The 57,671-nt window shown below is 58.6% G+C and carries 47 protein-coding genes and 1 pseudogene; 31 read left to right on the top strand and 17 right to left on the bottom strand.

The features are described 5' to 3' along the window. The first annotated feature begins 133 nt into the window (after positions 1–133). Together CKV89_RS00235 and CKV89_RS00230 are read left to right on the top strand one after the other, a co-directional pair. The gene (locus CKV89_RS00235) at positions 134–877 is read left to right on the top strand and encodes a hypothetical protein (protein WP_034400467.1); all 744 of its coding nucleotides are present in this window, start codon (positions 134–136) and stop codon (positions 875–877) included. 29 nt (positions 878–906) lie between these two features. After that, the gene (locus tag CKV89_RS00230) at positions 907–1,473 is read left to right on the top strand and encodes a hypothetical protein (protein ID WP_197697055.1); all 567 of its coding nucleotides are present in this window, start codon (positions 907–909) and stop codon (positions 1,471–1,473) included. 108 nt (positions 1,474–1,581) lie between these two features. Here the strand turns inward: CKV89_RS00230 and CKV89_RS00225 are convergent, their stop codons facing one another. The 3 genes from CKV89_RS00225 to CKV89_RS00220 all read right to left on the bottom strand — a co-directional run bounded on the left by CKV89_RS00225 (position 1,582) and on the right by CKV89_RS00220 (position 4,141). Continuing rightward, a complete protein-coding gene (locus CKV89_RS00225) occupies positions 1,582–3,021 on the bottom strand; it encodes an alanine/glycine:cation symporter family protein (RefSeq protein ID WP_051277267.1) in 1,440 nt (479 codons plus the stop codon). Between the two features lie 153 nt (positions 3,022–3,174). Next, positions 3,175–3,561 carry a hypothetical protein gene (locus tag CKV89_RS11515; RefSeq protein WP_154657600.1) on the bottom strand — a complete coding sequence of 129 codons (387 nt, stop codon included), beginning with the start codon at positions 3,559–3,561 and terminating at the stop codon, positions 3,175–3,177. Positions 3,562–3,628: 67 nt separating this feature from the next. After that, positions 3,629–4,141 carry a GtrA family protein gene (locus CKV89_RS00220; protein WP_034400465.1) on the bottom strand — a complete coding sequence of 171 codons (513 nt, stop codon included), beginning with the start codon at positions 4,139–4,141 and terminating at the stop codon, positions 3,629–3,631. 226 nt (positions 4,142–4,367) lie between these two features. Between CKV89_RS00220 and yaaA the strand changes: the two genes are divergently transcribed. From yaaA to CKV89_RS12405, 3 genes and pseudogenes are all read left to right on the top strand, one after another. Further along, positions 4,368–5,180: a peroxide stress protein YaaA gene (gene yaaA, locus CKV89_RS00215; RefSeq protein WP_051277265.1), complete on the top strand. Its 813-nt coding sequence runs from the start codon at positions 4,368–4,370 to the stop codon at positions 5,178–5,180. Beyond that, positions 5,077–5,436: pseudogene (locus CKV89_RS12630) on the top strand (hypothetical protein); the annotation flags it as partial. The gene yaaA and the pseudogene CKV89_RS12630, both read left to right, overlap by 104 nt. Positions 5,437–5,542: 106 nt before the next feature. Next, a complete protein-coding gene (locus CKV89_RS12405) occupies positions 5,543–6,226 on the top strand; it encodes a YihY/virulence factor BrkB family protein (RefSeq protein ID WP_157728055.1) in 684 nt (227 codons plus the stop codon). Between the two features lie 19 nt (positions 6,227–6,245). On the opposite strand, the gene brnQ is transcribed toward CKV89_RS12405, so the two are convergent. After that, positions 6,246–7,613 (bottom strand): branched-chain amino acid transport system II carrier protein, encoded by a 1,368-nt coding sequence (gene brnQ / locus CKV89_RS00200; RefSeq protein WP_051277261.1) that lies wholly within the window; start codon positions 7,611–7,613, stop codon positions 6,246–6,248. 74 nt (positions 7,614–7,687) lie between these two features. Next, positions 7,688–9,973, bottom strand: a complete 2,286-nt coding sequence (locus tag CKV89_RS00195) for a putative bifunctional diguanylate cyclase/phosphodiesterase (RefSeq protein WP_154657599.1) — start codon at positions 9,971–9,973, stop codon at positions 7,688–7,690. Between the two features lie 145 nt (positions 9,974–10,118). Here CKV89_RS00195 and CKV89_RS00190 point away from each other — a divergent pair, with 145 nt between their 5' ends. The 6 genes from CKV89_RS00190 to CKV89_RS00165 all read left to right on the top strand — a co-directional run bounded on the left by CKV89_RS00190 (position 10,119) and on the right by CKV89_RS00165 (position 17,970). Further along, positions 10,119–10,982, top strand: coding sequence for an NAD(P)-dependent oxidoreductase (locus tag CKV89_RS00190; RefSeq protein WP_034400463.1), 864 nt, complete (start codon positions 10,119–10,121; stop codon positions 10,980–10,982). Between the two features lie 188 nt (positions 10,983–11,170). Continuing rightward, complete coding sequence (locus tag CKV89_RS00185) at positions 11,171–12,163, top strand: PIG-L deacetylase family protein (protein WP_028326819.1); 993 nt, start codon at positions 11,171–11,173, stop codon at positions 12,161–12,163. 310 nt (positions 12,164–12,473) lie between these two features. Next, complete coding sequence (locus tag CKV89_RS00180) at positions 12,474–13,217, top strand: hypothetical protein (protein WP_154657598.1); 744 nt, start codon at positions 12,474–12,476, stop codon at positions 13,215–13,217. A gap of 68 nt (positions 13,218–13,285) precedes the next feature. Then, positions 13,286–14,773, top strand: a complete 1,488-nt coding sequence (locus CKV89_RS00175; RefSeq protein ID WP_154657597.1) for a putative bifunctional diguanylate cyclase/phosphodiesterase — start codon at positions 13,286–13,288, stop codon at positions 14,771–14,773. A 93-nt stretch (positions 14,774–14,866) separates the two neighbouring features. Next, positions 14,867–16,429, top strand: coding sequence for an ABC1 kinase family protein (locus CKV89_RS00170; RefSeq protein ID WP_157728053.1), 1,563 nt, complete (start codon positions 14,867–14,869; stop codon positions 16,427–16,429). Positions 16,430–16,701: 272 nt separating this feature from the next. Next, positions 16,702–17,970 (top strand): YkvI family membrane protein, encoded by a 1,269-nt coding sequence (locus tag CKV89_RS00165; RefSeq protein WP_028326817.1) that lies wholly within the window; start codon positions 16,702–16,704, stop codon positions 17,968–17,970. 69 nt (positions 17,971–18,039) lie between these two features. Here CKV89_RS00165 and CKV89_RS00160 read toward each other — a convergent pair whose 3' ends face one another. Beyond that, entirely contained in the window at positions 18,040–19,605 is a 1,566-nt protein-coding gene (locus CKV89_RS00160; protein WP_051277252.1) for a polysaccharide deacetylase family protein, read from the bottom strand. Positions 19,606–20,301: 696 nt separating this feature from the next. Here CKV89_RS00160 and CKV89_RS00155 point away from each other — a divergent pair. Further along, on the top strand, positions 20,302–21,288 hold the full coding sequence (locus CKV89_RS00155) for a hypothetical protein (RefSeq protein WP_028326816.1): 987 nt from the start codon (positions 20,302–20,304) through the stop codon (positions 21,286–21,288). A gap of 159 nt (positions 21,289–21,447) precedes the next feature. Here CKV89_RS00155 and CKV89_RS00150 read toward each other — a convergent pair whose 3' ends face one another. Together CKV89_RS00150 and CKV89_RS00145 are read right to left on the bottom strand one after the other, a co-directional pair. Continuing rightward, positions 21,448–22,671: an MFS transporter gene (locus tag CKV89_RS00150; protein WP_034400462.1), complete on the bottom strand. Its 1,224-nt coding sequence runs from the start codon at positions 22,669–22,671 to the stop codon at positions 21,448–21,450. Between the two features lie 34 nt (positions 22,672–22,705). Next, a complete protein-coding gene (locus CKV89_RS00145) occupies positions 22,706–23,071 on the bottom strand; it encodes an ArsR/SmtB family transcription factor (protein ID WP_028326815.1) in 366 nt (121 codons plus the stop codon). 370 nt (positions 23,072–23,441) lie between these two features. Between CKV89_RS00145 and dnaK the strand changes: the two genes are divergently transcribed. The 4 genes from dnaK to CKV89_RS00125 all read left to right on the top strand — a co-directional run bounded on the left by dnaK (position 23,442) and on the right by CKV89_RS00125 (position 27,898). Continuing rightward, positions 23,442–25,349, top strand: a complete 1,908-nt coding sequence (gene dnaK / locus CKV89_RS00140; RefSeq protein ID WP_028326814.1) for a molecular chaperone DnaK — start codon at positions 23,442–23,444, stop codon at positions 25,347–25,349. Positions 25,350–25,503: 154 nt separating this feature from the next. Next, a complete protein-coding gene (gene grpE / locus CKV89_RS12095) occupies positions 25,504–26,295 on the top strand; it encodes a nucleotide exchange factor GrpE (protein ID WP_051277250.1) in 792 nt (263 codons plus the stop codon). A gap of 119 nt (positions 26,296–26,414) precedes the next feature. Beyond that, on the top strand, positions 26,415–27,428 hold the full coding sequence (locus CKV89_RS00130) for a DnaJ C-terminal domain-containing protein (RefSeq protein ID WP_028326813.1): 1,014 nt from the start codon (positions 26,415–26,417) through the stop codon (positions 27,426–27,428). A gap of 11 nt (positions 27,429–27,439) precedes the next feature. Continuing rightward, positions 27,440–27,898 (top strand): heat shock protein transcriptional repressor HspR, encoded by a 459-nt coding sequence (locus tag CKV89_RS00125; protein WP_084440943.1) that lies wholly within the window; start codon positions 27,440–27,442, stop codon positions 27,896–27,898. On the opposite strand, the gene CKV89_RS00120 is transcribed toward CKV89_RS00125, so the two are convergent. Continuing rightward, on the bottom strand, positions 27,851–29,095 hold the full coding sequence (locus tag CKV89_RS00120; RefSeq protein WP_231935400.1) for a DUF418 domain-containing protein: 1,245 nt from the start codon (positions 29,093–29,095) through the stop codon (positions 27,851–27,853). The two genes, CKV89_RS00125 and CKV89_RS00120, sit on opposite strands and share 48 nt — an antisense overlap. Positions 29,096–29,100: 5 nt before the next feature. Between CKV89_RS00120 and CKV89_RS00115 the strand changes: the two genes are divergently transcribed. Continuing rightward, complete coding sequence (locus CKV89_RS00115) at positions 29,101–29,742, top strand: TetR/AcrR family transcriptional regulator (RefSeq protein ID WP_028326812.1); 642 nt, start codon at positions 29,101–29,103, stop codon at positions 29,740–29,742. Positions 29,743–29,761: 19 nt separating this feature from the next. Here CKV89_RS00115 and CKV89_RS00110 read toward each other — a convergent pair whose 3' ends face one another. From CKV89_RS00110 to gndA, 3 genes are all read right to left on the bottom strand, one after another. Further along, positions 29,762–30,676: an alpha/beta fold hydrolase gene (locus CKV89_RS00110; RefSeq protein WP_028326811.1), complete on the bottom strand. Its 915-nt coding sequence runs from the start codon at positions 30,674–30,676 to the stop codon at positions 29,762–29,764. Between the two features lie 105 nt (positions 30,677–30,781). After that, positions 30,782–32,506 carry a methyl-accepting chemotaxis protein gene (locus CKV89_RS00105; protein WP_051277248.1) on the bottom strand — a complete coding sequence of 575 codons (1,725 nt, stop codon included), beginning with the start codon at positions 32,504–32,506 and terminating at the stop codon, positions 30,782–30,784. A gap of 460 nt (positions 32,507–32,966) precedes the next feature. Next, positions 32,967–34,466, bottom strand: a complete 1,500-nt coding sequence (gene gndA, locus CKV89_RS00100) for an NADP-dependent phosphogluconate dehydrogenase (protein WP_084440892.1) — start codon at positions 34,464–34,466, stop codon at positions 32,967–32,969. Positions 34,467–34,840: 374 nt separating this feature from the next. On the opposite strand from gndA, the gene CKV89_RS00095 reads away from it, so the two are divergent. Genes CKV89_RS00095 through CKV89_RS00075 form a run of 5 tightly spaced genes read left to right on the top strand, consistent with a single transcriptional unit; the run spans position 34,841 to position 40,658 of the window. Further along, a complete protein-coding gene (locus CKV89_RS00095) occupies positions 34,841–37,255 on the top strand; it encodes a DMSO/selenate family reductase complex A subunit (protein ID WP_231935399.1) in 2,415 nt (804 codons plus the stop codon). A gap of 32 nt (positions 37,256–37,287) precedes the next feature. Further along, complete coding sequence (locus tag CKV89_RS00090; RefSeq protein ID WP_028326808.1) at positions 37,288–37,896, top strand: DMSO/selenate family reductase complex B subunit; 609 nt, start codon at positions 37,288–37,290, stop codon at positions 37,894–37,896. 4 nt (positions 37,897–37,900) lie between these two features. Then, positions 37,901–38,962 (top strand): dimethyl sulfoxide reductase anchor subunit family protein, encoded by a 1,062-nt coding sequence (locus CKV89_RS00085; RefSeq protein WP_051277246.1) that lies wholly within the window; start codon positions 37,901–37,903, stop codon positions 38,960–38,962. Further along, positions 38,959–39,666 carry a TorD/DmsD family molecular chaperone gene (locus CKV89_RS00080; protein WP_051277244.1) on the top strand — a complete coding sequence of 236 codons (708 nt, stop codon included), beginning with the start codon at positions 38,959–38,961 and terminating at the stop codon, positions 39,664–39,666. Before CKV89_RS00085 ends, CKV89_RS00080 begins: the two co-directional genes overlap by 4 nt. Then, positions 39,666–40,658 (top strand): 4Fe-4S dicluster domain-containing protein, encoded by a 993-nt coding sequence (locus CKV89_RS00075; RefSeq protein ID WP_028326807.1) that lies wholly within the window; start codon positions 39,666–39,668, stop codon positions 40,656–40,658. Before CKV89_RS00080 ends, CKV89_RS00075 begins: the two co-directional genes overlap by 1 nt. 8 nt (positions 40,659–40,666) lie before the next feature. Here the strand turns inward: CKV89_RS00075 and CKV89_RS00070 are convergent, their stop codons facing one another. Next, complete coding sequence (locus CKV89_RS00070) at positions 40,667–41,950, bottom strand: YbiU family protein (RefSeq protein WP_051277242.1); 1,284 nt, start codon at positions 41,948–41,950, stop codon at positions 40,667–40,669. A 119-nt stretch (positions 41,951–42,069) separates the two neighbouring features. Between CKV89_RS00070 and CKV89_RS00065 the strand changes: the two genes are divergently transcribed. From CKV89_RS00065 to CKV89_RS00025, 9 genes are all read left to right on the top strand, one after another. Further along, entirely contained in the window at positions 42,070–42,876 is an 807-nt protein-coding gene (locus CKV89_RS00065) for a DeoR/GlpR family DNA-binding transcription regulator (protein WP_051277240.1), read from the top strand. Between the two features lie 155 nt (positions 42,877–43,031). Beyond that, positions 43,032–43,637, top strand: a complete 606-nt coding sequence (locus tag CKV89_RS00060) for a malonic semialdehyde reductase (protein WP_028326804.1) — start codon at positions 43,032–43,034, stop codon at positions 43,635–43,637. Between the two features lie 138 nt (positions 43,638–43,775). Further along, complete coding sequence (locus tag CKV89_RS00055; protein WP_028326803.1) at positions 43,776–44,201, top strand: DUF1049 domain-containing protein; 426 nt, start codon at positions 43,776–43,778, stop codon at positions 44,199–44,201. A 209-nt stretch (positions 44,202–44,410) separates the two neighbouring features. After that, complete coding sequence (locus CKV89_RS00050; protein WP_051277238.1) at positions 44,411–45,349, top strand: homoserine O-succinyltransferase; 939 nt, start codon at positions 44,411–44,413, stop codon at positions 45,347–45,349. A gap of 527 nt (positions 45,350–45,876) precedes the next feature. Further along, positions 45,877–46,143, top strand: coding sequence for a hypothetical protein (locus CKV89_RS00045; protein ID WP_154657596.1), 267 nt, complete (start codon positions 45,877–45,879; stop codon positions 46,141–46,143). 230 nt (positions 46,144–46,373) lie between these two features. Next, positions 46,374–49,028 (top strand): ATP-dependent chaperone ClpB, encoded by a 2,655-nt coding sequence (gene clpB, locus CKV89_RS00040; protein WP_034400458.1) that lies wholly within the window; start codon positions 46,374–46,376, stop codon positions 49,026–49,028. A gap of 155 nt (positions 49,029–49,183) precedes the next feature. After that, positions 49,184–50,632: a S8 family peptidase gene (locus CKV89_RS00035; RefSeq protein WP_084440891.1), complete on the top strand. Its 1,449-nt coding sequence runs from the start codon at positions 49,184–49,186 to the stop codon at positions 50,630–50,632. A 223-nt stretch (positions 50,633–50,855) separates the two neighbouring features. After that, the gene (locus CKV89_RS00030) at positions 50,856–52,331 is read left to right on the top strand and encodes an amino acid permease (RefSeq protein ID WP_051277236.1); all 1,476 of its coding nucleotides are present in this window, start codon (positions 50,856–50,858) and stop codon (positions 52,329–52,331) included. Positions 52,332–52,806: 475 nt separating this feature from the next. Continuing rightward, positions 52,807–54,531, top strand: coding sequence for a Cys-Gln thioester bond-forming surface protein (locus CKV89_RS00025; protein WP_028326800.1), 1,725 nt, complete (start codon positions 52,807–52,809; stop codon positions 54,529–54,531). A gap of 104 nt (positions 54,532–54,635) precedes the next feature. On the opposite strand, the gene CKV89_RS00020 is transcribed toward CKV89_RS00025, so the two are convergent. The 4 genes from CKV89_RS00020 to thiM are packed head-to-tail and all read right to left on the bottom strand — an operon-like array spanning position 54,636 to position 57,671. Next, positions 54,636–55,319 (bottom strand): TenA family protein, encoded by a 684-nt coding sequence (locus CKV89_RS00020; RefSeq protein WP_028326799.1) that lies wholly within the window; start codon positions 55,317–55,319, stop codon positions 54,636–54,638. Then, positions 55,319–56,158: a bifunctional hydroxymethylpyrimidine kinase/phosphomethylpyrimidine kinase gene (gene thiD, locus CKV89_RS00015; RefSeq protein ID WP_028326798.1), complete on the bottom strand. Its 840-nt coding sequence runs from the start codon at positions 56,156–56,158 to the stop codon at positions 55,319–55,321. Before thiD ends, CKV89_RS00020 begins: the two co-directional genes overlap by 1 nt. Before the next feature lie 20 nt (positions 56,159–56,178). Continuing rightward, positions 56,179–56,832, bottom strand: a complete 654-nt coding sequence (thiE, locus tag CKV89_RS00010) for a thiamine phosphate synthase (RefSeq protein WP_028326797.1) — start codon at positions 56,830–56,832, stop codon at positions 56,179–56,181. After that, positions 56,829–57,671 (bottom strand): hydroxyethylthiazole kinase, encoded by an 843-nt coding sequence (gene thiM / locus CKV89_RS00005; protein WP_051277234.1) that lies wholly within the window; start codon positions 57,669–57,671, stop codon positions 56,829–56,831. The genes thiE and thiM overlap by 4 nt, the downstream gene beginning before the upstream one ends.

Here is a 57,671-nt window from a genome sequence, read left to right as displayed (position 1 = left end):
AGGTATTGAAGTCGGTTAACGCTCGCTTTAGCGTCAAAACCAGTTCGGCACAATGGTTTTCGATTTATGTCGAACTGTGCACCACTCTCGCCGTGAGGCACATCATGCCTCACTCAACTCCCCAGGAGCACAAATGCATAAGCGCAGTGTCGCGCGTGTCGCGGGGGCAGGGCTGACCGCTCTCGCTTTGATGGTCACAGCTCTACCCACAGTCCACGCCGCACCAGAGAGTAACGGGTCGGATCCTTCTACCGGCAACATCACCACACCCAACACCCCTGACAACAACCCTCTGCTCCCACTCGTCAACGTCAAACGCCCCAATACCCGCCTCAAACCCAACATTTTCAATCCGCACCCGGTCTGCAACGCCCACCAGGACTACCGCACCGTCATTTACCGCGTGCAGGACCACTTCACTCCTATGGGGGCGATTGAAACTCGCAACGATTCAAAGGGGGACATCCCCCTGAGCCAACAGCTGAGCAGAACCCAAACGATCAGCCTGTCCGTCAGCGGTGACTACGGCAAAACGTTCGGCAACATCTCCTCCGGGCTCAGTGCCGTGGTGGGAAAACTCACCGGCAACATTTCTGCCACCTCACCTACGGAGTCGCTGAACATCCGGCCCAGCGTCTCGTACTCACTTGCCTGGACAGTTGGACAAACGATCGGTCCATTCAACGTACCTGCTGGCCACACCGGTAAAGCAACGTATGGGTTCCGCCAGCTGTCATTTAAAGGAACGCAGCAGCGCTGCCGTGCCAACGGCACATGGTCTAACCCCTGGACCTACTCAGGATTGGCGCCGCTAAGCAACGCCGTTGTCGTCAAGGTCTACAAGAACAGCGCCTCCGAGGCGACCGGAACCAAGTGAAAAACAAGGACGTCACAGCGATGAAAAGAATGACACGCAGGTTCCTCGCAGCCGGAGCTGCTGCAGCGGTAGTGGCATCGGCGGCAGTGCCCGCCTCAGCTGTAGATACTGCTCCCAAACGAGACCTCGCGGTGAGCTATGCCGTGTCCGGAGCGAAAATTCCTGGGTATCCAGGATTGGTGGCTCTGCGTCTAACTAACGCAGGCACAGACCGGTATTACGGTGAATTTCCTCTCGTGACTTTTGAAGTCAAAATCATCACGGCTAAAGGGCCCAAAGGCGTGAACCGTAATATCGGTACCCGCAGTTTCCACGGCTCGCATGTGGAAGACCTCGGATTCGATGAAGCAACCTCAACCCATACCTACCGGGTAATCCTGTCTAACCCGGTGGAGCGTGGCACCAAAGGGATGAACATCGCGGGCTTCTACTTCGGTATCGGCGCTACCCGTGAGGGTCGTGTCATTCAGAAAATCGTCACTACTCAAAAGGGACGCCTGCCAGGTGATATCCCCAACGCTAACGACCAAAACGTCGACTCGACTGTTGCAGGGAACACGCACACTAACTTTGGTAAGCCGACCGGATTGTTCTGATATCCGCGCAGCTGAGCCTTGTGCTTAGTCACGCGTTGGGTACGCAGATCGCCTGGGTCGTTTTCACAACGACCCAGGCGATCTGCGTACCCAAGACTTTGTAGAGAATCAGGCAGTAGCAGGCGAGTTGGTAGCCGGTTGCGGCTCTGGCCCCCAGTAGTCAGTTTTTTCGGTAATGCCGATGTCGGCGGCGCGGAACGTGGGGTTCACGCCCTGCTTGCGCTGCTCGATGTAGTTCTTGCTGGCTTTGATGGCGTGGCCACCCAACAAGATGATCACCGGAATATTGATCAGGGCCATCAAACCCATCAAGATATCGGCAATGCTCCACGCCATTTCGAACTCTAGAAGTGCACCGCAGAACACGATGAGTACCGCGACGGCGCGGAAACTCCGCAGCAACCACACGGCAGGCTCCCCGTGGCAAAGGAACCGCAGGTTAACTTCCGAGTAGTAGTAGTTGCCGATGAGGGTGGTGAAGGCGAACAACACCAGGCACATGGTGATGAAGGGTGGCCCCCAAGCGCCAAATACGGTAGCCACCGCGGCTTGAACGTAAGCCACGCCAGCCATCTTCTCGTCCGGGACTACACCTGAGGCCAGCACTGTGAAACCGGTGATGGTGCACACGAACCACGTGTCGATGTACACAGACAACATCTGAACGAGACCCTGCTTAACCGGGTGCGAAACCGACGCTGAGGCGGCAGCGTTAGGCGCCGAACCAACGCCAGCTTCATTGCTGTAAAGGCCACGTTTAATGCCGTGCATCATCGCTGAGCCGGCAAAGCCACCAAAGATTGCCGAGAAATCGAAGGCGCTGGAGAAGATCGCGGCGAACATGTCAGGAACTAGGTGCAGGTGCGTGAACACCACCGCGCAGCCAGCGAGCAGATAAGCGATTGCCATGAAAGGAACAAGCATCGATGTGATGTGAGCCAAGCGCTGACCACCACCGAAAATCGGTAGCGCAGCGGGCAGGGCCAGAGCAGCACCGAGAATCAGTGGCGTGGTGCTTTCGGAGAAGAAGCCGTAGGTGCGGAATGAATCGACTGTGTTGTACGAGGCAACCATGTTGAAGCCACCCATGTACGTGAAGATCAACGCACATGCGAACACCACTCCTAGCCAGCGTGCCTTGAGCGCGGTGGTGATGTAGTAGGCAGGCCCCCCGTAAGAGACGTTGTTTTCGCCTCGACGCTTGTAAATCTGGGCCAGGGTGCTCTCAATGAATGCTGATGAAGCTCCCAATAGAGCGATGAGCCACATCCAGAACAACGCGCCAGGGCCACCTAAAACGATCGCGACTGCTACGCCTGCGATGTTTCCTGTGCCAACGCGCGAAGCAGTGGAAACCATGAGGGCGCTAAAGGAAGAAAGCGATTCGCCTTCTTCTTTCGGTTCTGTTACAACACGAACCGATTCGGGCAGCAGCCGCAGCTGCACAAATCCAGTACGAACACTGAAATAGAGTCCGGCTCCAATGAGCAGAGCGATGAGGATGTACTTGTACAACACGTCGCTCACGGCGGTAAGAAGATCAGCCATCGAGGCCCTTTCAGGGAAGAGGGACCGCCGGTATTCACGGCGTGGCAGCAGAGTGCCATAACTGGGCGCTAACTGGGCATTCGTCCCATGGAGGCTGAGAAAAGCCAGCGCAGAGGCACTGTATATGTAGTTTTTGTGGTGTGAATGCCGTGGTCACGCCATAGCGTCGACAAGAAGCCCTTTATCGAACATGCCATTGAGGTCGGCGACATTCATGCGTCGAGAGGCCAAAAGGGATGGCAGAGCGTGAAGTCCGCCGCGCAAAGCAGCTAATACGGCTCGAGGTTGCATCCGCAGCATGCGTGCCAATCTGCCAAGCGATTCTCGTTGCCAGCCAGTCACATTGTCTGAAAGTAGGCCAGAGATGAGTTCGGGGGAGTAGAACTGTTCGCGGCCTGCCCTAGCTTCGCGAGGAGTAGTTGCGGCTGTGCGTGCCACAGGTTGCACTGGGCTGGTGGGCAGGTTCGCGGAGGTGGCCGGGGCAGGACTCACGCCGCTTGCCCGGCTAGGGTCAGGTCCTTCGATACCGGAAACGCTCACACACCCTCATCGGCACGGTGTGCGAGGTCAATAGCGCTCTGGCTTGTCCTGGCCGGAGGTGTCTTCATTAGGAGTCGGTGGGGTTCTTGGGGCAGCGGTGTGCGCGATGGGAAGCAAAGCTCCATACCTTGTTCAAGATGAAGCTGAGTGGGGTCACTACCACCAGTGACGTCAGTTGTGCCCAGTATTCGGGTTTGCGAAGCCCTGTGGCGCTGTCCATCCATGCGAAATCCAGGAACAGGGGAGAGGTTGGATTCAATAGGAGCGTATTGATGCCCAGTACAAATAGCTGCCCAATCGCCCCAACACAGAAGAACGGCCAGAACTGGGAACGAACAGTCATATGGCGTGAATCGGAAAACGTCAGACGCCGGTTCAGGAAAAAGTTCGATACGTTCGCGACAAGAAACGCCAACGTTGAGTACACGTGATACCAGCGCACGGACCATGGCGTGAACACGATCGGCCACACGATGCCAGTGGCGTCAGGGCCGCTGCGGTTACACAAAATCACCACAGCCATGTTCACCAGCACCCCAGAGCCACCAATGATCCCGAAAGTAAGGAACTGGCGCAGCATTGCTGCATGCGAGGCTGCTCGCGGGAGACCACCCCCGTCCGGGGAACCTGTTGGGTCGGGTACCGCCGCAGTTGCCACCTGTTCCTCGCTTCGCACTCGATACTCGCTCCTTCTTCGCTCGCTGCCAGCTCATGTCCCAGGTCGACAACGTCCACATGCAGCGGCACGCCCTGGTACGCAGTTCACAGCAACGTAACTTCAGACGCGGGCAGAGTACCTTCTGTGTGTGCTCACCCTGATTTCTCCAGCAAAATCTCTTGATCTTGAATCACCGCTACCTACGCGTAAATACACCTTGCCGCGGCTGCTTGATGAGGCAGAACTCCTCATTGAAGTGATGCGCACAAAAGCGCCAGAAGATCTGGCTGAACTCATGCGTATTAGCTCTGAGCTCGCTCAAATCAATGCCGAGCGTTACGCCAGGATCAGCACTCCTTTTACCCCAGATAACTCACGACCAGCGATTTTCACGTTCGCAGGTGATGTGTACCGGGGATTGAATGCCGCACAGCGGTTTGATGCTCGTGACCATACCGAGGCGCAAAAGACGCTACGCATCCTTTCGGGCCTGTATGGCTTGCTTCGTCCCTTGGATTTGATGCAGCCGTATCGACTCGAGATGGGTACGTCCCTGGCAACTGAACGAGGCCATAACTTGTATCGCTGGTGGGGGGACCAGATCACTGATCTGGTCATCGAGGACCTGGCTGCCTCACCGGGACCCGATGTTGTTATCAACCTCGCCTCAGCTGAGTATTTGACGGCAGTGGATCTGGATGGTCTGGATGCTCGGGTTGTTGCTCCTCGTTTCGAGGACCGTAACTCTCGTGGACAGTGGAAGGTCATCTCCTTTTCGGCGAAAGTGGCGCGTGGCTTGATGGCCGGGTGGATTGTGCAAAACCGGGTTCGGTCAGTGCGTGCTCTTGAGGACTTCGATGAAGGGGGATATCAGTTTGTCCCGGAGGTCTCTAGGCCGGACATGCCTGTGTTCCGCCGTGTCGGGGCACGGGGTGCATCTGGTAAGAATCGTCATGGATGAGGCCATTGAAGCTTCTGAGCCCTGCCATGCAGATGCACAGTCAACTGCTTTGCACGGCAGGGCACGGGTGCGGTTCGTTCTGCGCGGCGCGGCAGCTTTGTTTGTGGAGCAGGGGCTTATCGATGCTGCCGCGGCACTGACGTATTACGCGGTGCTATCCATTTTTCCGGCCGCGATCGCGCTTGTGTCTGTTGTGACGTTGTTGGGGCAAGACCCGCAACTGCTGCGTTCATTCGTCGAAGAGCTGCTGCGGGAGTTGTCCCATGTGGTGACTCCCCAGACGCTTACGGCGGTACTCGCCGTGATCGATGCTGTGTTACCCACACGAGGGTGTGGGGGCAGGTGCAGGAGTTGGATTGGTGGTGGCGTTCTTCACGGCCTCGATGTACGTGCGTGCTTTCGCGCGGTTCGTCAACCAAATCTATGGGGTGAAAGAGGGTCGTACGCTCGTGCGGTTCTGGAGCGACATGTACCTATTGACGGCAGTGATTCTTGTTTTGGCCGCTGCGGTGCTGACGTTGTTGGTGGTTTCTGGTCCAGTGGCAGAGGCTGTCGGTACGTTGCTTGGTTTGGATCGTGCCGGGATAGATATGTATGCCGTGGCAAAGTGGCCGGTTTTGGTGATGCTGGTGGTCGCGACGTTGAGTTTGCTCTATCGATTTACCCCGAATGTGCATTCTCGAAGCAGACGCTTTCCGTCTCAAGGGGCTTTTATCGCATTGGCTACGGCTGCGTGCGCGTCAGTGGGATTCGGTGTGTACGTATCGAATTTCGCGCAGTACGACGCTATGTACGGCACTCTTACCGGGGCAGTGCTGTTTTTGCTGTGGTTGTGGATTCTTAATGTGGCGATGTTGTTCGGGGCAGTGGTGGATTTCGAAATTGAACGAACCAGGCAGCTGAACCGAGGGCTACCAGCTGAGGATGAGCTGCAGCTTGTTCCTCGCTCCACGGTGGCAGCTGATCGTGCTGATGAACGCGCCGCCGCCCGGGTGGAGGCCGGGCGGCGGGTGCGTGCGGGCATCTCTGCTGATCACCAAGAGTGAGGTTCTTGGTGATGGCAGGTTAGGCAGCGGCTACGGGTGGAGCGCTACGGAAGTGCGTGATGGCAAATCCAGCAGCTAGTCCTACGAGGGCAGGCAGAGCCCATCCGAAACCGAGGTCGTAGCCAGGTAGTACGGCGGAGGCGAAATTGACGAGAGCGTCTTTACCTGGGATGGGGAATTCCAGCGCCTTAATCATGTCGAAGAGCGCAGCAACGGCGGTGAAAGCTGTCATCAATTGGGCTGCCAATGCTCGTCCTTCTAGCCAGGGGGTGAGCAATCCGAGAATGATCGCGGTGATTGCCAGGGGGTAGAGGAACAGCAGCACTGGTACCGAGATTTTCACGATGCTGGCTAGGCCGATGTTTGCAACGCCAGCGGAGAAAACAGTGAACAGGATGGTCCAGCCTTTGTGGCCAAGCACGGTGGGGAACATCGTGGAGAACATTTCGGCGCAGGCGGTGACAAGCCCGATGGATGTTTTCAGACAGGCAGCTAGCACGATCGCGGCGATGAGGACGGTCCCTGCTGGGCCGAAGTAGTGAGAGGACACAGCTGCTAGGACAGTGCCACCGTTTTTGGCGGTGGGCAGTAGGTGTAGCGAGGTGGCGCCAATGTAGGCCAGGGCTGCGTAGATGACAGTCATGGCGATCATCGAGTAGATGCCTGCTTTAGCGGTTTCGGCGGCTACTCGTCCAGGTGAGGTCACGCCCAGACGGTGGATAGCTTCGATGATGACGATGGCGAAGGCCAGGGAGGCTAGGGCGTCCATGGTGGCGTAGCCGTCGATGAATCCGACGGCTGCGGCGTTCTGAGCGTACTTCTCATTGGGGGCTCCTTCGACGGGGCCCATGGGGAAGATAACGGCTGCGGCGATGACAGCAAGAAGCAGAACAAGGAAGACGGGCGTGAGGTAGCGGCCTACCCAGTCGATAAGGCGGCCAGGACGGATGGCTGCCAGTCCGGTCAAGGTGAAGAAGACGATGGTGAAGACGGCCAACCAGAGGTGCTCAGAGCCTTCGGGAAGGTATGAGGCGAAACCTACTTCGAAGGAGACGGTCGCGGTTCGTGGCACAGCGAACAAAGGACCGATAGTCAGGTAGAGCGCGCAAGTGAATGCGACGGCGTACCAGCGCGATACGTTGCTGGTCATTTGGAGCATGGAGGAGGAGCGGGATAGCGCGGAGGCAATCACGCCAATGATGGGTAGTCCTACCGCGGTGATGAGGAATCCTGCGGTGGCTGCAGGAGTGGCTCCAGCGGCGTCGCGGCCGAGTTGAACAGGGAAAATAAGGTTTCCTGCTCCGAAGAACAGTCCAAAGAGCAGTGAACCTACCAGGAGTGAGTTGCCCGTACTAAGACTTCGGCTGGGCTGATTTGTGGGTGGCATTTCGACAGTATTCCAAACAGGGCCTTGCTGAGAAGAGGGCGTTCTGTAGATGAAAAGGTGCTGGTAGAAGATGGTTAGGTTTGCCTATCTGAGGTGGGTTTTTGGTGTTTCTCAGAGGCGATGATGTCGGTGAGGCTTTGCGGGTGTCCGTATAGCCATCCTTGAATCATGGGACAGCCGATTGATTCCAAAAGCGCAGCTTGTTCGGCGGTCTCGACGCCTTCGGCGACGATATCTGCGATGAGTAGGCTTCTGGCCAGGTCGAGGATGGCGGTTGCTTGGGCGGGGGCTTGGGGGTCGTGCTGAAGTCGCGCAGTGATGGACTGGTCGAGTTTGACGGTGTCCAAGGGGAGCCGGATGAGCGTGGCCAAGGATGCGTAGCCGGTGCCGAAGTCATCCATGCAGATGCGTATGCCAGCTGTGCGCAGAGCGGTGAGGGTTTCGACGGCCGGGGATTCTTCGGTCACGATCATCGTCTCGGTGATTTCGAGTTTGAGGTCTTTGGGAGATAGCCCGGCGAGGTTGAGAGCATCAAGAACGGATGTGGTGAAGCCAGGTTCGTGCAGTTGTGGTGCCGAAACGTTAATTGAGATGAAGGTGTCGGCGCGGTCCAGGCTGGTGCGTAGGGTGGCGAATTCACGGCAGGCACGTAAGAGAACTGTGTGGCCTAAAGCGTTGATGAGGCCAAGTTCCTCAGCCAGTGGGATAAAAACTGCTGGAGGGATATCGCCGAGCGTGGGGTGGTGCCAGCGGGCGAGTGCTTCCCAGCCAGCAATACGGGTGTACCCGGGGCCGGTACGTATTTCTTGGTAGGTGATGGTGAGGTTGTCGTGCTTGATGGCTTGACGTAGTGATGTGGCTAGGGCATTTCGTTGATGAATTGCCTGGTCTAGTTCTTCGTCGTAAACCACGAATTGGGCGCGTCCGCGGGCTTTGGCTTCGTAGAGAGCAGCGTCAGCCATGCTGAGCAGGTCGGGGTGGATAGCGGATGTGGTTGCGGTGGTGGCGACGCCAAGGGAGATGCGGACATTGTGTAGGTGGTGTGGCAGGACGGGGATTGGTTCGTTGAAAAGGGCCTGTACTGTGTGGGCGAGGTCGCTGGCTTCGGTTGGGTCGCTCAAAGAGATAGCGATAACGAATTCGTCGCCGCCTAGGCGTCCTAGGACGCGGTCGCCGTGGATTCCGTTGCGTAGACGTAGCGCGACTTCACGTAAAAGGGAGTCACCGGCGGCATGGCCCCAGGTGTCATTGACAAGTTTGAAATCGTCACAGTCGATGAAAAGCAATGCGGTGTGAAGGCCGTCGTGGTGGTCTGACATGAGCCGGTGGTGGAGCCGGTCGATGAACTCTTGCCGGCTGACAAGGCCAGTTAAGGCGTCGTAGGTGGCACGGTTCCGGCTTTCTTGTTCAGCGTGGGCCAAGTCGCTCATGGTCATGAGAAGCCGAGCGAACAGAGCAATGAGAAGGAACGCGATGAGGCCAGAGCGAGCGACTTCATCCTCGTGGCGATGTACAGGGAAAGCCAAGGAAATAACGGCGAGCAGGACGGCTGTGAAGATGAGTGAGATGCGTATGAACTGTGTAGAACGCGTCTCTTGAGGCGCAGGCGGCTGGTGGAGGCCACGTATTGAAGGGTGATGGCCGCCGACAGCCAGGAAATAGGCAGCGATCATGTAGTTGACGGCAATAGGTTCAATGCCGTCCTGGGCTTGGAAAACGGTCAGGAGAACATACGCCACATCTGTGATGAACAGGAGAACAAAAGCAGGCAGTAGCCATCGCCACGCTGAAGGGCTACCGCTGCTGCGGTACGTCAGGTGCGTTGCTTGCGATAAGGCAATGATGTCCAGGATCGGGTATGCGGTCCAGATAAGGCTGGGAGGCAGCGAATGGGTGGGGACAACAGTCACAGCGAAAGTCCACAGGGCTAGGACGGCTGCGCTGGTTGAAGCTGCAGTGTCGAGGAAAACACGTAGTGCAAGATGCTTTCCCACTACTTGTGCGTTGAGGCTGGTGAGCCAGATGCACAAGATGACGTATCCGGCGATGTAGGTGCCGTCACTGACTTGGAAAGGGCCGATGGTGTGTCCATTGCCCCGGTCAATCATCGTGTAGAGGTAAAAACACAGCCCGATAGGCACTTGGGCCCACAGTCGTTTTTTCCGTAAACGTTTCGCTAGAGGACTAAAAACAGCGATGATCCCGCAAAGAATGATCCACGCATTCTTGACGGGGGTGGCCAAATCCGATGGCAAAACGAGATAGAGAACGACTGCAACGACAACTAACCCGGTAAGAACAGAGTGTTCGGCACACCTGTTGTGAGGTGGAGTGGTTTTCCCTGTGATGGGATAGGTCACCGCCGTCACCGTTCCTTGTATGGCTTTGGGCCGGGAGGCTCACCTGGATATGGCACTTCACGCATCTGGACTATGAATTCAATTGTAGGAGTGTGCAGCTCACTATTCCGGCATATGCGCTGCGCGGAGTGGGAGACTGACCACCATGAGGATCGCTTTTCTCGGAACCGGCCGCATGGGCACCGAACTAGCTCTACACCTACTACAAACCCATGACCTCACCGTCTGGAACCGCACTGAAGCCAACGCCCAACGCGTGCTGACTGCAGGAGCCCAATGGGCGCACACCCCACAAGCAGCAGTCAAAAACGCAGATGCCTTCGTGACAGCACTATTTGGCCCAGACACCGTTCGCGACATCGTCATCGACACCCAGCTCATTCCCCAGGGGACCCCCTGGCTAGATGCCACCACCGTCTCCCCGCATGACGCCGAAGAATTCGCCGCTACCTGCGACACCTATATCGCCACCCCAGTGATCGGCACGCTCGGCCCAGCCCGTGCCGGCAAACTCGGCGTCTACGTTGGCACCCCCCACGCCGAACTACGCGACCTGGCCCTAGACATCGCACGCCCATGGGCCGACCCGCAGCGCCTCATCGGCGTTGACAGCGCCTCCCGCGCCGCCACCGGAAAACTCCTAGCCAACCTCGCCCTAGCCATATCCGCCCAAGGATTACGGGAAGCGCTCGCATTAGGTGACGCATTAGGTGTGGGGGAGGAAGACGTTTTGACGATGCTGCAGTCAACGGGATTGCAGTTCATCGCCAACATGAAGGCGCCCTTTATTCGCGGCGAGCGAGACACCGCCCAGGGTGACTTCACTGTTGATGCCATCGCCAAAGATGTTCGATTGATGATTGCCGAAATGGATGCGGCTGCTCACCGCAGTGATCAGCATGCAGGCGCAGACCTTCGGGCACTACGCGCAGCGCTTGCTTCGTTAGAGAGCCAACAGAGCGCAGGGCGAGGTAACCACGATTTTTCCGCCATGCTCAGCAGCGAATAGCTGTCACATAAAAATCCGAAAACACACAGCTGCAGGGCTGCTTCTATGCATGAATGAGCAGCCCACATGACGTGCGCAGGGTCACAGGTGGGCGTTTTACTGCCCAATGAGGCGGACGCACCGATGCGGCACGGATGGAGTCCGTGTCGGGGTGAGTACACAAAGGGCCGCCTGGAATGGAGTCCTGCATGGCCGCGCCCACTGCACGTACCTTCGCCGCTGTCCTTTTCCTCAGCATGTGGGCTACAACAAGCTTGCCTGCTGCCGGATTACCTCTGACCGAAGCGACAACCTCACCCAGCCACGTGGATGCCTCTGCTGCGCCCAGCGCAAGCAGCGCTGACTCAGCACGCCGAAGCGAAAGTGTTCGTTCCCGCCTACAACACCGGGCGCACACTCAGGTCTACATCTCTCCTCACCAAGACGACGAGACCCTCTCCATGGGGGCAGCCATTGCTGCCGACACCGCGGCAGGTAAAGACGTTCACCTCATCCTGGTCACGCAAGGAAACAACGCCCGCGGTCACCGCGTTGTTAACAATGCCCTGACCCGCGCAGGGCTACCACCCATCACACAAGCTCAATACCAAGCCGGAAGAAACGCAGAATTCATCTCCGCCGCCAAAAAACTCGGCGTAAAAACCCAGAACATTCACTTCCTCGGCGTAGAAGACACCGATGAGCCACAACCATTCCGCGCAGCCATAGATCGGATCATCAACACCTATGGTCTCCAGGCCGCATACAACTCCATGAGCTGGCTCGACAAAAACCCTGCCCACTATCACCTCGCCGACCACCTCGACCGACAGTGCCGCGAAGGCAACGGGCCTGAATGCCATTTCTACCAGTACAGCTCCTACCAGCCTGATGCCCCCTCATACGCCATCACCACCGCTGTCACTACCCCTATCGGCGTTTGGATACCCTCCACCGACGGGCGAGTCCTCCACGCTGCCGAAGAGTATCGACGCTGGGACCCCAGTAACGGCCGCTACGCCATCGGCTGGAAACACTCTGTATCGCGTTCGTTCCGAGCATTGCGTGAGCGCCCCGGCGTTTGGACACACGGCCCCAGCAGCCGTGACGCCTGGGCGACAGACAGTGACCGCACCCGCGCCTTGAACTGGATAGCTACCACCCAAAGCCGCCCTGACAGCGAGCTAGCCACCTTGCGCTAACCGCCATGAAGAAACGTTGTGGCTATGAAACGGACTAACCTTTCAGCGTGATTAAGAATGCCCTTGTCACCAAGGAAAATTCATGTCACCGTCGATGCGGGATCAGCCGGTTCTCTACCCGAGCAGCTTCAACGCCACATGAGACCGGCTACACCGCGGCGTACCCCGGGGGCTCCACCGACACCACCGACGTGGATGAACACAACACAACTTCACATACACGACTGCACAACCCGCGCCGTTATCCCGAACAGCACTATTTCAATACGCTTGAACTTAGGTTCGGGGGCGCCAGGTCGAGGAGATGGGTGTGTCGATAGCGGAAGAGGCGGAAGGAGTGGGCCATAAACGCCCGCTCTTACGTCGCGCTACCCGCCGACAATACGGCCTCATCCTCCTCTTCACTTTTCTCATCCCCTACATCATCTGGCTAGGCGACCGAGCTAGCCCCACCCAGCTCGTGGCCACCAACGCCTTCATGCTGGTCCTAGCTACGATCGTGGCAGCAACCCCACTGCTAGCCGCATACCGCCCCCGCAGACTCTGGATATTTTTCTCCCTCACATGGCTTTGTCCCGTCGGAGCTACCCTCGTCCGGAACTACCCCGGCTCACCAGACCCCCACATCGCCAACATCGCTCTCTTCGACGTTCTGAGCCTGGCCAGCTACGTTATCGCCGGAGTATGGGTGCTCTACGCCACCTGGCACCTCACCGGATTCCGCGGCCTGACCTACGCCGTCTTCGACACCAGCGCAGCAACCATCGGCATCGTCATCGCCACCTGGGCCATCTCCCAACAAATACAACCCACCGGCCGCACCGCCGACCTTGCCTGGGCCATCTACCCCATCGTTGATCTGGCCATCCTTGGATTTGCTGGCCAAGTACTTTTCCGCATCAAAGGCCCCACCCCTGGTCTGAACTGGTTTCTTGCTGGCGTACTCATCATGTTTGCCGTCCACGGCATCGTCACCTATTACGCCATCAACCACGACGCCTGGCCACCTTCTTGGGTGATGGGCTTCAACCTTTTTCCTGGGCATCATTCGTAGCAGGTAGCACCCACCCCCACATCAAAGACTGGGGCAACCACTTCGTTAAACCCCTCGACGCAGACAACATGACGCTGAGAAACGTGTACGTCATCGTTGCCGTCACGGCCACGTCTTTCGGCCTACTCACCCCCATGCTTTCCACCTTCGACTACCGCATCCGCTCCCTGCTCGTCGTCGCCCTCCTCCTCTTGCTCATCTCTCGACTTATCGCAGCAACCCGCCACCTAGCCCTCTCCGAACGCGACAGCAGCTACCGCGCCACCCACGACCAACTGACCGGACTACTCAATCGCTTCGCCCTGCACAACGACCTCAACCGCCGCCTACTCCACCAACGCTCCAACAGCCCAGCAATCGCCCTCATCTACCTGGACTGCGATGCTTTTAAAGACGTCAACGACACCTGGGGACACGACGTCGGAGACAAAGTCCTGCAACACCTCGCCGCCGGAATGCGCGAAGCGACCGGACCAGAAGACACCGTCGCCCGCCACGGCGGAGACGAATTCGCACTCGTCACCGAAGTCACCGACGAAGCAGAAGCGCTTGCCCTCGCCGCCAAGCTGCAAGCCTTGTTCAGCGCCCCCGTCGCCATTGGCGCCCGCCGCGGCCACACTGTCACCGCTTCCATGGGGATTGCCTTGGCCTGCCCCCACGAGCAGCACACTGCCGCCGAGCTGCTTAGTAACGCCGACTTAGCTCTACACCGAGCCAAAGTCACCGGCCGAGGTACATGCACCCTTTACGACAGCGTCCTTAAAGAGCAAGCCGTCAAACGAGCCGTGATGTCCGAGGCTCTGCGCGAGGCCTTGAGTCGTAACGCGCTCTCCGTAGCATTCCAACCCATCTTTCGCGGGAACAACTACAGCGAACTAGCTGGCTGGGAAGCTCTTGCCCGCTGGCAGCACCCCACACTAGGTCCCATTCCGCCCAATGAATTCATCCCTCTGGCCGAAGAACTTGGCCTTATCTGCGATCTCGGCGACCTAATACTCCGCAAATCCGCCGCCGAATTCAGTGACCTAATCAGTGCATTAGGGCTAGAAGATGTTTCCCTCTCCGTCAATGTTTCTGTCGCTCAACTCCTCCAAGCCAACTTCGTTGACACCGTTCTAGAAACTCTCGACCAGGTGCGTCTTAGCCCTTGTCGGATTGTCCTGGAAATCACCGAATCTATGCTCGTCGACGACGACTCGCCTGCTCTTGATACGCTCCACCGCCTCCGTCAGGCAGGCCTGGCCCTCAGTCTGGATGACTTCGGCACTGGATACGCATCAATCACTACGCTGCTGAACTTGCCGATTGATGGTGTCAAACTTGACCGATCCCTCATTAAACGTCTTGATGACGACCCTGCCGCCCCTGCACGCGTCAAAGCAGTGCTTGACCTGGTTGCCAGCGTAGGAATCAACCGCGTCACCGCCGAGGGCATCGAAACCCCTGAACAATCCCAGGCCCTCGCCCAGCTCGGTTGCCCCCGCGTTCAAGGGTTCTTTTACGGCCGTCCCGTCCCGTCAGCCCAGATCCTCACAGCACCAGTCGAAACAGGCTGATAGGCCCACTCACATGCCTTCATCCTCGCCAAGACATGTAAACAAGAAGGAGATGTAACAGGGAAGTACGCATACGAACGCATGGAGGTGGCGGTGAAACGCGGACTCGCCCGGTCGCGTGAAGTAGGAGAAATACTCGCCCGCAACGGACTGCGTGCCTTAGCCGACAGTGCTGGGCTTTCTCGACGCCCCAGCGACCCACCTCGTAGCGACGCCAGTATTCGCGCAGTTGAAAATACCCGTCCTGAAGTCCTGGTCAGTACCCTCACTGAACTCGGTACCGCTTGGATAAAGCTGGGGCAGACCCTTGCAACCCGCCGTGATCTCATTCCCGCCGAATACTGCGACGCACTCGAAGCCCTCACCGACCACACTGCCCCAGCGCCTTTTGCTGATATCCGCGCCACGATAGCTACCTCTTTAGGGGCCGATCCGAGTGCTCTTTTCCGCCACATCGACCCCGTGCCGCTGGGGTCGGCTTCCGTTGGTCAAGTTCACCCCGCTATTACTAGTGACGGGCGTGAGGTTGTTGTCAAAGTCCGCAAACCAGGGGTGCTCGAGAATGTGCATATTGATCTGGAACTGATGGAACGACTAGTTAAAGCGATGTGCCGGGCGCGTCCTCAACTCGAAGAACTCGGTGTTATCGAGACAATGCAAACCTTCGCCGCCACCTTGCGCGCCGAACTTGATTTCCGAACCGAAGCCTCCAACTGCGAAGAAATGCGTTCCCGCTTTGCTAGTGATGAAGCGATAGCTATTCCAGCTGTGTACCGCGATTTGACCACCGCTGACGTGCTCACCCAAGAGCGGATAGTTGGCGGTATTCGGCTTGATGATCTTGAATCCATGCGCGCAGCGGGTATTGATCCTGACCGTGCAGGACGACGTTATGTCGATGCCTTGATGCGCATGTTGCTTACCTTCGGGCGGTTCCATGCTGATCCTCATCCAGGCAATGTCTATGTGCACCTTGATGGGCATCTCACTTTTATTGACTGGGGCATGGTGGGACATGTCGATACAGCTACGCGGCGTGCGCTGCTGCGGCTCATCGCTGGTTTCGCGATTCCGCATGAAGGGTTGCTGATTTCTGCACTGTTGGATTTGGCTACGCCACGTCGTCATCTTGACCGCCCGAAGTTGCGTCGCGATGTCGGCGAGTTAGTCCATATTCTGCGCAGCACGACATTGTCTGAGCTTTCAGCTGCTGAAGTTGGTGGGTTGATCACTCGCATTGTGAGGGCACATCGGCTTCGACTGGATCCTTCGATTCCGGTGGCTTTGCGGGCCATGAGCGTGGCAGAGGGGTTGGTGCGTAGGCTGTCTCCACATTTGTCGTTACCCGATTTGGCTGCAGTGCAGGCCAGAGAGGCTTTCGGTGCTGATATGCGCCCAGAGCAGCTCAGGCAGATCGCGACTGACTTGCTTGGTGATGCGATGGTGTTCGCTCATGACTTGCCAGCGCGGGTCAGTCGGGTACTGGATGTGATCGAATCTGGTGAGAGTGAGGTGACGGTTGCGGGGGATTCGCTGCAGAAAATGAGGCGGCAACGTGACCGGGACACGCGGCGTTTGGCGGGGGGCATGCTGGCTTCGTCGGGGATTATTGCGGGATCGATTGTGTGGAGTGCGTGGTATCGAGCACGCAAATGAGTGGCTAGCCCTACCGATGCTGGTTCTCTCTGTGGGGTCGTGAAGATGCGTTTTGCTCACTACGTGGGACACGAATGTAATTTGTGATGAAGTAGCCAAGTTCTCTCTAAGCGAAACCTCTCTGAGCTGTGAAGTAAAGTTTTTCAAGGCCTTCGATGGTGCTGGTTGGATGGTGCTAAAAATGTGCCGAACGTCGTTGGAGGCCATCTCTTCGATCACAGACGGTTACCGTGCTGGGCGGACACTTGTCGTCGAGCCGCGGAGGAGCGGACGTGTCACCGAGTACGACTGTGAAGATTGCCCTAGCTTTTGTGGGCCTATTGATTGGGGCAGGGTTCGCGACCGGTCAGGAGGTGATCCAATACTTCGTGTCGTTTGGTCTCACGGGGTTGTGGGGTGCGGTTCTGTCAGGCGTGTTGATGACGGTCATGGGTGCAGTCATCATTCAACTGGGTAGTTATTTTTTGGCGCGCGAACACAACATGGTCTTTCGAAATGTGGCGCACCCCATAGTTTCTGCTGCTTTAGATGGTGCAGTGACATTAACGCTATTTGCGGTGGGATTTGTGATGCTCGCTGGTGCGGGATCTACGTTGGAGCAGCAGTTCTCTCTGCCATCATGGGTGGGGGCAGGGGTGATGTTGCTGCTGGTCATGGCTACAGGGATGCTGGATGTAGATAAGGTCTCTGGGATTATCTCGGGAATTACGCCGTTGATCATCGTGGCTGTGGTGATTGCGTTCTGCTACACGATGTTTCACATGCCAGCGGATGTTTGGGCATTGCAGGACGTAGCATTGAGTACCGAATCGCCGGTGCAGCCTTGGTGGCTCGCCTCGCTGAATTACACGGGGCTGGCATTGATGCTCGGTGTGTCAATGTGTTTGGTTATTGGTGGCAATTACCCCAATCCTCGTGAAGCTGGTTGGGGTGGGTTGGCTGGCGGCGCCGCTTACATGGTGCTTTTGCTCATGGCTGCAATTGTTCTATATCTGAATATTGCGCGAGTTGGTTCCGCGGATGTTCCTATGTTGCGTTTGTTTGAAGAAATTCATCCGGCTTTCGCATATATTATGGTTTTTGTTGTTTTTGCGATGATATACAACACTGCCATCGGGATGTTTTATGCCTTAGGGCGGCGTCTAACAGCTTCGTGCCCTGAGCGTTATCGAATAGTTTTTCTTGCCACGTGTGTAGTTGGCTACGGTGTGAGCTTTGTCGGATTCAGTACATTGATGAATTACGTGTATCCCGTTATCGGATACATCGGATTAGCGATGATTGCTGTGATGCTGGTTGCGTGGATACGTAGTCGCACCCCTATTCGTGAAGAGACTGGACGTCGGCACCGCATAAAAGCATTGTTGACTTCACGTGCACACCCAAAGCGTCGTTTCGGGCGTACAGAGGCGGCAGCGTTGCGCACGGCTGCGCGCGAATCAAACGTGCCAGATGAGGTGATTGTCGAGGTTTTGGATCGTGAGGCGGTCACGGCTGTGCAAGAAGGTGAAGCGGAGCCAACAAAGTCGCTGCAACCCTAAGCGTGTAGGTGCTTGACGCTCTGGAGGCCTTCGACGAATCGTCGAAGGCCTCCAGAGCGTGCGAGGTGTTTAGCGGCCGGAGAAGGTTTCTCCAGGGCGGACTTTCTCTCCGCCAAGCTCAGAAACAGTGACCAGCTTGAAGCCCTTTTCGGTGAGCTTCTGCACGATCTCAGGTACTGCTTGAACAGTCGAGTCGTGAATGTCATGCATGAGGATCACAGCGCCTGGACGTGCGCTGTTGACTGCGCTTTCCACAGTTTTTGCGGTGCTGCGGGTTTTCCAGTCTTGGGTGTCAACGTTCCAGAGAATGATCGGTATCTTCACGGCGCGGGTGTCTTTGTTGTAGGCACCGTACGGTGGGCGGAAGGTCTTAGGGGCTTGCCCAGTGATGCGTTTGATCGTCTCGGTTGTAGTTTCGATTTCCCGGCGTTGTTCCTCAGGGGTCAGCTTCGTGAGAAGTTTGTGGTCCAAGGTGTGGTTGCCCAGTTCATGCCCTTCGGCAGCCATGCGTTTGAGTGCGTCAGGGTGTAGTGGTGCGTGCTCGCCGAGGATGAAGAACGTGCCTTTGGCTTGGTGAGCATCAAGGGCATCAAGGACCTTGTGTGTTCCGGGACCAGGGCCATCATCAAAGGTCAGGGCGACACACTTTTCGACGTTGCAGTCTGTTTTGGGGGCGGGGGCTGCGGTGGTGGCTGGTGCGGCAGGTTTGCTTCCTGCTGGCTCAGTGAACCCAGGGGCGCCTTGGAGTGAGGCTTTGCGGGCTGCTTGACCGAGCGGGGTGAGTTTGGAGGTGGGGTCTCCTTGAAGGGTGACTTCGAAACGTCCCTCAGAGTATGAGGTGACCATTCCTTGAGAAACGATAATGTGCAGGTCACCAGCGGGAGTGAAGCTTGTTCCGGCGATCACGGCTTCCGTGTGCTGGGGGTCTGGCCCGTTGGCGGCAGCGCCTGTTTTCTTAATTGCCTCGATAATGCGTTTGCGGACTTCCGTTTGACCTTCGGGGGTCAGAAGGGCTGGTCCTTGCTGAGGTTGGTTGTTGGCGGAGTCAACCCATACCGTTCGACTTTCCGTTGAGCCGGAGGCCCCGGAGAAAGTATATGTTTCAAGCTGTATGCCGACGGTGGTCCCTGAGGCTGCGAGGAGCCTCCAGTTTTGGGTGAGTTCTGGGGCTGCGACGCCTCCTTTGGCTGGATTGTCGGAGCGGAAAGTTTCTGCGGTTTGCTCGGCTTGTTTAGATATCCAGTCGTTAAATGGTTTGTAAGTATTAAGTTGCGGATATTTCACAGATATTGGGCGATTAGGGTCATCATCTGCTACTTGTGCTGCAGAAAGTCCCGGAATAGTTTTTTCCGTCTGTTCTTTGTGAGCTTTTTCTTCGTCAATGCGCTTGGCGATGTCTGCTGTTACTCCAGCCTGTGGCTGTGCTGATTCTTCTGCAGGCTCTGATCCGCAAGCCGCTAATGTCAATGTCAGTGTCGCGGCGAGCAGGACACTGAGGTGCTTCGCCCGAATTCTTTTTGCTCTCGTCACGAATGCAATGATGCCCCGCGCTGCTTGTGTGGTGGTCCAGGGCAGTGGGGGGAGCGCAAGGCCTGCATGTCTCGCGATGTGGTTGGTGTGGGTGCTGTTTTTCAAGCCTAAGAAAAAACTCCCTTTTGACTGCGGAAGCAGTAGTCGCACCACATGCGTGCAGACATCACGGTGACCTCGAAAAACATTGCAAGTGCAGGGATCTGGCAAAATTATTGAATGTCGTAGAAAACTCTTCCAGTCGCCTGCGGCTTGCCTTTGCCTCGCGTGTGGCCATGCCTGCGATGTGGTGACCACCCATGTGGGACTACCACTTTTTCAGCGGTCACTCAACCACCCTTGTATCCTTTCAAAAGGCATCGAAACCGTTTCATGTGAACGGCTCTCGGAACATCAGGACCTGCGCTACAGGTCACCCTCACAGCAATGGCCGGTCAGGCGGACAGCTGGCTTGGCCGCAACGCAGCCGTGCATACGGCATGACTGCAGCACCACCGCTGACTTCCGTTCCACGAACCTTCGAAGCCTGACAACGCCGAAACCAGCTGAGCCTTCTTCACGGCTCGACGGTCACCCCGCATGTCACTCGCATCCGCCTCCCGGAAGCGAATCGTCGACGTAGCGCCCGGCAACGCGAGCCCGCAGAAGGCTCACCCACAAAACCACAACACGGCGACACCGATTCAGGGCGAACATGCGCAGCGCCGCACGCAAAACATCCGTGACCGAGCGCTACTGGATCTGGCCGCCACACAACGAATACATACCTAAACCATCGCTAACCCAAAGGACCTAGTCCCCATGACAAACGCCAAGCCACCACAGGCAGCTACCTCAACAGCCACCGGACGATCCCGCACCGTACTCATCGTGACCGTGCTGACAATCGCGATACCCCTCGTTCTTTCCGCCCACGGAATCGCCCTCGTTGGCATCCAAGCTCTCAACTTCCCTGTTGAAATAGCCATCGCTATGGCCATCTTCTGCGAGCTTGCTTTCGTTGTCGCAGCGCTGTCCGCGCGTGAAGCCATCGCCACCGGCCGCTGTGCACGCAATGACCTCATTGCAACCTGGGCTATCGCCCTGGGCACAGGTATTTTCTCCGCCCTTCACGAAATCTTCACCACCGCAGCGCCCAAAGCTACCTCCATCACGGTGTTCCTAGCTATCGCAGTCCGATTCGCTGCGCCACTGATCGCCGCCTGGCTATGGCACAACCACGTCCTTGCCGACGCCGAAGAGCGCGCAGCATGGCCCTGGGCTGACCGCATCCGCCATAACGCCACCCTGGACGTGGCAGTAGCTGCAAGGCAGGCCGCCGCATCTGCAACCAACCGTGAACGCGTCAAAGCTAGCGCCCGCCTGGAGGCCATCTACCTACGCCTTTGCCGGAGTCAACCCAACTTGGATCAAGCAGCACTCGCATCCGCGATGCGCCAGGTCGCAGCTGTTGACTCACTACCTGCCTTGGCCACGACCAAACATGCCTCCTTCGCCCCTAACGAAGACGCTGAAAATACACCCCAAACAGCCCCTCAGCTGGCACTCGCAGGTTCTGGCTGGGTGCCACAGTTTGTCGTTGCGGACAGCGACAAAGAAATCAGCACCGTCGCTGCAAAAGTTCTCGATCTGTACGGCGATGCCGCGACAGGTCGTCACGTCCAGGAAGCTATGTCGCACCTAGGCCACCATGTCGCTGACCGCACTGCTCGCCGTTGGCTGTCGCGCGCTCGCCAAGACGCCAGCCAACAAGCCGCCGAATGCACCACGAGCAGCTCTGTTTCCTAAAAAGCACATCGGATGCACCTACAGAGCAGTGAGATCGTGCAATACCACCATGGCCACATGTTCTGACCGCTGGCCGGTTGTGATGACGTGACCGGCCACCACCTAATTGACAGAAGACTGCCCGACGTCATCGTGCTGATCTGCACCAGAATGTGGCTGCTAGCTAGCCGCTAACTTCGCCACCGATGAAGACATCCACATCCCTGCTGCGGTAAGCACACCGATCAATCCCAGCGGAACAAGTGTCAAAGCGGTTGTCGAGACCCCCGCACCCGTTCCCAATGCCCCAGCTAGCGGGTAAGTGAATAAAAAACATGCATGAGACAGCGAGAACTGAGCCGCAAACACAGCGGCTCGGTTCTCATCCGTGCTGTTCCTACGCAGGATTCGTGCCGAGGGTGTAAGCACAGCCGAGGTGGCGGCACCCATCAGCGTCCACACCAGTAGAAGTGCACCCCATTGGGCAGAATGAGTCGTCCAAGCGATCGCATCCGCGGCGGCGATCAAAAGCAGAAGTAGTGAGATGCCTCCAGCAAGCATGATGCTGCGATCTGTGAGGCGGTTGATCAGCTTCGGTATGCTAAGTGCGATCAACATGGAACCGCCTCCATACGCTGCCAGAAGCACCGCAACATCGTGCTGTGGTCTACCAAGTTCGGCTCGCACCAGAACGACAGTGTTGACGATCACCAAGGGCGTGACTGCGGCAACAACAAGATTCATCCCTATCAGGCCACGCAATTCAGCAGTTGACCAGAAGAGCCGCCACCCATGAGTGAGTCTGTCGTGAAATTTCTCTATCGATGAGGGTGCAGTGGCAGGAATGTGAGTTGTTATGACCAACCCAGCAGAGGCAATGAACCCAACAAACGTGCCAAAAAACAGATTATGAAAACCAGTGATGGTCAGCAGTGCTGCAGCCAGTATCGGGCTGATCAGTGATTCCAGGTCATAGGCGAGACGAGAGAGTGAAAGCGCTTGGGTGTACTCATTCTCATCAGGCAAGACTGCGGGGATCGTGGCCGAGAAAGTGGGGGTGAATGCGGCCGAAGCTGATTGAAGCAAGAAGATCAAGATGTAGATCTGCCATGCTTCAGTGACGAAAGGCAGGCAGAGAGCTACTGCGGCTCGGGTGATCTCTGCCCCAATGAGAACAGGCTTGCGGGGAAGACGAGAAACGAAGGCGGTAGCGATGGGTGAAACGAACACGTAGGCACCCATTTTGATTGTCATGGCGGTGCCCATGATGAGGCCAGCGTTACCGCCGCCAATGTCGAAAGCTAGTAGGCCTAGCGCGACCGTGAGCAGTCCAGTGCCGACTAATGCGATGACGTGGGCGCTGAAAAGCTTCGCGTAGGTGCGGTGGGTGAGGACGCGCAGCATGGGGTGAGTCGTTCGCTGAGGTGATGTATGTGGGCTACTCGGCGGGGGAGTGGTGGTGCCGTGGTGTTTGGCCGTTGGCGGTGGCGTGTTCGGCTTGTTTGACAGCTTCGATAACCAGGGCGAGAGCGTGCTCGTCTGTGAGTCGGTAGCGCACGCTGGTGCCTTCATGACGAGTGGTGACGATGCGGGCCATACGCATGCGAGCTAAGTGTTGAGAAACGCCGGAGGGTTTTTTGTCAACGATTTCGGCCAGAGAGTTAACGGAGAGCTCTTCGGCGGCGCGCAGGGCCAGGATGATTTTGATTCGGGTGGGGTCAGAAAGCAGGCGGAAGACTTCAGCTGCTAGATCAACGTATTCCGATGAGGGAGAGAGTCCGCAAACCTTATTATCTGCATTCATACGCAGATAATAACAAAATGCCACTCAGGGGTTCTTGCTCGCTGCATGCATCTCGCGCATGAAGGGGTGCCTAGCTCAAAGTTGAGTCGAGTATGCGCAAGTTTTCGGTGTGGCAGTTGACAACCTTCAACTCAAGTTTCAAAGTTGAGTGTGTAGCAATCAATCCGAAGCAGGTGCTTGACCTGCCAGGGCGGAGTGCCTCTCGTTCGGGTCCGTCTTTCATTAACCCGAGCAACAACGCCGGTACGAACCTCTCTCGCGCAGAGATGGCTACGTCCCCGAGCAGGTGGCATTCCGCCAACGCAACAAGCAGCCACCGGGTTGCCGCTGGCCCTTAAGGCCACCGCCCAACGTGAAGGAGCGCCAACACATGGCACGTGCAGTAGGTATTGACCTTGGAACCACCAACTCGGCCGTCTCTATCCTCGATGGCGACGAACCCACCGTCATTGCTAACGCTGAAGGCGGCCGCACCACCCCGTCCGTCGTTGCGTTCTCCAAGAACGGCGAAATCCTCGTCGGTGAAATCGCCAAACGTCAGGCCGTCACCAACGTCGACCGCACCATCCGCTCTGTCAAGCGCCACATGGGCACCGACTGGACCACCGAAATCGACGGCAAAAAATACACGCCCCAGGAAATCAGCGCCCGCACCCTCCAGAAGCTCAAGCGCGACGCTGAGGCCTACCTCGGCGACACTGTCACCGACGCAGTGATCACCGTCCCGGCATACTTCGACGACGCCGAACGCCAGGCAACCAAAGAAGCCGGTGAAATCGCGGGCCTCAACGTCCTGCGCATCGTCAACGAGCCCACCGCCGCCGCTCTGGCCTACGGCCTGGACAAGGGCAAAGAAGACGAACTCATCCTCGTCTTCGACCTCGGTGGCGGAACCTTTGACGTCTCCCTCCTCGAAGTCGGCAAAGACCCCGAAGATGGCTTCTCCACCATCCAGGTCCGCGCCACCCACGGTGACAACAAGCTCGGTGGCGACGACTGGGACGACCGCATCGTCCAGCACCTGCTCACCACGGTGAAAAACAACACCGGCATCGACCTTGCCACCGACAAGATCGCCATGCAGCGTCTGCGTGACGCCGCCGAGCAGGCCAAGAAAGAACTCTCCAGCGCCACCACCACCAGCATCTCGCTCCAGTACCTCTCCATGAGCGAGAACGGCCCCATCCACCTGGACGAAACGCTCTCCCGTACCCAGTTCGAGCAGATGACCGCCGACCTCATTGAGCGCACCAAGGCGCCGTTCCACCAGGTCATCAAGGATGCAGGGATCTCCGTAGGCGACATCGCTCACGTCGTGCTCGTTGGCGGTTCCACCCGTATGCCAGCCGTCACCCAGGTCGTCAAGGAGCTCACCGGCGGCAAAGAGCCCAACAAGGGCGTCAACCCAGACGAGGTTGTCGCCATGGGAGCCTCCCTGCAGGCCGGTGTCCTCAAGGGTGAGCGCAAAGACGTTCTTCTCATTGACGTCACGCCGCTGTCCCTGGGTATCGAGACCAAGGGTGGCCTGATGACCAAGCTCATCGAGCGCAACACCGCCATCCCCACCAAACGCTCCGAAACCTTCACCACTGCTGAAGACAACCAGCCCTCGGTGCTAATCCAGGTGTTCCAGGGAGAGCGCGAACTCGCTAGCGCGAACAAGTCTCTGGGCACCTTCGAGCTCACCGGCATCGCCCCAGCGCCCCGTGGCGTCCCGCAGATCGAGGTCACCTTCGACATCGACGCCAATGGCATCGTGAACGTCTCCGCTAAAGACCGCGGCACGGGCAAAGAGCAGTCCATGACGATCTCCGGTGGCTCGGCTCTTCCGCAGGAAGAAATCGACCGCATGGTCAAGGAAGCTGAAGCGCACGCCGAAGAAGACAAGAAGCGCCGCGAATCCGCTGAGGCCCGTAACACGGCTGAACAACTCGTCTACTCCACGGAGAAGTTCCTCGCCGACAATGGTGAGAAAGTTCCTGCCGAGACGAAAGCCCCGGTCGAAGAAGCAGTTAAGGACCTCAAGGAAGCTCTCGCGAAGACCGGTGACGACGAAGTCTCCCCTGAAGAGCTCAACACCAAGGTCACCAAACTGAACGAGGTTTCTCAGGCGATGGGCGCAGCAATGTACGCGGCTACCCAGGCCGAGGGCGCACAGGCCGGTAACGCTGGTGCGGCAGGTAACGCTGGTGCTGGTGCAGGTTCCGCCACGGGCGCCAAGGCCAAGGCAGACGACGACGTCGTTGACGCCGAGGTCGTCGAAGACGACAAGAAGTGACCTGCTAGTCGCCGACCGAATGTAACCTCTGGGGCCGCCGCAACACGCGGCGGCCCCAGAGCCGCACCGGGTATCACCCAACGCCAAGCGATGCCCTACAACCACAAACGGCGTGCAGCAGCAGTAGTTTTTCCTCAACAGGAGGCGATGGAACGTGTCGCAGGAACAGCCGCAAGACAACGAGTTCGGCGCATACCAAGCCCGCCACAGCGCACCCGAACAAGGAACTGAGTTCGCTCCAGGGCCGACATCACCGGTCTCCGGGCCAGGGGGGCAAGCCGCCGCCCGCGCCGCCTACGAAGGCGCCCAAAAAAACCGTCCCGACACGGCTATCCCTGAAGAAGAACACGTTGTGGCTCCAGAGCCCGCCGAGCAAACCAGTGAAGAAACCGTGGAGCAGGCAAGCGAAGAAACAACCGCCGAGCAGCCAGAGTCTGACCAAGCGCAAGCCATGGATGACTCCCCTGAAGGCCTCGCTGTCGCGTTCGAAAACGAAACTAGCGAACGCGAACAGGAACTCATCGACCAGCTACAGCGCGTAAGCGCCTCATACACCAACCTCGAAAACGAGTACCACGCCTACGTGCGGCGCTCGAAACGCGACCTTGAAGAAGCAGCCCAGCGTGGCACCAGCAAAGTCCTCGAAGGGCTACTTCCAGTTCTTGACGAGATCGGTCTCGCCCGAGCTCACGGTGACCTCGAAACTGGCCCACTGGCGAAAATCGCAGAAAAACTCGAAACCTCCTTGTTCAAACAAGGCGTAGAACGATTCGGGGTTGAAGGAGACGTCTTCGACCCCACCGTTCACCAAGCCATTTCGCACGACGTTCGGGAATTGCCCGAAGGTGTCACCGACACCACTGTCGTGCAGGTCATGCAGCCCGGATACCGCATCGGTGAGCGGGTAGTACGCCCAGCAATAGTGGGTGTCGCTGACCCGAAGTGACTGGGATACCCCAGCGCTGATCGTCGTCCGCGCCGCCCTCGTGTAGTGGCGCCCGCCACGGCGCCTCACACAGCAGCTTCGGGCACAACTCACCCGACACAGAACGTTAAGGAGGGAACATGGCCAGTCAAGACTGGTTGGACAAGGATTTCTACGCTGTCCTCGGTGTGAAACCGGGCGCGGACGACAAAGAGATCAAAAAGCAGTACCGCAAAATGGCGCGTGAGTATCACCCCGATACCCACAAAAACGACCCTGTCGCCGAGGCCAAATTCAAAGAAATCGGCGAAGCATACGCGGTGCTCTCCGACGCTGAACAACGTCGTCAATATGACGCCATCCGCGCCATGGGGGGCGGTGGCCCCCGTTTCACAGCTGGCGGCCCCGGCGGTATGCCAGGAGGGGGAGCAGGATTCGACGATCTGCTCGGTGGCCTGTTCGGTAATGCGGGAGGTTTTGGCGGGGCGCGTCGCACCGCTGGAGCAGCACCCAACCTCGAAGATCTTCTGGGCATGTTCGGTCAACAAGGCTCAGGCACAGGCAACATGGGTTTCGGTACTGCTGGGACACGTCCACCCAAAGGACGTGATGTGCACGCCACCGCCACACTGAGTTTCAAACAAGCCGTTAACGGTGACACGGTTGTTGTTAACGGAGTCAGCGGTAAACCAATCACCGCGCGCATTCCGGCCGGGGTCAAAGACGGAGCGACCATCCGATTGCGCGGTAAAGGGGAATCCTCACCCATGGCAGGGGGAGAAGCAGGTGACATTCTCCTCAAAGTGACCGTGAAACCGCACCCGGTGTTCCGGCTCGAAGGTAACGACCTCGTCGTTGATGTTCCCGTTACTTTCGCAGAGGCCGCACTAGGGGCCACGATCTCTGTTCCAACTCTTGGCGGCAACCCCGTGAAGTTGAAACTGCCTGCCGGAACCCCCAGTGGGCGTTCTTTGCGCGTGCGGGGCAGGGGAGTGCCAACTAAAGGAACTCCGGGTGACTTGCGAGCACGCATCCAGGTGACGGTGCCGCAGCGGCTCACAGATGAAGCACGTGCAGCTATTGAAGCCCTGCGCGCTCAGGAAAGCGACTTCGATCCCAGGGCGGAGCTGCTCACTCGGGCGCGAGGTGAGTGAAAGTGCCCGCCGTGAACCCCTCATCGTTTTCCCCTGATGATGACACTCCTGTGTTCGTGATCTCCGTGGCTGCGCAGCTGGCGGGAATGCACGCCCAAACTCTGCGCCAGTATGACCGGCTTGGATTGGTCGTACCTGCACGTACACGCGGGGGAGGGCGACGTTATTCAGCACGGAATGTGATGGAGTTACGGGAGATTCAGCGGCTTTCACAAGATGAAGGCGTGAGCTTGTCAGGGATTCGGTACATCCTGGCGCTGAAAAACCGTATTGAAGAGCTCAATGCCACGGTCGAGGAGCTGCGCCGCGAGGTTGAGCAGGCACGGGAGCGCCGTGATCAGGCCAGGCGGGTTTTCGCGGCAGCCAGCAGCGGTGATGTTGTTGCGGTGCGGGCTGGGCAACGCCCGCGCCGCAACGTTGCTTCACGTGCTCTCGTGGTGTGGGATCCGCGGCGTGTTCCCAGCCGCTGAGGTCGCTTCCGGAGCTCCAACAATGCTGCGGTACAACTTTTGAGTGACCATTTCCATGGGGCCGTGGCGAAAATGAAGTAGCCAGTAGTGAGCCATCACAAGCATGAGCGCGCTGATGCCTATCCACGCTGCGACTGTGACTGGCAGTCGCCACTGCGGATCCATCGCCCCCACGTTCAGGCCCCATCCGTAGAAAAGCGCTGAAGCAACGAGATTTTGCAGCATGTATGCGCTGAGGGAGACGCGCCCGAGTGCGGCTAGAGAGCGGGATATTCCAGAGCTGAGTGAATGTGCGGTGCTGACGATCAGTGCGAACATTCCTACAGCTACTACTGGTGCAGTGCCGTAGCGGGTGAGGACGTTCAAGGCGGGGGATGACAGGGATAGGGCCAGGTCAATCGGCGCAGTGATGAGACCGATGATGATTAATCGCCGGCGCAGCTGTGTGGCTTTTTCGGTGAGTATTCCTGATTGGTATAGGCGGTGGCCGAGCAGGAACATCGCGATGCTCATCGGAAGAATGAAAACTGGTTCAATCCGGAACATAAATGCTGAATCAATGCGAAGAAGCACCAGGTCACACCAGGAGCCATCGCGGTAAGGGTTGCCTCCAGAGGCAGCGGGGGTGCTCTGGGTGTTCATGGAGGCCATGAGGGCCATCGATGCTACGAGAACGAGCAAAGCGTGCACAGCTAGTGCGCATGTGAACCATGCTTTTCGGGTGCGTTCGCTGAAGGTAATAACCCAGGCGGCAATACCGCCGGTCACTGCGTACCCCATAAGAATGTCGAATTCGACTACGAGTAGGTAGTGCAGGATTCCGTCGAGGAACAGGATGCACATGCGCCATTGATAGGGCCCAGGCCAGGTGTGGCCACGCCGGGATGCGCTTTCTGCTTGAAGTGCCAGGCCGATGCCAAAAAGAAGCGTCAGGAGTCCTAGGAATTTTCCGTTGGGCAGAGCTTGAAGAATGGCTTCGATTGTTTGCTGCCAGGGGGCGGCATTGCTGCTGGTGGGGGAGTCGAAGTAGCCGAGTAGGCCGCTGGGGTGGGAGAAGATCCATATGTTGGTGGCCAGAGTGCCACAGATCGCGATACCGCGGGCGATGTCCAGGGCGGCATAGCGAGGCTTAGGTGAGAACATGGCTTTTTTATCACAGATGAGATAAAAAAGATCTGGTGTGCAGGTGATAGACAAGGAACGTGCCCAAAATCGTCGACGTCATCCACAGGCGAGAGCGCATTGCTGACGCCGTTTTCGCCCTTATTGAGCGAGGCGGAGTGGAGGCAGCGTCATTACGTAACGTCGCAACCGAAGCTGGACTTAACGTTGGATCAGTGCGTCATTACATAGAAGGCCATGAAGGGATGCTCATTGAATCCCTCCAGGTCATGGGGGAACGCATCAAGAAACGCATTTGGGCACGAGTAGAGGATTTCCAAAAAGAACAGCTGAAAAACACAAAAGATTCGCTCAAAGCTGAGCGAGCCATCGCTACTTCACCTGCATTCCGAGACATGGCCGTGGATGTCTTAGAAGAACTGCTGCCGCTGGACGCCACGCGGCGTCGTGAAGTTGCCGTGTGGCTAGCTTTGAGTGAGCGCTCTCGAACTCAAAAGTCTTTGCGGACACAAGCCCAAGAAATGATCGAAGGGGCAAGGATGGTGACGCGCCCCTTAGTGGAGTATGCGCGTGTCCCTGAGGCTGAACTGCGTGCCGAATGTCTTGCGGTGGCGGTAGATGGCTTAGCGGTGGCTTTGCTCTACGGCCCAGAGCGACTCAATGCCAAGACAGTGCGAGAAATAATGCGCAGACATGTTGATACAGCGCTAGACGTGCGATAAGTGCTGTTGAGCGGTGAATCTACGAAAAGCACAGAACCTTTGCCGAGTAAACCTCAGAAGCGAACTCCTTGACCAGAGTGGAGATGTCCCGTGATGATGAATGAATCGCCATATGGCCAGCATTGATGGTGACCACTTCCATAAAAGGGTGCTGTGTCATGAGTTTGAGCAGACGCTGGTGGCTTTCACTGTGTAGCCCGGTTCGGCAATGGATCGTCAATGACGGGCACGGCAGCTTCTCGTAGAGGTCGACTGAGGGGAACACTTCATCGGCGAGGGTGAAGGTGTACAGCGCCAGGATCTCCTCGATACTGGCCGCTGTCCGGAATGTTCCATCAGGGTGTAGGCGGATAGTGCGGTCGATATCGGCGCGCATCGCATCCTCATTGAACCCCTTGAGAGTCCAGTCTTTCCGGTACCGATCCAGCTGTTTTTCTGCCCATGCCTCGACGTGTTGCTTGCTGGGCAGTTTGGTGTCTAGAGCGAACCTGGTGTTCAGGCCAGCATGGAATTCGGGGTCAGTGATAGTGCTGTAGGTCTTTATTACTTCACGGCGAGTCAGTGTTGCTGCTGCGTCAACACCAATGACCGAGGTGAACAAGTCTGGGCGTTTAATAGCGGCGACGCAGGCTAGGAACGCTCCCATGTCATGGCCCAGAAGAATCGCAGGGCCGAGGTTGAAGTAGTAGCTGATGGTTTCGAGGTCATGCCACGCGGTGCAAGCGGGTAGGTGCACGGCGGTGGAATGACCGTGGCGGCGCAGGTCAAAGCTGTAGACGTGGAATTGGTCAGTGAGTAGCTCAGCTAGTGGTGTCCATAGTTCTAGGCTCCAGCCGGGGGTGTGCACGAGGATGAGTGGCTGGCCAACACCACCGTGGTCTCTGACGGCGAGGACGCCGGTGTCCACGGGTATTTCGATGTCCTGTGGCGACATGGGAGTCTTCCTTCGCAGTCCGTCTGAGCCCAATGCTGGGGTATCGACGATATGCGCAAAAATGAAGAGAACATGCCTGCGGGGTGTCTAGGGGCGTGTCGCGGCTCACTGATGGGTGTTGAACATGCGCAGAGATTGGGCTGTAGAGGCGGCGATTTCGCTCAAGGTAGCGATGTCTTGACGGGTTTCGGTCGCCGCTGTTGACCCCGCGGATGCACGATCAGCGACCTGAGAAACGGTCTGGGCAATACCGCTGGCTCCGGTAGCAGCCTCCTGGACCGAACGTCGCATCTCTGTGGTGGTGGCGGTCTGCTCTTCCACAGCCGAGGCAATTGTCGATTGGGTTTCATTGATGCGGGCAATGATTTCGCCGATGCTGGTCAGCGCTGCCGAGGTCGCTTCAGCATCTCCTTGAATGCCCAGGATCCGTTCGGAGATGTCGTCGGAGGCCGCCGCGGACTGGGAAGCCAGTTCTTTGACCTCGTTGGCCACGACGGCGAAGCCTTTGCCTGCTTCTCCGGCGCGGGCGGCTTCGATGGTGGCGTTGAGGGCCAGCAGGTTGGTTTGCTCAGCGATCGACGTGATGGTTTTCATGACTTCGCCGATACGGGCAGAGGACTCAGAAAGTTTTTCAACGATGCTCACCGCGCCCTGGGCAGAGGTGACCGCCTCGGAAGCCACTTCAGAGGCGCGGGTGGCTGCAGTGGCGATCTCGCGAATAGAGACATTCATCTCTTCAGTGCCAGTGGCGACGGTGTTGACGTTGTCGCTCAACTGAGTGGCGGTACCGGCGGCGTCTTCTGCAGCTGAGCTGGTCGCTGCGGAGGTGGTAGCAAACCGGTCTGCGCTGGTATCGAGTTCAGCTGCTGTGGCTGCTATGCGGTCAATATCGCTGGTGATGAGGTTTAAAGAGGTAGTTAACGCAGCTTGGCGGGTGTTGAAGTGGTGGGCCAGAGCGCGGGTGGTGTCAGTGCCTTCGGGGGTGAGAGTGAGGTTGAGATCGTGAGGTTCTGCGCTGGTGAGCGCAGTGGTGTAGCGGTTCAGCGGTGCTGCGGTGCGGGTGTGCCATAGGCGCACGAGAGCAATCAGGGTGATGAGGCACACGATTGCGCAGGCAATCGCGGGGATGGCGGCCCAGCTCTTGACCCAGGTGGTTTCGCTAGCAGTTGGGACGATGGGATCTGAAGCCGCAGCTGGGGCAGTAGTGGTGCTGGCGCTGGTGATGGCCTTTTTGAGGGGGGTGGTGATGGCCTCGGAGGCGTTGCGGTAGTCGCGGCCCAATACGACGGTGGCTGCGAGTTCTCGTTTGGCGGTAGCGGTGAGTTCTTTATCTGCGGGGATCAGTTGGTATTCGGCGACCCGGACAGGCATTTGGGTTTCGGGGACGTTGTCTGCTTCCAGGCGTAGTCGCATGGAGCGGATATCGGCGATAGTGAGTTTTTTGTGTGCCTCAGCTGCGGTAGCGGCTGCAGCGGCCAGAGGGGGGGCAGTCTTGGTTGAGCGCAAGGATTCGAGGGTGGTGTCGATGGTGCGTGAGTTCTCGCTGATGGCGAAGTAATCGGTAAGCCATGCGCGGTCGCCAGTGGTGGCGAATCCTCGTGCGTCAGCGGTCAGGGCACGCATTGTGTCCAAGATGGTGGCGGCGTTGCTGATTCCTGTTGTTGTTTCTGGGGAAGTCCCCGAGGAGCTGGTAGCTGCGGTCGTGGGGGTGCCGTCGTCCTGGGTAGGGGTGCCGGTGTTGAGCAGTAGCGCGGCAATGGCCAAAAGAGTAAGTGCGGTCAGTGTCAGGGTCGCCAAATATCCAGTTCTGATGAGGGTGGATTGTTTCATGACGACCTTTCCCCGCGATGTGACATAGCTTTCCCCTGCTGCTCTCATCGGGCGAGCATGTTTGTACCTGAGTAGATTTCGTTGTTACGGCGGGGCAGCCGGTCATAGATCTAGGGATAACAAGGTGCTGTTCGCCTTCGGCGTGGCTGAATAACTTTTTCCTGTGTACACAAGATGTGCGGCGGCCGCGATAGTCTGGATGTGACACCGCGTGTGCTCATGACCGCCGCGCGGACCAAACACGAAGGACATGACATGGCAGTCATTACCGCAGTCGTCACGACAGCGACCGCAGTTGTTGTCGTTGCCGCCGCGCCGCGCCCCGAGCCGGTGCCGGTTCGTGTGGAATCACGTCGCTCTAGCTGAGCCGTGCACTAGTTCATCCGCCCGAAGGGCCCTGTCCGTCACGGACAGGGCCCTTCGTATATGTACAAGCTTATTGACGAGAGAAAACCGGGAATCAGTGGCCGGTAGAGGTGTTGATCTCGCTGCGGTCACCAGACCACAACGTATGGAACGAAGCCTCACCGCCATCAATGCGGCGGTAGGTGTGTGCCCCGAAGTAGTCACGCAACCCCTGAGTGAGCGCAGCATTGAGGCGAGGGGAACGGACCTGGTCGTAATAGGCCAGGGCAGAGCTGAACCCAGGAATAGGCACGCCAGCGCTCGCGGCAGTTGCGACAACTCGGCGCCACGCGTCCTGGTTTTTGGCCAGGCCAGCGGCGATAGAGGGAGCTTCGAGCAAAGTGATGAGATTGTTCGCGGCGTACTCATCGGAGATGCGTTGGAGTAGCGCGGCACGGATGATGCACCCGGCTCGCCAAATCGAAGCAACCGCAGCCACGTCGATCTGCCACCCGTATTCGCGGGCAGCGGTGCGGATTTCGTCGAGGCCTTGGGCGTAAGCGATGACTTTGGCGCTCCATAGGGCGTCCCGGATGTCATTGATGAAAGCTTCTCGATCCAGGTCGGCAGGCAAAGTGCGGTCCGGGCCTTCCAAAGCTGCCTGTGCATGCTCACGCAGCTCACCGTGACTGGAGATAGCGCGAGCAAACACGGCTTCGCTGATGGAGTTGACCGGCGTGCCCAGGTTCAGAGCGGACTGGACAGTCCACGTGCCGGTGCCTTTCATCCCGGCGGCGTCAACGATCAGATCCACCAGGGGCGTGCCCGTTTTCGGGTCTTTGTGTCGCAGCACCTCGGAGGTGATCTCAACGAGGTAAGAGTCCAGGTCGCCGCAGTTCCACGAGGCGAAAGTGTCGGCCATTTCATCGGCGGACAGGCCCAGGGCTTTGAGGAGTTCGTAGGCTTCGCCGATGAACTGCATGTCGGCATATTCGATGCCGTTGTGCACCATTTTCACGAAGTGGCCAGCCCCGTCAGCACCGATGTAGGTACAGCATGGCTGCCCATCAACTTTGGCGGAGATGTCTTCAAGGATGGGGCCCATGAGTGCGTAGCTGGAAGCTGGGCCACCAGGCATGATCGAAGGGCCTTCAAGGGCACCGACTTCACCACCGGAGATCCCCGCACCAATGAAACGGAACCCGGCATCGGCGAGCTTTTTCTCACGGCGGCGGGTGTCTTTAAAAAAGGCATTACCGCCATCAACAACGATGTCGTCTTTGTCCAGCAGGGGTATCAACTCGTCAATGACGGCGTCCGTGCCTCGCCCAGCCTGCACCATGATCACGATCCGTCGTGGGCTGGTCAGTGAAGAAACGAACTCTTCCAAGGTCTGGGCGGCCACGAAGGTGCCCTCGTGGCCGTATTCACGAACAACCTCGTCGGTCTTGGCCAAGGTGCGGTTATAAATAGCGACCGCGTAGCCGTGGCGAGCCATGTTGCGGGCCAGGCTGCTGCCCATGACTGCCATACCGATGACGCCGACCTCGGCTTTGCCATCTGGCGTGAGCCCCTGCGCGGATCCGCCGGTGCAGGTGGTGGGGGCGTCAGTCATCGAGTTCTCCTTGCTGATGGTCGTGTTCAAGAGCGAACAAGGCTATGAGGAGTATGAGACGTGCGGAAGTGTGGGTGAGCAAGGCCCACCTGAGCGGCCAGCACACAGACAGGCTGCCACTGCAGTTGGTGCCTGTGAAGAATCTCTCAACATCTCCTCAAAGCTGTCCCACCGGGATCTACAGCCCGAATGCATCTTTACTCTCAGAATCAAGAAACCTCTCACAGGTTCAACAAAAGCTTGACGTGCAAACACGCAGCGGTCTGGTCAGTGAAGGATGCGGACAGATGGACAAAACCCGCCCGTTAAAAACGCCAATCGCCCGGCGCTCTGTCCTGAAATGGTCAGCGATCGCTGGGGGTGGAGTCGCCCTGATGAGCGGGTGCGCACGCCCGCAGGCCCCCGCCAGCCCTGCCCCCATCCCAGACGAAGCTAAAGGCGTAGCAGTCAACGGCCGTACTGTCTGGTCAGCGTGCGTAATTAACTGCGGTTCGCGCTGCCCTCTGCGGCTGCAAGTAGAGAACGGAACGGTGGTGCGGGTTCTGCCCGACAACACCGGCGACGACTCACTACTCAACCGGCAGATCCGGGCCTGCGTACGCGGACGCAACATGCGCCAGCGCATCTACAACCCCGACCGCATCAAAAAACCCCTTAAACGTGTCGGCAAGCGCGGCGAAGGCAAATGGCAAGAAATCTCCTGGAACGAAGCCTTTGACCTTTTCGCCAAGAAGCTGAAGCACACCATCGACACCTACGGCAACGAAGCAATCTTCAAAACCTACGGATCGGGTACATGGAACGCCCACCTCGGTTACTCCGGCGGGTGGCCGCGCCTGTTCAACCTGCTTGGCGGGCACCTGGGCTATTACGCCAACTACAGCTACGGCAACCTCAACTCGGCCTCGATCTTCCAATTCGGTAACACCGATGAGCAGATGTCGAACTCCTTCGAAGACGCAGCCACACATTCGCGGCTGCTCGTGCTGTGGGGCAACAACCCCCAAGAAACCCGCATGTCTGGAGGCGGAAACACCTACACCTCACTCTTGGCCAAGAAAAAGGGACTCAAAGTAATCCTCGTGGATCCCCGCTACTCCGACTCCGGGACCGTCCTGGCTGATCAGTGGATCGCCCCTCGCCCAGGCACCGACGCCGCCCTCGTGGCCGGGATGGCACACGTGATGATCACCGAGAAGCTTCACGACAAAGAATTCCTTGACACCTACTGCCAAGGCTTCGACGAAGACCACATGCCCGAAGGCATCCCCGAAGGAAACTCCTACGAGAGCTACATCCTGGGCAAAGGGCCAGACAAAACCCCCAAAACCCCAGCCTGGGCCGCGAAAATCACCGGCGTCCCCGAACAGACCATCATCGCGTTCGCTCGGGAAGTCGCCACCACCAAACCAACCAACATCACCCAAGGCTGGGGACCTCAACGCCACGCCAACGGCGAGAACCAAGCCCGCGCCATCTACACCCTTGCCGCCATGATTGGCCAGGTCGGCATCCCCGGCGGCGGTACCGGCGGACGCGAAGGCTACTACTGGCCCGTCACGAAGTGGTTCCCCGACGGCGACAACCCCGTCAAAACCTCAATCAGCTTCTACAGCTGGACCGATGCCATCACCCGCGGTACCGAAATGACTGCCATCTCAGATGGCGTACGCGGCGGTGAACGCCTGAAATCGAACATTAAGTTCATCCTGTCCTACGGCGGCAACATGCTCGCCAGCCAACACGGCGACATCAACCGCACCAAAAAAATCCTTACCGACGAGTCACTTGCAGAGTTCATCTGCGTTGTTGATAACCAGATGACGGCCTCGGCGCACCTGGCCGACCTCGTCCTGCCAGACACCACCACAGCAGAACGTTGGGACCTTGTTCCCAGCGAATACACCGGCGACATGGCCTACCTGATCATGGCGGAGAAAGCCATCGAGCCACTCTTTGACTCCAAACCCGCCTACGAAATGTGCACCGAGATCGCTAAGCGGATGGGCATCGAAAAACAATTCACCGAGGGCCGCACCCTCGAAGAATGGGCTCGGCACATGCAAGCCGAAACAGTCAAAGAACACCCCGACTTCCCTGACTTCGACACCCTCCGTAAGAAAGGCGTACACCGCTACCACAACCCCGAGGGCATGACCGTAGCGCTCAAAGACTTCCGCGAAGACCCCGAAAAAAACAAACTTCCCACCCCATCAGGGAAAATCGAGATCTTCTCCACCCAACTATGGGAAATGGCGAAAACCTGGACTTTCCCCGAGCCGCGACTGCCCGGCGACATCATCACCGCCATCCCAATGCACATCGACACCTGGGAGGGCGCGACCGCCGCGAAGACAGACAAGCGCTACCCGCTTCAAGTCATCGGTCACCACTTCAAAGGCCGCACCCACTCCACCTACGGAAACCTCGCCAACAACCGCGAAGCCCACCCACAGAAAGCGTGGATGAACCCGCTGGATGCAGCCGAGCGCGGCATCAAAACCGATGACCGCATCGCAGTGTGGAACGACCGCGGAAAAATCACCCTCCGCGTCATGGTGACCCCACGGATCATGCCCGGCGTCCTCAGCGTTCCCCAAGGCGCTTGGCTGGAACGCGGACCAGACGGAACCGACCACGGCGGCGCCGTCAACGTCCTGACCAGCATGCACCGTACCCCCTACGCCAAAGGCAACGCCCAGCACACAGTGCTGGCCCAAGTCGCTAAAGCCACCGATGCGCCAGCACAAGCCGGTGCACCATCGCCGCGCTACGGCGCCCCCGTCTAAAACCGCAGCACTGAAAGAAAAAGAGGCCTCTCATGCAGGGATTCGCGTTCGACCAGAGCGCCTGCAACGGCTGCAAGGCGTGCCAAATCGCTTGCAAAGACAAACACAGCCTGCCCATAGGCGTGAAATGGCGACGAGTTGTGGAATACACCGGGGGAAGCTGGTCCAGACAAGGCGAAACGCTCACCCCTAACGTGTTCTCCTACTACACCTCAATTTCGTGCAACCACTGCGCCGACCCGATCTGCGTTGAAGTCTGCCCAACCACTGCCATGACAGTGCGCCAAGACGGCATCGTCTACGTCGAAGCAAGCAAATGCGTCGGCTGCCGATACTGCGAATGGGCCTGCCCCTACTCGGCGCCCCAGTTCAACGCCGAAAGCGGCCACATGAGCAAATGCGACGGCTGCTACGACTACCGCCAAGCAGGCAAAGACCCCGCCTGCGTGGCAGCCTGCCCATCCCGAGCATTGGCATGGGGAGAAATCAGCGAACTGAAAAAGAAATTCGGGCCAGGCATGGCCACCGCGCCCCTGCCCGACCCCTCGACCACCCGCCCCAACCTCGTTGTCAAACCTCACAAGAACGCGCAGGAATGGAACGCCGGAACCGGTGAGATAGCCAACCTCGAGGAGATCTGAACCGATGAACATGCACGAACTGCCCATGATCACGTTCACCGTCCTGGCACAGATGTCCGTGGGCGCGTTCATCGTGCTCGGCGTGATCAACACCGTTGCCCGGCTACGCGGCTACGACACCCACGCAGTCGAAGAAATCAGCGATCCAGCCGTACTAGCTGTCGGAGCAACTCTGCTCCTTGGGCTAGGAGCCTCCATGTTCCACATGAACGACGTATTCCACGTCTTCAATGTGTTCCGACACCTAGAAACATCGTGGCTGAGCCGAGAAATCGTCTCGGGCATGCTATTCGCCGGCACAGGCTTCCTCTACACAGCCTGCCAACTTTTCCGAATCGGGTCAGCCGCAGTACGGCAAGTGCTCGCATTCGTTGCCGCGACCTGTGGGGTGCTGCTCATCATTTCGATGAGCATGGTTTATATCTCTTTGCCCACGGTTCCGGTATGGGCCACATGGTTGACGTTCGCTCAATTCGCTACAACAACACTGCTGTTGGGTGCCTTCGCTATCGGTACCGCATTCGTTACGGTCACGATGCTGCGTCGCCGCGGAATGTATAGCAGCCCCATGGTGACTCGCCTGGAAGAGATTTCCCGCACACGGGCCCACCTGTCAATCGTTGAACGCCTCGGCGGCAAAGCCACTTCCGAAGCAGGCACTCGCCTCATTCTCAGCTGCCTGCGTGGCATCGCTGTCGCCGGGATCGTGCTACTCGTTCTACAAATCGCTTGGTACGTGCTTATCTTCACGCACCTATTGACAGTTGAACCCACACAGATCGCTCTGAACAGCGCACAGGCCTATACCGGAGCAGCAGCCATCGTCCGATTCACGATGACTGTTCTAGGGGCAGGGCTGCTCGGACTGTTCCTTTTCCGCCTGGCAGACCCCAAGACAGGAACTTATTCATCAGGAGGAGACACTCTCACCTCGAAAGCACAGCTCCAATGGGGGCACACTGAGCAGGTTGCACTGGTCATGACTGTCGCGTTCGTCCTCGTGTTCGTTGCCGAGTTCATCGCCCGATCGCAGTTCTACACCTCGATGTTCCGGGTCGGGATATGAATCCCCCGACACCGCTACCCTGGCCAGCCCTCGGCTCAGACACCCCCACAGGGCCGCTGCCCGCCCCACCTGCCTTTGAGAACCTGATCCAGCTCGCCGCCACAGCAACACCCCTATCTCGCTGGTTCCTGGCACCAGCTGGCGCTGACGTTCTGGAGAACCTCCACGCCGAAGACCTCCCACACACCTGGCCACTACCGCCTACAGACGCATCAAGCCAGGCAGCACTACACGACCTCGCCGGTCCGCATGACGTAGACGCCGTAGCCGCCGATCACCAGCGCCTGTTCGTTGGCCCGGGACGTATGGAAGCCGCCTCTTACGAATCAGTACACACATCTGCCGAAGGGTTGCTGTTCGAACCAGAAACCCTCGATGTGCGCGCCTGGTATCAGCACTATGGGCTCAGCGCACCCCGACAAGGCAAAGAACCCGATGACCACATCGGCCTCGAACTAGAGTTCCTCGCGACCCTAGCCACATGGGCATCAGACTGCCTAGAAGAAGGTGACACCCAGTCCGCAGCCATCTACGCTCAAGGCGCTCGCCAATTCACCGCCACCCACCTGCTGCCGTGGGCTCCAGACTTTTGTGCACTAGTGCGCGCCCGCGCCCACACCACCTTTTACCGAGCAGTGGCCGCTGCCACCGCTGCACTCCTGGACGCAGCCCCAGCCCTCCTACAGCCCAGCAGGCCACTGTGATGCCAACCCTGCACACCACCCCGCAAGCTCCTGCTGCTGCGACGACAGAACTCGGTGCAGTACGACAGTGGCTACAAAGCAGATCAGCCGGAATTGAAGTGGTGCTGATATGTGCAGAACATCCACACCCGCACGACACCGCATATGCGGTTACCCGTGCCCGCCCAGAAGCGGTTGTCATCCGGGCACCAGGATGCCTAGCCCACGTGCGCCGCAGCCAGGTGGTGCACATCCTGGCCGATGGCGCAGCCGGCGTGCGCCTGCTCATCGACGGATGCACTCGCCCTGACCAAGTGCATGCACGAATGAATGACCTCCTGGCCCTCATGCGTGACACAAACACCACCTCGCCCGAAACAGAGCAGAAAATTCCAGGCACACCTTTGCTCCAGGTGTGGACATCACTGCCACCTGCCACCAGCCGCCCCACCCCGCCGATACCGCTGCTCGAAGGCAAATCCATGCCGGTCTCGCGCCGCACCCTCGTTGGCGCACCAGCCCAGAGCGCTCTGCCCCACCCACAAGCATCCGAGCACAACGACCTCATCACCGCTCTTATGAACTTGCATGAAACCACCGGGCAGCGACTGCCCGACGCCGCGGCCGCGGCCGCCACCGCTGCCCCAGCAGTGATGCTGGCGGCTCCCGGATGCAATGCGTGCGGCACCTGCGTACGAACCTGCCCGGAAAAAGCCCTAGACCTGCAGGTTGTTGGCGAGGGAACCGCAGTGTTGACCGAGAGCATCGGGGCCTGCTCTGGATGCCGTCACTGCGTCCAGGCCTGCCCATCCCACGTGCTCACGGTGCGTCGGCACGCCCGCTGGAGTGATCAACTACGGGGAGGAGTCCTGCCCGTTGCCCAACAGGCAGTGACTGCGTGCGTGCGTTGCTGCGCCCCCACGCCTATCGATGCAGGTGGACTCTGCCAGGTGTGCGCCTATCGAAGAAAAAATCCTTTCGGATCAACGCTGCCCGCACACCTCACCCAGTGACAGCCTCCTCACTCGTGCTCCAGGCCAAAAGCGCGTCGCCCGAGCGCAGTGAGCTGATCGGCGGTGAACCTGCCAGACCAATTCGTTTCGTAATGCTCGGCCGGGAAATCACGTGGTGAACGACCAGCAAGAAAATCGCGGTAGGTATGGCGGGCATAGATGATGTTTTTCTCGCACAGCGGGGCAGCAGGAATGTACATGACGTTGCCCCAACCAACTTGGTTTTGCACTGCAGCGACAGAGTGGATGAGGTCAGCGTGCCACCACACCGAATCCCCAGCACGCAGATCAGGGATAGGAGTCAACGCGGCATGAAGCTCCGGATGCCACTTTTGAAGAACAGCCAAAACCATGCGGGGTTCAACACCACAGAGCTCGTCATCAGCAACATCTGGCAACAGCGCCCGCAACAAGACACTGCCCAACGCCTCAGGAATAGGCACAGTGTGGAGTACACCCTGGTCATTGCGCATGTCAGATAGAGCTGTCCACCCCTGGAAAGTGCGGAACACTGAGCATTTAGTGGTGCCGCCTTCATATTCGTGTATCTGTGTCCGGTGGGCAGCGTTCCACGGGTCGTAATTCTCAGGATGACCGCTGTACAGGTCGGCATACACCCGCCGGTAGGCAGGCAGCAGCCAACGTTCAAGCGATCCGGAATCACAGTGGGCGCCCAAGCCGCCGTTATCAGTGCCAGGAGCACGGCGACGGATGCGATCGGGATAGATGATGCTGCAGTCCGGATCGAACCATCGTGTCCCCGCAGACTCGTAGGTCCACAAGCGGTTGAGGAACGACTGGGCAGTGGCCATGCGCTCGCACTGACGCGCCTGCATTTGCGGAACAGACCAGTAGATGGGGTATATCGCAGGTTTAGAGGCAGAGGTATTCCCGAAAAAGTTGTCTCCAGCGCCGCGGTAGATGCCAGCGAAATTATTGGAGTCGACATATTCCTCGAGCTGGGCATCCCAGTCCAGAGCTTGCTCTGGGGAGAAATGGCCGCGTATGACAAGGCAGCCACGCGCGTGGATCAGTGCACGTTCGGCATTACTGACTGTTCCAGTAGCGATCTGGCTGTACGTCAGTTCAGGCCATACCGGTTTCCCGGCGTCCCGCGCAGCAATGATCTCTTCCAAGCCAGGGCGTAGGTGAGCCATCATCGCGGCGTACGCGGCCTGCGGATCGCCGATTTCAGCGCAGATGACGTGTTTCGCAGCCCGGATTGCTGCCTTGACATCGGTGGGAGCTGCCGAAGCAGGTATTGGTGGCAGGTCGTTGATGGTGTCGGTCATTACGTGCCTTTCCCTACCGGGCCGGCCACTGTAAGGGCGGTGGTCGTGACCCCATCTCCACCGACACGGCACTGCACTCGAAACAATTTTGATTTCAAGCGAAAGTTTATGCTTCTGCTATGGAGCGAACAAGAGGCACAACGGCCTCCGCATCCCGAGGCCTTGATGGACGCCGTGACCGCGCACTAGACATCGTCACCCAACGAGGCCGTATCGAAGTCGGAGAACTCGCAGCACTCCTGGGCGTCAGCCAAGTCACCGTCCGCAAAGACCTCGACGAACTCACCCGACAAGGCCTACTATGCCGCGAACACGGAGCCGCCGTCGCCAACGCCGGCGACGACATACGAGCCCGCCTCGCCTCCGGTTTCACAGTGAAATCCCGAATCGCGCGAGCCGCAGCACAGACCGTCCCCGACGGCGAAACTATTTTGGTCGAATCAGGATCCACCGCAGCGCTATTCGCCGAAGAACTCTGTGCTGCAGACCGTGACATCACCATCATCACCAACTCCACCTTCATCGCCGACTTCGTCCGCGACACCACCGCACCCCACATCATCGTCCTCGGCGGCGAATACCAAACCCGCTCCCAAGTGATGGTGGGTCCACTCGTCGCTGCAGCAGCACGAAACTTCCACGTCACCTCATGCTTCATTGGCATCGACGGATTCGATACAGGTCGCGGCTTTTGCGGCCGCGACATCGCCCGCGCCGAAGCAGTACGCGCCATGGCAGCCCAAGCCGAAGAAATCGTCGTCCTCACCGACTCCAGCAAATTCGGAACACGCGCACCAATTCACCTATGCTCACCCACTGCCGTCGGACGCGTCTTCACTGACGCCAACATCAGCGAAGAAGCACTCGCCGAACTGTGCTCCTGCGGCGTAGACGTCACCACCGTCCCCGCCGAACACAACGACTGACCCTCCAACAGCACACCCACAACCACCACAACTCAACTTTCGAGCGTGCCCCACCCAACCACGCAGGTAACTCCTGGGCTGGATAGTTACCCCCACCTAGATCCGCCAGTAACCAACCAGCCAGAGCACTCAAAAAGCTGGAGTTATGGTGGGGGATGACCCAAACCGTTTTTGAGCTTGACCCGGCGGCACAAGACCTTCTGTTCCGCCAAGCTCGCACCCCCAACGCATTCACCGACCAGCCAGTCACCGACGAACAACTCCGCCAGGTTTATGAGCTGGCAAAATGGGGCCCCACCTCCATGAACCTGCAGCCCCTGCGCGTTATGGCAGTACGTTCCCCACAACGTCGGGACGCACTGGTTGAGCACATGTCTGGCGGCAACAAAGAAAAAACACGAACCGCGCCGCTAACGCTCATCTTCGCCGCCGACCTAGACTTCCACGAACACGCGCCCGAACAATTCCCCGCCTACAAAGACGCTCACACCATGTTTGAAAAACTCGGGCGTCAAGGAAGAATCCCCACAGCTCACATGAACGCCACCTTGTCGATCGCCTACTGGATCGTGGCGTTGCGCGCTGCCGGGCTAGCCGTGGCCCCAATGACAGGCGCGGACTTCCCCTCCATCGCAAAAGAATTCTTCCCAGACGAGCGGGTAGAACCACTCATCGTCGCCAACGTCGGCTACCCCGAAACATCCTCATACCACCCACGAAACAAGCGCCTGGCGTTCGAAGAGGTCCTCAGCTCTGTCTGAACAAAAGCACAACAACGGCGCCAAGAAACGGCCGCGGGTCTGCGATGTTGCTCATGAAGGTCGGTACTGTGGTCGCGATCGCCCACCTCACGTTCGCGGATATGTCGTTTGTCCGCTCAGCCCCGCAAGGAGACACGTATGGCAGTACTCGGTTCGGTTCTCATGTTTCTGGCCCTTGGCATCGCTGGTTTTTGCCTGTGGGCTGCCTCAGGTGAGACAGCACCCGCCGTGACCGTTGACCTGTTCAGCAACACGTTGTCAATCACCCCGGCCACCATGTTTGTTCTCGGCGCTATCGCGATGCTGCTCATGATGTTGGGCGTATGGATGGCGTTTTTTGCAACCAAGCGCCGCTATCAGTCGCATCGTGAGCGTCGCCAAATGGAACGTCGCGAGCGTGAACAAGCAGCTGAGCTGGCCGAGACACGCGCCCATCTTGATGAGCACGAAGAGCGCGCCGCCACAGGCTCCCAGCCGCGAGTGGAGCCGCCTGTTGCTCAGGAGCACCCAGGCCGTTTGGGGAACCCGGACAGCGACGGAGAGCAGCTGCCTCCCACTCGATAACACCACACGCACCATGTGCCCTAGTGGAGCCCGCCTCGAACATTTGAGGCGGGCTCCACTGCATCCACGGGGTAAGCAAGATGGAATAGGCGAAACACATGTGGTTTCGAAGTGGCCCGTAGATCGCGGGAAAATGACTCCGCAACCGATGAGAACACTGGGGATGCCACTGCACGCCGAGATACGGGGTGCATCGTCGAGGGGGAACGATGCCGGTCAATATTCCGCACAGCTTGCCAGCGCGCAGGGTGCTCGAAGCAGAGAACGTGTTCGTTATGTCCCAGGAGCGCGCCGCGCGCCAGGACATCCGTCCGCTGCGGATCGCGATCCTCAACCTCATGCCTTTAAAAATCGATACCGAAACCCACCTGTTGCGCCTGCTGGGCAACACGCCACTGCAGGTAGAGATTTCTCTGCTCAACATGAGCTCGCACCACACCCGCAACACTCCGCCAGAACATATGCGGGCGTTCTATCGCACGTTCACGCAGGTCAAAGATGAGTGGTTCGATGGTCTGATTATCACTGGTGCGCCAGTGGAGAAAATGCCCTTCGAGGCGGTGGACTATTGGGGTGAATTGACTGAAGTTCTCGCGTGGTCCAAAGAGAGCGTTTATTCAACGTTAAACATTTGTTGGGGTGCACAGGCGGCCCTGTATGTCGACTATGGAATCCCCAAATACGACCTCCCTGAGAAGATGTTTGGGGTGTTTCAACACCGTGTTGTGAAGCCAACCTCGCCGCTGCTATCTGGGTTCGACGAATACTTTCCTGCCCCGCACTCTCGGCATACGGCCACGCGTACCGACGATGTTGCGCTTGTGGATGAGCTGGAGATTCTTGCCGAGTCCGATGAAGCCGGTCTCTACTTGGCAGGTCGCAAGGATGGGCGTGCGTTCTACGTGACGGGGCACCCGGAGTACGAGCGTGACACCCTGCGCGGTGAATGGGAGCGGGACCGTGCCAGAGGGTTGTCTATTCGTCCGCCGCATGGGTACTTCCCTGGCGATGATCCGACGCGTGACCCGATTGTCTCGTGGCGAGCGCATGCCTTCCTTCTTTATGCGAACTGGCTTAACCACTGTGTTTACCAAGGTACGCCGTATGAAGCGCCTGCTTTTCCTGTTGGAGGTTTGGGGGTGCGCTGAACGGGTGGGGGAGTTGCCCCATCTCGCTGATGCTGGGATGGGGCAGCTCATGGCAGATTTCTGATCTGTTTGTTGGTGTGTTTTTTCGGTACAGCTGGCATTGTGCAGAAAACCTGTTTTTATCCTGATACCTGGATGGGAATTTGGTGTATTTCTGTTCTTAGTGGGTGGTGCGCTTTCTCCGCATTGGGGAACTGGAAATCAGATATTCGCGGGTGGAGGGGTGTTTGTGGGGTTGCGTAACGGTAATGGCGGACTAGGTGCGCGGCAGTGCTGGTGCAGGGTGAGGTGCGCTGAGTAGGGGGACGGCAGCGTTGATGAGCCGCAAGGGAACTAGATAGACTGAACCCCTCTTTGCCAGGTTTGACGTCAAGTCGGGGGTGTCTGCCTGCGTGGCGTGGGGTCGTTGCATGCGGGGCAGGGCACAAGAGGCAGCCTCCGAAGGATCTATGCGTCAGATCCTCGGTAATTGAATTTCTCAATTGAAGAAGGCTGTGGGAGTTTTGGTCGCGGTGGAAAACAATGTGATGAGTAGGGACGCAGTCCAGGAAAACCAACACGGATGGCTTTATCCGATAACTGTGGTAGCACTGGCGGCTATTTTGCACTATCTCGGTATTTCCAAAATCGCTGTCATCTTTTTCATGCTCGCATTCGTTATTGCCGCATACCGTTCTTGGGTCTGTATGCGTGATGAAGAATGGGACGGATTCCGCGTAAATCTCTGGGGGCTTGTCCCCGCAACTGCAGGAGTGCTGTATGCCTTCGTTCTACTCGTGAGTGGAGCGGTCTAAGTAGGGGGCGTGTGGCGGTGAACGCGGTGTGGAGCGGAGGGAAACCTCCGCGCCACACCGCGTTCGTGTGGAGCCTGAATCACAAAAAAACCAAAGTTGAGCGGAATAGACGCAACTTGCTTGAGGTTGATGCCAACAGGAGCGCTATTCTGAGAACACCAGGCGCAGAAGGACCTGGCCGAGCAGAAGTGGCGCGGCTAGAACTTTCACTCAGAAGGAGCCAAACGCTCATGAACCTTCAACTCACCACAAAAGCCCAAGAAGCTTTCTCCGCCGCCACTCGCAACGCTGCGGCATCGGGACACCCCCACATCGAGCCAGCTCACTTCCTTCTCGCTCTGGCTCAACAACCCGAAACCACCACCGGACCGCTCCTCGATGCAAGCGGATCATCCCTGCGCGACGCCCGCGCCACCGCCGAACGCGAACTAGCCAAACTTCCCACAGCCTCCGGTAGCAGCCTGGCCAACCCCAACCTCTCCCGCGCGGCCATGAGCATGCTCGACCAAGCCCAAAAAATCATGGAATCAATGGGAGACACCTTCATCGCCACCGACCACCTACTCCTGGCCATCGCCCGCACCGGCCAATTCGGCCTCGCAGCCGAAACCATCGACCAGCTCATCCCTCAGATGCGAGGCGGCGGCAAAGTCACCACCGAATCAGGCGAAGACACCTTCAACGCTCTCGAAAAATACGGAACCGACCTCACCAAAGTCGCTCGCGCCGGGAAACTCGACCCCGTCATTGGCCGTGACGCCGAAATCCGTCGCGTCATCCAAGTCCTCTCCCGCCGCACCAAAAACAACCCCGTCCTCATCGGTGAACCCGGCGTCGGGAAAACAGCCGTCGTAGAAGGCCTAGCCCAACGCATCGTCGCCGGAGACGTCCCCGAATCCCTCCGCGACAAGAAACTTATCGCCCTAGACCTATCCTCCATGGTCGCCGGCGCGAAATACCGAGGCGAATTCGAAGAACGCCTCAAAAGCGTCCTAGACGAAATCCGCCGATCTGAAGGACGCCTCATCACCTTCATCGACGAAATCCACACCATCGTCGGTGCTGGCGGGTCCGGAGAAGGCGCCATGGACGCCGGCAACATGATTAAACCACTCCTGGCCCGCGGTGAACTACGCCTGGTCGGCGCCACCACACTCGACGAATACCGCAAGCACATCGAAAAAGACGCAGCTCTCGAACGCCGCTTCCAGCAAGTCTTCGTCGGTGAACCCACCGTCGAAGACACCATCGCCATCCTCCGCGGGCTCAAAGAACGCTACGAAGCCCACCACAAAGTCGCTATCGCCGATTCTGCCCTCGTAGCAGCCTCCGCTCTATCCAACCGCTACATCCAAAACCGGAAACTCCCCGACAAAGCCATTGATCTGGTCGACGAAGCAGCCTCCCGCCTGCGCATGGAAATCGACTCCTCACCGGAAGAAATCGACGAACTGCGCCGCAACGTCGACCGCCTCAAAATGGAAGAACTCCACCTCGCCCGCGAAGACGACGACGCATCCAAAGAACGCCTCGCCCGCCTACGCAGCGACCTAGCCGACAAAAACGAACAACTCGCCGCACTCAACGCCCGCTGGGAAGCCGAAAAAGCAGGACTCAACCAAGTCGGCGAACTCAAAGCCACCCTCGATGACCTGCGCATCAAAGCAGACATCCTCCTGCGCGACGGCAAACTCGACGAAGCAGCCCCCCTGCTCTACGGCCAAATCCCACGACTCCAAGCCCAAATCGACGAAGCACAACGCAACCAAGAAAACACCGAAACACCTGAGCCCATGCTCAAAGAAGAAGTCACCTACGACGACATCGCCGAAGTCATCGCCGCCTGGACCGGCATCCCAACAGGACGCCTCCTGCAAGGAGAAACAGAAAAACTCCTCCACATGGAAGACCACATCGGTCAACGACTCATCGGCCAACACAAAGCCGTCGCCGCCGTCAGTGACGCCGTACGCCGCAGCCGCGCCGGCATCGCCGACCCCGACCGCCCCACCGGGTCCTTCCTCTTCCTAGGCCCCACCGGCGTAGGCAAAACCGAACTCGCCAAATCTCTGGCCGACTTCCTCTTTGATGACGAACACGCAATGGTCCGCATCGACATGTCGGAATACTCCGAGCGCCACGCAGTAGCCCGACTCATCGGAGCACCCCCTGGCTATGTCGGCTACGAAGAAGGCGGACAACTCACCGAAGCCGTCCGCCGCCGCCCCTACTGCGTCATCCTCCTGGACGAAGTCGAAAAAGCCCACCCCGAAACATTCGACATCCTCCTGCAAGTCCTCGACGACGGACGCCTCACCGACGGACAAGGACGCACCGTCGACTTCCGCAACGCCATCCTCGTCATGACCTCAAACCTGGGCAGCCAATACCTCCTCGAAGACGCCCTGACCGACGACGCCAAACACGACGCCGTCATGGGGGCCGTTAGAGCAGCCTTCAAACCCGAGTTCGTCAACAGGCTCGATGAAGTCGTGATCTTCGAACCCCTCAACACCGAAGAGCTCGGCAACATCGTCGACCTGCAAGTCAACTCCCTGGCCGCACGCCTGAAAGACCGCCGCATCATCCTCGAAGTCAGCGACGCCGCACGTGAATGGCTCGCACTCACCGGCTATGACCCAGCCTTCGGAGCCCGGCCGCTGAAACGCCTAGTGCAAAAAGAAATCGGAGACCCACTAGCACGGCTCATCCTCGCCGGTGAGGTACGAGACGGACAATGTGTCCTGGTAGACAGCGACCCCAACAATGAATTCAACGGACTAGTGCTCCTGCCACAACCCCGCGAAACCACACCAACCAATCCCACTGCCGAAGACGACGTCGTCGATGCCGAAATCGTCGAAGACCGCGCAATCGAGCAGTAACGAATTTGGCGCTGCGAGCAGAAAACTCGCAGCGCCAAATGCTGTACGCAGCAAAAAAACCGGTGTGACCCACGAGTGTGAGTCCACTGTGAACATAGTGTGAGCAATGTGGGCGAACATATAGCTATTCGCACTCTCCCACAGGAGTTTTCCTCATGAAGATGATCCGCAGATCCTTAGTGATCGCCTCCGCTGTTGCTCTTATCTCACCCCTGGCATTCGCACCCACGGCCGGAGCTGCCTCCCAGCCAGAAGCTCCGCCAGCCGCGCACACCACGAAAACCGCTGGCAAAATCCCGGCTGGCCACAGCTTCATCATCAACACCGAACCCGGCGAAAAAGGCACTAAAACCGCCACCGAAGCCATCAAGAAAGCTGGCGCAACCTACGCCACCTCCTGGCCAGAAATCGGTGTAACCGTCGGTGTTGCCCCCGAAGCCAAGGTCAAGAGCATCGTCCAGCAGATCCGCAAGGTGCCCGGCATCCAGTCCGTCGGTGCAGCAGGCGCGGTCCAGAAGGAAAAACCACGCCAGCCCCGCAAAAAAGTCGCGCCACCCAAGAAAGCTGAAAAGCCTGGCGAACTCACCCAGTTCGTTGGAGCAACCTCCCTGCCTAAGGGAGCTGACGGCTCCGGCGTGACCATTGGCGTCGCCGACGACGGTGTCTACGACGAGCACAACGAACTCGCCGGACGCATCGACAAAACCCGCTCCGGCTCGTGCACCGCAGCAGGTGTGTGGCAAGGCGGCAACGACCTCTGGCGCCCCAGCGCCAAGGGAGACACCCACGGCACGATGGTTTCCTCCATCATGACCGCCGTGCGAGACGGTGCTGGCATGGTCGGCATTGCCCCTAAAGCCCAGGTAGTTGCCATGCGCGTCGTCTCCGACAACGGCAACATCTACCCCGAAGCCTCCATCTGTGCCGCGATGCAAGCAGTCAAATACAAACTGCCCATCGTTAACCACTCCTACGGCTTGGACAACGTTAAAGCCACCCGCCGCGCCCTCTGGGACCCCAAAGACCCAGACCAAGGCCCCGCCATCACCGCAGTGAACAAGGCATACGACTGGTCCCGCAAGCACGGAGTGCTCAACATCGCCGCCACCGGAAACTCCGGCGAAGACCTCTCCGACAAGCCCCACATTCCGCCGTCGAACGCCGAGCGCAACCTGCCGCCGCTGTCCTCGCGCCTGAAAGCACTCCTTGCTGAGGTTCCTGGCGTCCTTGGTGTCGGCGAACTCGATGAAGACGGCACCGTCGCTGTTTCTTCCAGCTCCGGCCTGGGAGTCGTCGACCTCACCGCCCGCGGATCCGGCGTATTCGCCACCGTCCCGGGGGAGTACGAGCAGAACGCGGGCACGTCTTTCTCCTCCCCAGCAGTGTCCGCTGTCGCTGCCTTGGTCAAGCAGAAACTGCCCAACGCCACCCCAGACCAAATCGAGAAGATCCTCGAAGAAAGCGCAAAGCCCCGCACCTGCGCCAAGTCCGGGAAGATCAGCACCGAGCAGCCCTGCCGCGCCAAAGGAAAACTCACCAACTACTTCGGACACGGTGAAGTAAACGCCCCGGCCGCGCTCAAAGCCGCCGACAAACTGCGCTGACACGCGCTCGAGAACGCGGGCCCGTCTCTAGGGAGAACACCTCTCCTTTCCCGAGACGGGCCCGTTCTCATGCATACACACCATCACCGAAACCCAGATATCTCATTGCGCAGTTTCGTGCCACCAACCAGTCATTCGTTATTTAATGCGTGTTACTGGTGTCACAACGATGTGACCCCCACCACGGTGCACCCGCCGTGCCCTCACGAGAATGCGATGGCAAATGACTGATACCCCACCCCAGGGCAGCCACAGCGCCCACCACTTCAGCGGCCACAGCGATGCCCAGATAACCCTGGAGCGAAGCCTCACCAACCGCCACATCCAACTCATCGCCATCGGTGGCGCTATCGGTACCGGCCTGTTCATGGGTTCAGGCAAAACCATCAGCGTCGCTGGACCATCCATCATGTTCGTCTACCTCATCATCGGCGTGATGCTCTTCTTCGTCATGCGCGCCATGGGCGAACTACTCCTGCACAACCTCGAATACAAGTCATTCCAAGACTTCGCTGCCGAATTCCTCGGCCCCTGGGCTGGGTTTTTCTCCGGATGGACCTACTGGCTCTGCTGGGTCGTCACCGGCATGGCCGACGTCATCGCCGTGGCTGGCTATTGGAACTTTTGGGTCCACGGCCCCGACCCCGACGTCTTGACCCCACTAGCAATCGCCCTATCCCTCATCACTCTCTTAGGCCTTCTGGGCTTGAATCTCCTGACAGTCAAACTCTTCGGTGAACTCGAATTCTGGTTCGCCATCATCAAAGTCATCGCGATCGTCGTACTCATCGCGCTAGGGATCTTCCTGGCAGTTGTTGGATTCACCTCACCCGAAGGCATCAAAGCCTCATTCACCCACCTATGGGACCGGCCCGGCGGCCTCTTCCCCCATGGCCTGCCCGGATTCTTCGCAGGTTTTCAGATCGCCGTATTCGCCTTCGTCGGAATTGAACTCGTAGGAACCACCGCCGCCGAAACAGCCGACCCGCAACGCAGCCTGCCCAAAGCCATCAACTCCATCCCGATCCGCGTCGTCTTGTTCTACGTCTTCGCGCTCATGGCCATCATGACCGTGACCCCCTGGGACCAGATCAACCCCGCCGTATCCCCATTCGTGAACATGTTCCAGCTCGTCGGCTTTGCCGGAGCAGCCTCCATCATGAACTTCGTTGTTCTCACCTCTGCCTCCAGCTCCGCGAACTCCGGCATCTTCTCCACTTCACGAATGCTCTACGGCCTGGCACACAACAAAATGGCCCCAGCAGCATTCGGGAAACTCTCCAGCCGCAAAGTCCCCCAAAATGGACTCTTCCTCTCCGTTGCCCTGGTGGCCTGCGCAGTCTTCTTACTCGCCAGCGACACCATCATGGGAGCTTTCACCGTCGTCACCACCATCTCAGCCGTCCTATTCATTTTCGTATGGACGCTCATCCTGTGCAGCTACATGGTCTACCGCAAACGCCACCCCGAAGCACACGCAGCATCCGCATTCAAAATGCCCGGTGGCGTCCCCATGTGCTGGGTAGTGCTGGCTTTCTTCGCATTCGTTCTTGTCCTACTCACCCAAGAAACTGACACCCTCCAAGCGCTTCTAGTAACCCCCTTCTGGTTCCTCTTCCTCGGCGTGGCCTGGGTCTTTGTCCGCAAAAACACCACCAACAAGGACACACAAACCCCCCAAACCCAACCCACGGCCTAACAGCCCCGACCACCATCACACCAGGGCGCCCATCCACTACCGGATGGGCGCCCTCGCTATGTTCCCCAACCCCTCGAAGTAAGCCGACCGCCACCTTCGTCAATAAGACAGACGTACAGCACCCGCCACCACATGAGCGCATACGCGACTTGAACGCACGTCTTAGACACAAGTCACTCACTCCGGCCTGAAAAACAAAAAACATCCAGCACAGGCGAATTCGATAAATCAAGCCATTTTTATGGCCGCCGAGTAGGACGAGTGAACAACTTTCCTCACTTTTTTATCGGACGACTGCTCAAGTCCCGATCAGGACGGTCGATCAGGTTGGTGTCGCCGCAAGAGGGGAAAAACGCAGCGACCGGCAGCGGAAACTCCACGCCGACCACAGGGGGAAGCCACGGTGTCGTGGCTACCACGACACCGAACACTCAGCACAGCGGGCGACCACCCGCCCGCACGAAAGAGGAACACCATGAGCATCACCACCAACGCACGAGCCATCACCACCAGCAAACGCGCTATCGCCGCCCTAAGCATCGCCGCAGCCATGGTCGGCATGAACAGCCAATTCGCACCCCACGCTCACGCTGCCGAAGCCACCGCCACAGACAACACCGCCACGTTCCTCCAAGCACTCGGCAACGGCAACCAGTACATCCTTCAAGACAAAGCAATGAACGAGGCTGTCGCACCACTGATCCTGCAGCTGCGTGGCGATGACTCCGGCCAGGAAATCTACGCCTACTGCATCGAAGTCGACACCCCAATCCTGGACAGCATCGCCGGCGTCCGTGGCGCCTACTCCGCACAAGACTGGGAAACCTACACCTCACAAGCAAAAACCGCCGAGCGTCGCGCTTCCTGGTCTGCAAACAAACACAAAGTCCTGTGGCTCCTGGCTAACTCCTACCCCCAAAAGCCTGCACGTGAGGTTTTCGCCTCACTCGGCATGGAACTACCCACCTACGCCGACGGCAGCACCTACAGCGAAAAAGACCTCAACCGCGCCATGCGCGACGCCACCCAGCTGGCTATCTGGCACTTCGCGAACGGTATTGACCTCTCCGACAACTGGATCGACGAGGCAAACCACACCCGCATCGGACGTTTCGCCGACGGCAGCCAGATCGACATTTACGAGGCCTACCAGCGTCTGATCGAGCGCGCCGAAAAAGCTCCCGTCGTCGAGAACGTCACTCCCTCAATCTTCTTCCAAAACGCAAACAGCACCAACGTCGCTGGCAACGTATTCAAACCCCTCACCCTCAAATCCACTGCACCCGCCAACGTCAACGTCTCTCTGCCCGAAGGCGCGACCCTTACCGTCTCGGGCAAGGAATACACCGGAGACGTCAAACTCACCGCAGTCACCGATGGCACCACGATGCAGCTAGCAGTTCCAAGCAGCGCTGCCGCAGGATCAGTGGAAATCTCAGCCGATGCCCAAGGACAGCCTTCACCAGTTGGAACAGTCTGGTACGCCAAGGGCAGCCAGTCCCTCATCACAGCCAAGGCAGTAACACAACACGTCATGGCAAAAACCACGATTAACTGGACCGCAGAACCAGCTGCTCCTGCTCCAGTTGAGCCAACCACTCCGGCACCGACTGCCCCTGTCACCCCAGCACCAGTTGTTCCTACAACACCGGCACCGGTCCAGCCCACCACCCCAGCACCGGCACCAGTTGTGCCAACCACCCCGGCTGCCCCTGCTCCGGTCGAGCCCACCGCCCCGACCACTCCTGCTCCTTCCACCCCGGCACCAGCAGCCCCACGCAAGGAAAAAAACCGCGCCGAACAGCCCAAGAAGGTTCGTAAAGCAGCCACCCCGATGGTGACTCGCACCTTCCAGGTTGACCGCTACATGCCACAGAACGCGGTCCAGGCACGTGGTGTCGCCGCTTTGGATAACGACGGTGTACTGAAGTACCGCGAGGACAAGTTCATGTGGGGCCGCTCTGCCTGGCAGATCGTCACTGTCACGGTGCCAGCCAACGCTAGCCACGCTGACATCATGAAAGCGATCAACGCCAAAACCAGCGCGAAGATCGGCGACGTCAACACCGCAAGCAAGCTGGCTTCCTCTGCTGCAGGACGCACCCACGTCATCGCATGGGAGCTTGGTAAGGGCGCCACTGCTAAGAACGCGTGGGGCACCGCTAAGAAGACGGTGCAGAAATTCTTTGCCCGAGGCTGATCTGAACTAACAATCAACTCAGTTAGCAACTGCTAGAGAGGCTGCCCACCCGTAGTACGGGGTGGGCAGCCTCTCTACGTCATGAGGACTTACAGGACAGTCAGTTAGACCGGCCACCGTTCTTGCCGCCAAGCTGCTTGCCAAAACATCCATTCACATCGAGTAGCCATGATGTAGACCTCGCGCATGCGCGCACGTACTGCTGCGGTGGCTGTTATTGCAGCTTCATTCACTAAAGCTGAGGCATTCGCAGCAGAGGCGCTGAAAGCATCATCTTCGTAGGTGCTGATCCAATCGCCGTAAGGATGCCAAGCAAGATCCGTCTCATGAGGTCGCGTTGCGCGCACGCGCGCGGCGAGTCTGCGACCGACATCGTCATAGACGCAGAAGCAAGGAAGCACAGCTGCTGATAGAGTTGCGTAGTTTCCACGGGTTGCTTCAGCCAGGAGGAAGCTCGTGTACATCACGCACGTGGGCGAGGGTGCGGGGAAGCTTTCTGCAGTGATGTAGGACAAATGTGAGTCGTGTAGAAGCTGTTCAGTCTCGAGAGACTCTGCAGCTGTTGTGGCCCAAAAAACGGAGGCTTTCCTGGTAGGTGCTATCGCTGACAGCATCGCCATGACTCGGCCGTAGTCGCGTAAATAGTGCGCGTCTTGGGCGAGGTATTCCACAAAAATGCTGTGTTCAAGGGTGCCATCGGCCAGGGCGTTGAGGAAGGGTAACCGGTCGATTTCTGCGCGGATGGTAGCGGTGTCTTGCCACCATTGTTGGGTAACAGTGGAGTCCATTAGTTCCACCAGGCGTGAAAGTGATGCACGGGGCCGTGGCCGTTGCCGATGTCGAGGGCGTCTGCGTGTTCGAGGGCGTGGGTAAGCCATGTTTTGGCGTGTTCCGCGGTGGTATGCCAGTCGGATTGCTGGGGGCGAAGAGCTGCTAGAGCCGAGGAGAGGCTGCACCCTGTGCCGTGGGTATTGGTTGTTGCTATGGCTGGTCCAGTCAGTTCGCTGGTTCCGGTTGCGTCGGTGAAGACGTCGACGGTGGTGTCGCTGGTGTTAGTGATGAGGTGGCCGCCCTTGAGCATGACGGCGGTGGTGCCCAGGTCTAGCAGAGCGGTTGCTTGGTGCCGCATGGCTTCGATAGTGGTTGCAGGGGTGGTGTTGAGCAGGGTGGCTGCTTCGGGCAAGTTGGGGGTGATGACGTCGGCCAGGGGTATGAGGCGTTTGAGTGCCTCCAGAGTGTTGGGGGCCATGAGGCTGTCTCCGCTGGTGGCGACCATGACGGGATCGAGAACGATGTAGGCGGGGGGCTGTTGTTGGCGGGCCCGGGTTTTTTGGTAGGTGGCCAGTAGGTCTGTGACTTCATCGGCGATGGCTGGGGTGGCGAGCATGCCGATTTTGATGCTGTCGATGTGTAGATCGCTGGTGAGAGTGTCGAATTGGGCGCGGATGAAGTCGGCGGGTACGGGGTGTACGTCGGTGACTTTGCAGGTGTTTTGGGCGGTGAGCGCGGTGATGATGGTGCTTCCGTAAGCGCCTAGAGCCGAGAAAGTTTTGAGGTCGGCTTGGATTCCTGCGCCGCCAGAGGGGTCAGAGCCAGCGATTGTCAGTGCGGTTGGGTGGGTGTTCATGGGGTCCCTTGGGGAAACGGTTAGTGGGTGGCTGTGTGCCAGGCGGCGGCGAGTTCTTTTGCAGCTGAGTGCGGGTTGGGCGCGTTCATGATGGCGCTGACGACGCATAGTCCGTGTGCTCCGGCTTCGTGGACGGCCGGGGCATCGGCTGCGGTGATTCCGCCGATGGCTACGCCAGGCCACGGGGATTTGGCCATGATGTCGGCGAGTGTGGCCAGACCGGTGGCTGGTGCGTGTCCTGGTTTGGTGGTGGTGTCGCGGATGGGTCCTACGCCGATGTAGTCGAGTTGGGTCAGTGCCTCGGGACCTTTGTTCATGGCGGCGGCCAGATCTTCAGGGCGGGTGATGGACAAGCCGAGGATGGCGTCGGGGCCCAGGATGGTGCGCGCTTCGGTGACAGGCATGTCGGATTGTCCGACGTGGGCGCCGTCTGCTCCGGTGGCGGCAACGAGGTGTACACGGTCATTGAGGATGACGGGTATGCCGGTGCCGGTGAGTGCGTGCACAACACTGCGGGCAAGTTCAGTAAAGGCACGGTCTTCAGCGTGAGGGTCACGTATTTGAACAATGGTTACCCCGCCTGCGACGGCCTCTTGAACGATGTCGTGCAGGCGCCGTGAACCGGCCATTGTGGTGTCAGTGACAAGGTAGACGGATAGGTCGGGGCGGGTCATGCGGGAATGGTTTCGGTGGTGATGTTGGCGCCGCTAGTGATGTGGTCAGCGGTGATGTTGTCGAGCGCGTCGAGTAGGTTGACGGCGAAGGATCCGGGCCCTGAGCTGTTTTCGGCTGCGATTTCGCCCGCGATGTTCAGATGGGTGGTGGCTGCGACGGCGGCGAGGAGGGGGCTGGCTACTGAGGCGTATGCGGCCATCAGCGCTCCTAGAGAGCAGCCGGTTCCGATGACGCGGGCGAGCATAGGGACACCATTGTTGCCTCGCACGACGGCGGTTTCTTCTGCTGTGGTGGTGATGAAGATGTCGGTGGCGCCGGAAATGGCGATAGTGGTGTCGTATTGGCGTGAGGCGCCGATGGCTGCTTCGATGGCGTCGTCAGTGGCAGCGGTGGAGTCGACTCCGCGTCCTCCTGTACCGCCAGTGAGGCCCATGATTTCGGAGGCGTTGCCGCGGATGATGCTGGGGGAGTGGGTGGCTAGCTCGCGGGCGATGTTGGTGCGCCAGGGCAGTGCACCTGCGGCGACGGGGTCAAGAACCCACGGGGTGTGTGCGCTGTGTGCACCGTTGGCGGCTTCGCGCATGGCGGTGACGGTTTCTTCGTAGGGGGTGCCGAGGTTGATGAGCACTCCGGATGCGATGGTTGCGAAGGCGGCAGCTTCGTGGGGGTTATCGATGACGGCGGGGGCTGCGCCGGCGGCGAGGAGGATGTTGGCGGTGGTGTTGGCTACGACGATGTTGGTGAGGTAGTGGACCAGGGGGCTGTTGGCGCGCAGCGCTTCGTGTGCGGTGGCGATGTGCTGGGGGGTGATGGGTTCTGCGGGCAGGGTGGTGATCAT

This window comes from Dermatophilus congolensis (assembly GCF_900187045.1).
GTDB lineage: Bacteria > Actinomycetota > Actinomycetes > Actinomycetales > Dermatophilaceae > Dermatophilus > Dermatophilus congolensis.
The sequence above is the reverse complement of the archived record's forward strand: the minus strand, read 5'-3'. Positions and strand labels throughout refer to the sequence as shown.

Excerpts from the sequence above, each read along its gene's own strand:
- CKV89_RS00075 (WP_028326807.1), top strand. The coding sequence starts at position 39,666 with ATGCCAACCCTGCACACCACCCCGCAAGCTCCTGCTGCTGCGACGACA.
- clpB (WP_034400458.1), top strand. The coding sequence starts at position 46,374 with ATGAACCTTCAACTCACCACAAAAGCCCAAGAAGCTTTCTCCGCCGCC.
- thiM (WP_051277234.1), bottom strand. The coding sequence starts at position 57,671 with ATGATCACCACCCTGCCCGCAGAACCCATCACCCCCCAGCACATCGCC.
- brnQ (WP_051277261.1), bottom strand. The coding sequence starts at position 7,613 with ATGCCACCCACAAATCAGCCCAGCCGAAGTCTTAGTACGGGCAACTCA.
- CKV89_RS00150 (WP_034400462.1), bottom strand. The coding sequence starts at position 22,671 with ATGCTGCGCGTCCTCACCCACCGCACCTACGCGAAGCTTTTCAGCGCC.
- CKV89_RS00155 (WP_028326816.1), top strand. The coding sequence starts at position 20,302 with ATGACAAACGCCAAGCCACCACAGGCAGCTACCTCAACAGCCACCGGA.
- CKV89_RS00055 (WP_028326803.1), top strand. The coding sequence starts at position 43,776 with ATGGCAGTACTCGGTTCGGTTCTCATGTTTCTGGCCCTTGGCATCGCT.
- CKV89_RS00085 (WP_051277246.1), top strand. The coding sequence starts at position 37,901 with ATGAACATGCACGAACTGCCCATGATCACGTTCACCGTCCTGGCACAG.
- gndA (WP_084440892.1), bottom strand. The coding sequence starts at position 34,466 with ATGACTGACGCCCCCACCACCTGCACCGGCGGATCCGCGCAGGGGCTC.
- thiD (WP_028326798.1), bottom strand. The coding sequence starts at position 56,158 with ATGAACACCCACCCAACCGCACTGACAATCGCTGGCTCTGACCCCTCT.
- CKV89_RS00190 (WP_034400463.1), top strand. The coding sequence starts at position 10,119 with ATGAGGATCGCTTTTCTCGGAACCGGCCGCATGGGCACCGAACTAGCT.
- CKV89_RS00185 (WP_028326819.1), top strand. The coding sequence starts at position 11,171 with ATGGCCGCGCCCACTGCACGTACCTTCGCCGCTGTCCTTTTCCTCAGC.
- CKV89_RS00225 (WP_051277267.1), bottom strand. The coding sequence starts at position 3,021 with ATGGCTGATCTTCTTACCGCCGTGAGCGACGTGTTGTACAAGTACATC.
- CKV89_RS00060 (WP_028326804.1), top strand. The coding sequence starts at position 43,032 with ATGACCCAAACCGTTTTTGAGCTTGACCCGGCGGCACAAGACCTTCTG.
- CKV89_RS00080 (WP_051277244.1), top strand. The coding sequence starts at position 38,959 with ATGAATCCCCCGACACCGCTACCCTGGCCAGCCCTCGGCTCAGACACC.
- CKV89_RS00095 (WP_231935399.1), top strand. The coding sequence starts at position 34,841 with ATGAGCGGGTGCGCACGCCCGCAGGCCCCCGCCAGCCCTGCCCCCATC.
- CKV89_RS00220 (WP_034400465.1), bottom strand. The coding sequence starts at position 4,141 with ATGCTGCGCCAGTTCCTTACTTTCGGGATCATTGGTGGCTCTGGGGTG.
- thiE (WP_028326797.1), bottom strand. The coding sequence starts at position 56,832 with ATGACCCGCCCCGACCTATCCGTCTACCTTGTCACTGACACCACAATG.
- CKV89_RS00090 (WP_028326808.1), top strand. The coding sequence starts at position 37,288 with ATGCAGGGATTCGCGTTCGACCAGAGCGCCTGCAACGGCTGCAAGGCG.
- dnaK (WP_028326814.1), top strand. The coding sequence starts at position 23,442 with ATGGCACGTGCAGTAGGTATTGACCTTGGAACCACCAACTCGGCCGTC.
- CKV89_RS00065 (WP_051277240.1), top strand. The coding sequence starts at position 42,070 with ATGGAGCGAACAAGAGGCACAACGGCCTCCGCATCCCGAGGCCTTGAT.
- CKV89_RS00110 (WP_028326811.1), bottom strand. The coding sequence starts at position 30,676 with ATGTCGCCACAGGACATCGAAATACCCGTGGACACCGGCGTCCTCGCC.
- CKV89_RS00145 (WP_028326815.1), bottom strand. The coding sequence starts at position 23,071 with ATGAATGCAGATAATAAGGTTTGCGGACTCTCTCCCTCATCGGAATAC.
- CKV89_RS00230 (WP_197697055.1), top strand. The coding sequence starts at position 907 with ATGACACGCAGGTTCCTCGCAGCCGGAGCTGCTGCAGCGGTAGTGGCA.
- CKV89_RS00050 (WP_051277238.1), top strand. The coding sequence starts at position 44,411 with ATGCCGGTCAATATTCCGCACAGCTTGCCAGCGCGCAGGGTGCTCGAA.
- CKV89_RS00105 (WP_051277248.1), bottom strand. The coding sequence starts at position 32,506 with ATGAAACAATCCACCCTCATCAGAACTGGATATTTGGCGACCCTGACA.
- CKV89_RS00020 (WP_028326799.1), bottom strand. The coding sequence starts at position 55,319 with ATGGACTCCACTGTTACCCAACAATGGTGGCAAGACACCGCTACCATC.
- CKV89_RS00130 (WP_028326813.1), top strand. The coding sequence starts at position 26,415 with ATGGCCAGTCAAGACTGGTTGGACAAGGATTTCTACGCTGTCCTCGGT.
- CKV89_RS00070 (WP_051277242.1), bottom strand. The coding sequence starts at position 41,950 with ATGACCGACACCATCAACGACCTGCCACCAATACCTGCTTCGGCAGCT.
- CKV89_RS00045 (WP_154657596.1), top strand. The coding sequence starts at position 45,877 with ATGAGTAGGGACGCAGTCCAGGAAAACCAACACGGATGGCTTTATCCG.
- CKV89_RS00025 (WP_028326800.1), top strand. The coding sequence starts at position 52,807 with ATGAGCATCACCACCAACGCACGAGCCATCACCACCAGCAAACGCGCT.
- CKV89_RS00035 (WP_084440891.1), top strand. The coding sequence starts at position 49,184 with ATGAAGATGATCCGCAGATCCTTAGTGATCGCCTCCGCTGTTGCTCTT.
- CKV89_RS00235 (WP_034400467.1), top strand. The coding sequence starts at position 134 with ATGCATAAGCGCAGTGTCGCGCGTGTCGCGGGGGCAGGGCTGACCGCT.
- CKV89_RS00175 (WP_154657597.1), top strand. The coding sequence starts at position 13,286 with ATGACGCTGAGAAACGTGTACGTCATCGTTGCCGTCACGGCCACGTCT.
- CKV89_RS00030 (WP_051277236.1), top strand. The coding sequence starts at position 50,856 with ATGACTGATACCCCACCCCAGGGCAGCCACAGCGCCCACCACTTCAGC.